The organism is Solibaculum intestinale, assembly GCF_040096205.1.
GTDB classification, from domain to species: domain Bacteria; phylum Bacillota; class Clostridia; order Oscillospirales; family Acutalibacteraceae; genus Solibaculum_A; species Solibaculum_A intestinale.
Window position 1 is genome coordinate 1 of sequence record NZ_JBBMFD010000022.1, and the last position, 42,442, is coordinate 42,442.

Here is a 42,442-nt window from a genome sequence, read left to right on the forward strand (position 1 = left end):
GGCGCGAACATTCGCGCCGCCTTTTTTGTTTTCCGCAAGGGAGATGCACCGCCGTTTTGCCGAAAAGGGAACACAAGCCCGCAAAGCGTCCTGTGAAACCAAAAGGACCTATTTTTCACCGCGTTTGGTTTGAGATATGCATTTCCCTTTTGCTGGCCTGGAGGTGCTGTCCGGGTTCGCCTCCTGCAAAAGTTGGCGGGCGCAGTCGAAAAGCAAGCGGGTAAGCTCGTCTGGAGAGAGAGCTTCCCGGTTTGCATCCCAATGCAGGTATCGCTCGATGACCGCCCGGTAAAGCCCGGAAAAGCATCCGGCCAAGTCCTTTTTGCGGGGGATATACTGCCCGGATTTTAGAAACCAGAGCTCCTGCAAGGCGAAACAGGCGGTCTTATACGCGGGCTTGAGATCGTCATCGTTTCCGTCTCCACCCTCGAACAGATACCGGTGGCCAGCCATGTGATAGAGCCCGGAAGCGGCGATGCGGATGCTTGTGCGGATGTCCTGTTCCCCAAAGGCCGGGGCGATGCCCTCCAATGACCCAGAGAGAGTCCGGCTTCCCATGGTGAACTGGAACATTTCGTGCGCGGGCCAGGCGGCAAGAGCTGCCGCGTCCCCCACAAAGCCGCAGGCTTTTTCCCCCTGGGGCATTTCTTTCAGAAGGGCCTGGTAATCGTCCAGGTCAGAGAGGGCCAGCTCGTCGAGAATCAGGTGAATATCGATGTCGCTTTCCTCGGTGGCTTCCCCTCTGGCATAGCTGCCTGAAAGGCCCAGGTATAAAAGCCGCGGGCCGAATCGCGCCTGGCATTTCCATGTGAGAAGCCGGGTAAATTCGTCAATGGGAATCAGATTTTGTCGCATGTCTGCTTCGCTTCCTTTCGAGTAAAATAAAGAGAAGGCTCAGCCCCATGGCAAACACTTGGGAGAATAGGACGGAAAGCCAAGTGCCGGTGATCCCCAGAAGCGGCGGAACCAACAGCAGGGAAAGACCCAGAAAAACGGGTTCCCCGTAGATGAGAACGGCGGCTAAGGCGTGTTGGTTGGTGGCGTAAAAATAGGCGGTGGTCACCCGGGAGACGCTGATGCACAGATAACCCCAGATAAAGATGGGAAGCACATCGGCCACCATCTGTGTCACCTGCCGGGAAGCCCCAAACAGCGCCGCCGCTTCGTTACGGCAGAAAAACAGCACACCCATGCAAACAAGCCCCACCAAAAACGAGAACCCATACGCCAAGCGGCGCACCGCCATGGTTTTTGCGGCGTTGCCTTCCCCAAACGACCGGCTTAAAAGCGGTTGGCTGCCGTCGCTGACCCCCTGCAAAAGCAGCATGACCACCGCCGAAATATAGCTGATGGGCGCGTAGCAGGTGACTGCCAAGGCTCCGCCGAACAGGACGGCGCTCTTGTTGACGAATATCAGGGTAAGGTTGGGCGAGAAGGTCAGCCCAAAGGGAGAGATGCCAGCCTTCAGGAGTGTCGAAAACAAAGTCCAGCCCTTCCCTTCAAACCGCAGAAGGGGCTTTTCTTTCTTCATGAGAAAGAAAAGGAGACACACCAGGAAGGTTACGCCCTGACCGGTGACGGTAGCGGCGGCCGCCCCTGTCATTCCAAAGGGTAGTTTCCAGACGAACAGATAGTCGAGCGCGATGTTCGTGACAAAGCCCGCCATCATGGCGGCCATGGCCGTCACCGACCCGCCCATGTTGCGGATGAAGGGCACAAGCCCGGTTGCCAGCACCTGAAACAAGGCGCCGTATGCAATACAATGGATATACTCCAGGCCCAGCGCGTGAATTTCCCCCGAGGCGCCGAACAGCGTCAGCAGCCCGGGTGCGCACAGGAGCAGCACAAGGGTAAAGAGAGCGCCCGTCCCCAGCAGAACCAGCAGAGACATGCCGAAATACTGTTTGCCGCGCACCTGGTCCTTCGCTCCCATGCAGATGGCATACTCAATGGCGCCGCCCAGCCCGACGCCGGTACCGGCCGCCTGCAGCAGCGCGGTCATGGGATAGGCGATGTTGATGGCGGCCAGCGCGTTGTCGCCCAGGGCGTTTCCTACGAAAAAGCCATCCGCGATGGCGTAAATTCCCGACAGGGCGAAGGCCAGCATGGACGGGAGCACATATCGGAAAAATTCCTTAGAAAATCTCAATCACTCACCTCTTTAAATAATCGGTTGTACCTGGCAGTGTTTTGAAGCAGGGCCTTGGTGCGCTTTGGCCCAAGTTTTTCCCAGACCAGCCGCTCGTGCTCCTGCATGTCCTCAGCCACGGCGCATAGAAACTGCCTTCCCGTTTGGGTCAAACCGATGATTTTGTTGCGCCGGTCGACCTCGGAAGGAGTCAGCACTACCCATCCTTTCTTGACAAAGGCTTTTAGAATGGTGTGGACCGTCTGCTTGGGCAGAAGCCATTGGGTGCAGATATCCTTTTGGCTGTATTTCCCGTCCGCCTCCGCTAGCGACAGGGCTACCAGCAACTCATAAAAGGACAGGCCTCTTTTCTCAGCCCATTTCTCATACATGGCGTTGGATTCCTGCCAGAGAGCCGTATAGGCTTTGAGCTGTTCGAATCCTTCTTGATCCATTGCCATCCCTCCGATTAGTCTGTTGGCAGACTAGAATAGCACGACAAGCCCTTAAAGTCAAGCACGTTTTTGCTATAAAAGCGTATTTTCACCCAGAAAAACGACGGGGTATCCGTCGTTTTATCCAATCTCCTTTTAAAATCAAAAAGAACCCCGGCTGCAAAAGTGCCGGGATTCTGTCAGATATGCGTAAAATGGTTGGATCAGGAAGGCCGGCTTTGAAAGTACACGCTGATATTTTTTGCCACTTTCTGCAAGAGCTCAAAGAAAATGGCCCGTTCCACCTGGGTCATGTTGCCTGTGATCTGAAACGCCCACTCCTCCCCGATCTGCTTGAGGACGGGATACAGCTCCCGTGCCTTCTGCGTGGGGGAGACGTCGGTGGATCGGCAGTCCTTTTCATTGGGTCGCCGGGAAACATACCCCTCCTGCTCGAGTTTACCGAGCATCTTCGCCACCGTGCTTTTGTCCATATCCAAATAGGAGCAGAAACAGTGCTGCGCCACCTTTCCCTGTTCGCAGGTGAGCAGGATGAAGGGGGCCTGGCCGCTGGTCAGCCCAAGGGGTTTAATCCGTTCGTTTAAATACATCTGAGTCTTGCGGTAAATCTGCGAAATCGGCTTTAATATATCCGGCGTGGATGCCTCTTCCATTTCCATTTCCCTTCTTTGTGCATTGGTTTGCATTGCAACCCTAATCATAGGCAATCTTTTTCACCCTGTCAAGGGATTTTCTCTTGACAATAAAAATGGAAAGGCGTAAAATGACGAAACGGTATTTTTTTGCATATTTTTGACGAGGCTGACCGGCTGCTTGGTTGCAAGGCAAACGGTTTGAGCGATGGAATTAATGGAGGGAAACATGAGTCAAAAGGAAATTCCAATGAAGGAAAACAAAATGGGCGTTATGTCCGAAAATAAGCTGCTGGTCACCATGTCGCTGCCTATGGTGATTTCTATGCTGGTCCAGGCGCTTTATAACATTGTGGACAGTATGTTCGTGGCCCAGATCAGCGAGAATGCCCTGACGGCGGTGTCCCTGGCCTTCCCGGCCCAGAACCTGATGATCGCGGTGGCCACCGGTACGGGTGTCGGCATCAACGCCCTGCTTTCCAAAAGCCTGGGAGAGAAGAATTTCCCGCTGGCCAACAAGGTGGCGGAAAACGGCGTTTTTCTCGCCGTGCTCAGTTTCCTGGCATTTGCACTTTTGGGCGGCTTTTTCTCAAGGACCTTCTTTTTGATGCAGACTGACATTGGGGAAATCGTGGACGCGGGGACAGATTATTTGGTCATCTGCTGTGTTTGTTCCTTCGGTATTTTCTTACAGGTCACCTTTGAAAGGCTGCTCCAATCCACCGGCAAAACCTTCTATACCATGATTACCCAAGGCACCGGCGCCATCATCAATATTATTTTTGACCCCATCCTGATTTTCGGCCTGGCCGGGTTCCCGAAAATGGGCGTGGCCGGGGCAGCTGCGGCTACTGTGTTCGGCCAGATCGTAGCGGCGGTGATGGCTTACTTCTTTAACCGGCACAAAAACCATGAGCTGCATCTGGAAATCCGTAAGTACCGGCCAAGCGGGGCGGTCATCCGCAAAATTTACGGGGTTGGCGTGCCCTCCATCATTATGGCGTCCCTGGGCTCGGTCATGACCTTTGGAATGAACAAGATCCTGATGTCGTTCACCTCGACTGCTACAGCGGTCTTCGGGGTATATTTCAAGCTGCAGAGCTTTGTGTTTATGCCGGTATTCGGGCTCAATAACGGCATGGTCCCGATCATTGCGTATAACTACGGCGCCCGTAAAAAGAGCCGGATCGTGAAAACCATCAGGCTGAGCATCTGCTACGCGGTGGGGATGATGCTTTTGGGCCTTGCCGCCTTCTGGATTTTTACTCCCCAGCTTCTTTCCATCTTCAACGCCTCCCAGACTATGCTGGAAATCGGCGTGCCGGCCCTGCGTATCATCAGCTTAAGCTTTTTGTTCGCGGGTTTTGGAATCTGCACCCTTTCCATTTGCCAGGCGCTGGGGCACGGCTTTTTAAGCCTGACGGTGTCGCTCATCCGCCAATTGGTGGTGCTGCTGCCTGTCGCGTTTGTGCTGTCGAAAGTCGGTGGCCTGTCGTTGGTTTGGTGGGCGTTTCCCATTGCAGAGCTTGTTTCAGTCGTGCTGTGCGTGATCTATTTGCGCCATATTTTCCGAAAGGAAATCGACCCTTTGGAAATAAAGCCCAATATCTAGTTTTTTCTGTGAGAAGAAACCCGCCTGTGCATTCCCCTCCGTCTTGAAAAGGAAGTATAAGAGCAGAGGGAACCGGCATAAGGGAAGGAAAAGGACAGGCGAAAAGGCCTGTCCTTTCTTTATGCGCCCAAACACGGTCAATTCCTGTCATACTAAGAACAAGGCGGGAACTGCGGCAGAGAAAAAGTAGCGGAGAACAAAGAGGAAAACAAGTAACGCTCAAGAATGGAGAGACCGGAGAAACGGACGGAGAAATGTAGAGAAAACCAGCCTCGCCGCCTGACGAAACTTCGAACCTTTCGTCGGGCGGGCCACTGCGGGCGGCGCTCCCATAAATTGGGGGCACCGCTTTTCTGCGTTTATTGAGAGTTATCAGTATTCGTCATACTAAAGATGTAGCATGAAAAGACGAAGGGAGTGAAAAAAGCAGTGGCCTACCTTGACGATAAAGAGGCGGCAAACGGTTCGAAGAAGCAGTGACCTGTCTGAACGAATAACGGCGGTAACTGGTTCAAAGGAAGCACAGCAGACCCGACAAGGCTGTGCGGCTCCCGCTGGGTGCGGGAAGCAGCGACACGGGAAGAACGATTACACAGTCGATGTTGAAAAAATCGACGGGTAAACGGAGCTGCCAACGGCAGCAGAGTGAAAAAAACGCAAAGCCCATGAAATCGGGAAAACAGCACCGGGAAGCTGTCTAAAAAATTTCGACAAAACGCCCAACTAACCCCCCGTTTTCAACGGGATAACTGCGCCCACTTGAAAGGAGGCCGGTATGAAATAAAAATCTATGGTACGGCAGGTGCAGGAAGCCCTGCAAGTTCAACTGCGGATTGGAGAGAAACGCCGTGAAGCAAAGAAGGCACAGTACAAATGCCGGACGCTTGCAGAAGCCCGGCCCTATGTAGAAACCTACCTGCAAAACGGGATTGACCTGGGCATGTCCGCCTATACCCTTGCCACACAAAGGGCGGAGCTTTGCAAGCTTTACGACTGTACAGCGCAGGACTTTGCCGTAATCCTTCTCCACAGGGAACGGCAGGACATTGAGCGAAGCCGGAAGGAAGCCGCCCGAGATTACGGCTTTTCCAAAGAGAATCACGCAAATATCCTCGCCTTTGCCAGAGCGACCGGCCTGCGCCGCCATGAGCTGGCGGCAGTAAAGCCGGAGCAGATACGGGAAAATGCGGACGGGAGCGTAACACTTTGCGAAGTCAAAGGCAAGGGCGGCAAGGTGCGGGACATTGACGTGCTGCCGGGGAAGGAGGAAGCGGTCTTGAAGTTTGCGGGAAATCCTGCCGGAAAACCCGTCTTTGCTTCCGTCCCCTCCCACATGGACGTACACGGCTGCCGGAGGGAGTACGCAAACGCCATGTATCACAGCTATCAGGAAAAGCTGCGGAAAACGGAAGGAAGGGATTTTCGAGACCTTCCGCCTGTCTGGGAGCTGCGGCCAGTACAAAAGCCGGATGGGAGCCGCGTCAAGGAATGGCGGCTCGTATCTTCCTACTATCGGTGCAGGAAGGACAGGCAGGGCGCGGCCTATGACAATAAGGCCAAGCTGTACGTCAGCCGACAATTAGGCCATAACCGGATTTCGGTCATTGCCGGGCACTATCTGGATAAGTAAAACGGAGCAGGCAAACGGAAAACAGTTGAAAAAAATTATGGTATAGTATATGCGTATATCTATACAGTTTTCTAAGTCTTTGCGCTGCCTTCCGGCGGGGCAGGAAAATTCACAAACAGGGGCTTGGTTTCTATGGAAAAAAAGAGCATGGTTTTGTCAGTCAGTCAAGGATAACTCTGCCCTTTTTCTTGTCAAGTCAAAAAACACAGAAATGTAAAAGGCGTGTTTCGCCCGTGTAGGAATTATCACGGGCGAGATGCGCCTTTTGTTGTTTGAACAAAATGAAAAAGGAATGGCTCTGTTGATTGCGGCGGTGATGGTGGGTATGATGATCCCCGCCACCGTGTTCGCAGCGGCAAACACCGAGTATTTCGATGTAAACGGTATCTTTTATAAAATCGTAGGTGAGAATGCAAAGACAGTCGAAGTCGTGCACCCCAAGAGATTAGCCGGCGGTTCGATCGGCACCTCATCGGATAGCGGTAAGATTGAAGTACCTGCGAAAGTTGAACATGCTGAAAGTGAGTATTCCGTCGTCGGCATTGGGATGGAGGCTTTTTACAAGGCTGATTTCACCGGTATTGTGCTTCCAGAGGGACTGGAATATAGTAACAATCGCGCTTTCTACGGATCCAAATTGACGACGATTCACATCCCGTCCACCGTGGAGACGATCGGTACGATCAACAAGAATCCGACTTCGGGGCTTTACGCGGTGAATCCCGTATTCAACGACTCGGACGATGTGGTTAAATTGACAAGCATTACCTTTGCGCCCGGCAGCCAACTGAGAGCTATCGGTGGCGGTGCGTTTCAAGGCCACCGCTATAACGTCGATCGACTTGCCGGAGTCATTATAAACGATTGATCCCTTTGCCTTTCAGTTGTGTACGGAACCTGAAGAGATAGCTTTTCCCGCATCGCTTACGGATATTTATTTCAGCGCTTTCAGAGGCTGTGGGTCTAATATTTCTGCTGATATTGATTTGCATACGGAAATCGGTTCTAACGGCAGCAGATTTTTCGGAGCCTTAAGCGGCTGGCTCGACGGCAGTGACGTAACGGTCAACTTTGAAGAAGGCAGCCGTTTTGCTATCGAAGACGGGCTGTTTTACGACAACAAGGATTTGCTGGGGCCGATAGACCAAAGCATCGAAAGCGTGACAATAAGAGAAGGAACGGAATTGATCGCTCCATATGCTTCTTCCGGGTACGAAAATTTGTCGTCCGTCGAGTTTCCGGAAGGTTTAACAACGATTAGCGAAAATGCCTTTCAAGATGCCGATAATCTCGATTATATTATAATTCCGGCAACCGTTACGGAGATAGGATTGGGAGCATTTTGGAAATTGTTTATGCCCGAAGGAATGAATGTAACGGTCGTAATGGAGGGCAATACTCCTCCTTCTATGGAGAATTATGTGTTTGGATATAACGTTTTGGCAGAGAGTATAACCATCCTCGTGCCAGTTGATTCCGAGGAAGCCTATGCCGCAAACGACCAGTTTAAGCCTTTTTTTACAAATGCAGACGAAAGCATTAAAGAAGGTATCAGCGTAGGCGTTGAGTTCCCGAAAGATACCCGATTCTGCCCGGGGGAAACCTTTGAGATCAAATACATTATGCCTGAGGGTGCAAGCAACGGAATTAAATTTAGTTCTACACCGGGAGTGAAATACGAATTTGAATCGTGTCAGGCGGCGCATTGTTCAGCCAGTATGCAGGGAAAAAGAAACGGGAAAATACCTAATATTCCAGCCGCTCCGTAAAAGGAGCGGCCGTTTTCTTTTGGCTTAATATTCGTAAAAATATGTGATATCTCGTAAAATCCATTGACTTTTAACGCTTTCTGTGCTATACTGCCCTCCATGAACAAGGCGGGAGATGAAGCGTATGGCTGTCCAATACAACCGGCTGTGGAAATTGCTGATTGATAAAAAGATGAAAAAGTCCGCCCTGACAGAGCTGGCAGATGTGTCCTCCTCTACGATAGCAAAGCTGAACCGGGACGAATATGTAAGCCTGGAGGTTTTGGAGCGGATCTGCCGGGCGCTTCGCTGCGACATCGGGGATGTAGTGGAGCTGACGGAAGAATCGGAGAAATAACGGGACGCTTGCAGCGGCTTCTGTGGAAAGGGTGGTACGATGAAAGGGGAACTGAGAAAGCCGGCGTCTGTCAACGCCATTCTGCTGATCGGTATTTTCACTTTTGTCTTTTTAGGTGCGGAATATCTGTTTGTCAATATGATCTCCCTGTCGGTGACGGAAGGGAAAACCGTCATTGCCCAAAACTATGCGCTGGGCGCCAGCGCCGCCGGATTTTTCCTGTATCCGGCCATGGAACGCTGGGTCGGGAGGCGCTATAAAAGCGCGCTGACCTTTATCCTGGCGCTGGGTGCGATTATCTGTATCTTCATTGTCCAGCAGCATATCTCCTATGCGGCGACCATGACGGCAGGGATGATACTGTTCCTGCTGCTGGGCGTTTTCGGCAGCGCCGTCCACTATCTGGCTGCCGTCACCATAGACGGCGACAAGGTCTTGGCGCGGCTGGCGGGGATCGCCTACGCCCTGGGGATACTGCTCCAGTACGCGAACAACAACCTTGTCAACCTGGAGGTTGCGGAGGCGGCGTTCCTTTCGGTATTCCTGGCGGCTCTGAGCCTGCTGGTCATCCGAACGAGACAGGCCAACCGCAGCCGCATCGAGGCGTCGGAGGCCGCGGCCGTGTCTTCGGAACCTGCTGAAGACATTTCCCTCACCCGGAAAAAATGGACGGCGGGCGTTATGCTGGCGCTGCTGGTGGTGCTGATGGCCTGCGTGTTCAGCACGCTGGATAACGCCGTGACTCTCCGCCATGCGGGCGGGACGGATATCGGGCAGTGGCCCCGCCTGTTGCTGGCGCTCAGCGGCCTCGCCGCAGGCTTTGTCTTCGATATCCGTAAGCGGAAGTATATGGGACTCGTCATGTACTGCGTAATGATGCTGTCGGTTATGTCCATTGTGGTGCTGAACCTGGGCGGGCCGTTCCTGATCGGGCTGGTTGTCTTTTACCTGTCCTCGGGCTTTTTCGTTGTCTTCTTCACAACGGGCTTTATGGAGCTTTCCCGGCATATGCGCCTACCGTCGCTGTGGGCGGGCATGGGCCGTGCTATGAATAACGTGAGCGCGGCCCTGATCACCAACGGATCGGTGGCGCTGCTGGCCACTGGCAACAGCCTGGCCGCCATTGTCATCGCCCTGGTGCTGTTCGCGGCGGTCAGCGCCGTTATGGCCGTGTATACCGCCCGCATGAACGCCGTCATGGAGCCCAAAGAGCCGCCTGCTTCCCAAAAGTCGGACGAAGAGCGCCGGGAGGCGTTTATTGCAAAATACGGGCTGACCGAACGGGAATGGGATGTATTTTCCCAGATGATCTCTTCGGACAGCAGCGCCCAGGAGATCGCCAACTGCCTGTTCCTGTCCAAGCGGACGGTGGAACGGCATATCTCCGCCCTGTACGAAAAGACGGGCGCAAAATCCCGCATCACCATGTACCTGCTTTACCGTAACGATTAACATACAGGATAAAAGAACACCCTGCTTTCTCTCAGGAGAGGCAGGGTGTTTTTGTGTGCGGTTTAAGTTTTATCCGGCTGAATCCGAAAGAGGATTTTTTCAGCGCTTCCTTTTTTCTCCCCGCTCTGTACCATCTGTCCGGTTGTTTTGTCGTACCAGTACAGGCCGGTCCAGGCCCAGGGGAACATGGTGAGTACAAAGCTGACCTTATTGCAGGAATAGGACACGCCGTTTACGGTGACGGTTTCCTCCCCGAGCTTTTTGGCCTGAAATTCGCCCAGCCCCATCGCCCCGCGATTGTTTCCCGTCCCGATGGAGTAAAAAACGATTTCCTCCCTGTCGGACTGGATAAACGCCGGCATCGCCATGTCCATCATCTGATACCACAGCCCGGCGCCGATCCGGAACCTTTTGTCCTGGGCCTTGCCCTTGAAACTGCCGGTCAAACGGATAAAGTCGTTTTCCCGGACTGCCTCGATTTCGGTATGGTCGGACGGCCTTGTATACCGCCACTTCACCGCAGACAGGTTTTCCTCCACGGTATAGGTTTCGGTTGACCACGCCTTTTCCTCGCGGGAAATGGTTTGGCTGATTTCCTTTTCTTCCGCAAACCGTGAAATTTGCAGCTTGCGTATTTCCGCCCCGTCCTCCCGGACGTATGCAAGAGAGGTTACATCCGCAGGATAACGGTATGCCGGGATATCGTAAGCCTGGATGGGCTTTTGGGAAAAGACCACCCTGCCTTTGAGGAACACTTTGTCGATAAACTGAATGTTGGAGATGTTTTCCGCCGGGTTTTTGTCCAGCAGGATCAGGTCGGCTTCCATGCCGGGCTTTACACAGCCCTTCCGGCTGGCAATCCTTAAATGCTCCGCCGCGTTTTTGGTGGCAAGGACAATGGCCTGCATGGGAGTCAGCCCAGCTTCCACATAATAGGCGAGCTCACGATGTTCCGCCTCTCCGCCCATCATTTCCAGCATATTGTCCGTCCCCATGGCTATCGGGATCCCGGCGTCATACAGCACCTTCAGGTTGTGCAGGCTGTGAACCAGGCGATTGGGATCTTTTTCATAGGTCATGGCGTTGACGGTGGGGACAAAGCGCGCCCCGCTTTCCTTCCAAAGCCGGATGATATCGTCGCCGGGATCCAGGGATTCGTCCAATATCCCGTGTTCAATGCCGTAAATCCCTGCTTCCAGAAGCTCGCGGACGTCCTGCTTGTAGAAAACGTGGGCCGTGGCCATCAGGCCGTTTTTATTTCCTTCCCGGATAATCTGCCGCATTAGCGTCGGCGCCATTTTGGCGATTTGCAGCTTTTCGTCAAAATACCAGTAGTCACCGCCCTGATAGGTGAGCTTCAGGAAATCCACACCGTCCCTTTTCAGTTTTTCCACGCCCGCGTGTACCTGCTCGGGCGTGGAAACCTCTATCGCCATCTCCTTGCGGATCCATGGATTATTTCCGCCCAGCGTATTGGCCGGATGGCCGTCCGGCGCCGTGAAGTTCGGCCCAACGGCCAACAGCTCCGGGCCGGCGATTTTCCCCGTCCGTATCTGCTCACGCAGCTTGTAAATGAAATGCCGGGGCGCGCACAGGTCTTTTACCGTTGTAACCCCATAGGGCAGGATGCGTTCCTTGAAAATCTCCGGGATTTCCGCTTTCAGAAAACGGTCGCTGTCCGCGTCGCTCCGGTTATTCAGCCCCTGAATGTGGACGTGACAGTCAATCAGTCCGGGCATCAGCGTTTTGCCCGAGCCGTCTATCACCTGGGCGTGCTTTTTAACCAGCGGCTGGGCGGTGATCTGTGCAATCAGGCCGTCCTTGACAAGCACATTTTGGTGATAGAGCTCACTGCCGTCCCCCACGACGATATGTACGTCCCGCAGAATATATCCGCCTGTTTTCGTCCGTCTTCTGCGGGCAAGAAGCTTGAAAACGATAAAAAGGACGATGGCTGCTCCTAATATTATCTGGCCCCACCCAATGAGTGGAATCCCCAGTATTGTTGGCATAACAGATTCCTCCTTTCCGCTTTTCCTCCCGCATGGCGTTATGGCTTCCCGTTCCCGAAAATCCGCCGGAACCACTCGGAAAACGCCGGCTTCGGCGGAATCGCCATGCCCTGCTCCTCGTCCCCCAAGATGATGAGGGTGTCTCCCGGCTGGATGTCAAAAAGCTCCCGCGCTTCTTTCGGGATCACAATCTGCCCTTTTGTCCCCACCGTGACGGTCCACGCATATTTCCCCTTTGGCTTCTCCATAACCATTCCTCCTTACATCTACAAATCATACTTATTATACTTTACATACTTCAAAATATCAAGGGAAGTGCGAGGACAAACGCCTGGAAAATAAAATTTATGCCGTCCAGCGGACGGAACAGGAAAAATCAGAAAAGAAATGCAGGCCCCATCCCCTTTTTCAAGGAGATGGGACTTTTGTATATATAAATTATAATAACAGTCTATTATTTCATATAATATGCATAAATGGCGGTTGACCGCCATCGGTTTTTTGAAAAATGGCGGTTGACCGCCACCTGTTTTGATACGATTGGCGGGATTTACGCATAGACAATCCGGCCTCTTTTTACCTAAAATGAGGGCGTAAGAATCCACTTCCCGGCGTCTGCCGCGGTTCCCCAAAAATTCAGGAGAAAAAATGATGGAATGCGTTCAAAGAGAACTTCCCTATGTGCGCTCCTATGTCCTGCGCTCGGTGTACGGCGTGCTGCGGCAGGAAGGGGTTGCTTTTGAGGAGGAAGCGCCGGGAAAGGTTATTGCCGAATGGAGAGCGGGCGGAACAGACGTCTCCCTTTCCATAACGGCGGAGGAAAAAGCGTTTGGAACCGAACTGACGGTTTCGCTGCGCCGCCCCTGCGACGGGATACCAGAGCAGAAGGCGCGCTGGAGCCTGCAGGAGATGATGGATCAGATCGTCCGGCATTTGGAAAATATCCTGATGACGGAAGGGTCGGAAGACGCCTGAAAAACGCCGCTTCAGGGACAGGAGGTGTGAGAAATGACGGGGATAAAATGGAAGAGAATGCTCGCCGCCTTGTGCTGCGCTTTCATCGCCATATCCGGCGGGTGTGCAAATCCCAGCACTTCTTCGGGCAGTTCTGTTTCCCAGAAATCCGGCATACCGGTGCCGCAGGAAACGTCTGAGACGCAGGCTCCTTCCCGGACGGCGGAGAGCGCGTCCGAACCGTCCGCCCCGTCGTCAAGCGTGCCTGAAAGCCAGAGCAAACCGCCGAAGAGCGACGGGCCTTCTGTCGGCTGGAACAGCATAGACGAGATTCTGGCAGGGATGTCCCTGCGCGATAAGATATGCCAGATGCTTGTTCTCAGCCCGGAACTGCTCACCGGCGTTTCCGGCGTAACGGCGGCCGGGGAAACCACCTGGCAGGCGCTTTATGATATGCCGGTGGGCGGCCTGATATACAGCCGTCCCAACCTGAAAAGCCGGCCCCAGGTTCGTGACATGCTGTTCAACACCCAAAGCTATTCCAAAATACCGCTCATACTGACCTGCGACGAGGAAGGCGGGCGCGTCAACCGGCTGATGAGTACGGTGGGTACGACATATATCGGGCCGATGTTCGGGTATAGGGACCAGGGGGCGGAAACCGCGAGGCAGAACGCCCACACCATTGCTTCGGATATGCGGGTGCTGGGATTTAACGCCGACCTGGCTCCGGTGGCGGATGTGTGGTCGAATCCGGACAATACGGTCATCGGCGACCGGGCTTACAGCGACGATTTCGCACAGGCGGCTGAATTGATCCCTGAGGCGGTCCGGGGCTTTCACAACGGCGGCGTGGCAACCACGCTGAAGCACTTCCCAGGCCACGGGGATACGCTGGCCGATTCCCATGACGGCGCTGTATATGTGTCGAAGACCCTCGAACAGCTGCGCCGGGAGGAACTGCTTCCCTTTCGGGCGGGGATTGCCTCCGGCAGCGATATGGTGATGATCGGGCATTTGATCCTGACCGAAATCGACGCCGCCCAGCCCGCGCCGTTTTCCTACCGCATCGTCACGGAGCTGCTCAGGGAGGAGCTGGGCTTTCAGGGAGTGGTCATTACCGACGGGTTGCAGATGAAGGCGCTGACCGACTCCTATACCAGCGGGGAAATCGCCCGCCGTGCGGTGTCGGCAGGAGTAGATATCCTGCTTTGCCCGTCAAACCCGCAGGCGGCCGTCTCCGCTCTGGAGGAAGCGGTCGCGTTGGGAGAAATCAGCGAAGAGCGGATCAACCAAAGTGTGCGCCGGATCCTTGCCATGAAGGTGAACCGCGGGGTTTTGAAACTGGAGGGCTGAGAAAGCCCTGCTGTCCGCACACCAGCTTCAGGAGGAAAGAGAATGAACGAACAAACCGATTTGATTCAATATACCAAAAAGCGAAGCCTCTGCAGGCGGCTGTTGCCGCTCCTGCTGGCGATGGGGCTGCTGCTGGCCGGCTGCTCCGGTGGGACGGAGCCCTCGGAGGCGTCTTCCGATACAGGCGGCCCCACAGCGTCCGCCGGCAGCACGCCTGCCGCTCCGGCGCCGGAACCGGAGCCGGAAACGCTAGAGCAGGAGCTTTTGAAAAAACGGGGCGTCGCCTTTGACCAGTCGGATTACAAAGCCCTTACCGGCGCAGAAGGCGTGCTGAGCCTGCAAACCGTCTTTTCGGATCTCAACCCCAAAAAGGCCGGCGGCAATCTGTCCAGCGTCTTCCTGTCCGGCGGAAAAATCTATCAGTACCGCTGCGACGCGACCCTGCCGGGGGGACAGAACTGCCGGGAGGTGGGAACCCTGCCCCTTGCGGAACAGCCCGTCTACCTCCAGGCCAACGATTTCAACGGCGCCGACCTGGAGGTGGTCTACCGGGACGGGAAACGGTATTCGGTCAAGTCTGCCAGCAACAACGGCCCGTACACTGCGACGGAGAGCAAGTATCTCCATCCCGTCCTGACGCACGCCTGGCGCTACAGCGCAGACGGAAAAACGCTGACCGAGGACGTCGGGCTGCGGGACAGAGCCCAGCGGATTGTGCACGTCGGAGGCAGCTATCTGCTGATCGCAGATGGGAAGCTGGAGACGGCGGCAGAACGACAGCTCCCCTCCGAGAACTTTGAAGGGATTTATTTTGACGACGATGAGGACGGCTATATTGTTTACGAGGTGGCGGACGAGGCCGTGGGGGACGGGGAAAAAGCGGTTGCCATCTTAAACGGGAACATCCTGGCGACCGATCAGGCGTTTTACCAGATTGTGTACGACGATATCCCCGAGAGTTTTCTGGATCATGAGGAAAAGACCACCAACGCCGACGGCACCCCCGCCGCCTATCTCCCGAAATTCGGCGGCGGCGACCGCTACCGGCTTGTAAAGCTGGAGCTGCTGAGCCGGTATTACAGCAATGTGCTCACCATTGCCCACGATTACATCATCACGGCGGACTACAAGATTCTCCCCGTCACGGAAGCGATAGGCGAGGACTATGAATCAGGCGAGATCGCAATCCCGGCGGATGTGCAGGAGAAGCTCGGCGCCCTGCATGGCTATTGAAATTAAGAGCGGATTGATCAGGAGGCATTCTATTATGAAAAAGACAAGCGTACTATCCCTGCTGCTGGCGGCGGCGCTGGCGCTCTCCCTTACCGGATGTGAGCTGCCGTGGAAGCTGGGCGAAAAGGAACCCGTCGTCAACAGCGACGGGACCATCACGAAAGAAGAAAACGACGTAAAAATCACTGAGACAGCGGCCAGGTCCATCGAAACCGAGCTGTATGAAACGGCGGATTTCAGCCTGCAGATCCCCAAGGGCTGGACAGTCACCAGCGGCGGTACGGCCATGTACCATTCCATCCGGGTGCAGGATCCCAGCCAGCCCCTCAACCAGATGTTTGTCCTGCTGAAGGCGGAGGGCCTGCTGCACAGCCAGGAGGGAAAGGACGCCTATGCGTATAACGTCACCATGGGGAACACATGGGCGCAGATGCTTTCCCAGGCGCCGGTGCTGACAACTCCCTCCACCGAAAACTTTTTCAAGCTGTTTTCGGAATACGCGGTGTTTGCAGAGCAGTGGGAGCCGAGCTATGCCGGCTATACCTTCCCCCGGTTTGATGGCTTTACCGTCACCGACCGCTTTGCCTCGGCCAGCCTCCTGTCCTCGTATGCTCTGGGAGAAGAGACGCTGCGGGCGTCCTTTACCGAAAACGGCAAGGAGGGCGAGGGGATGTTTGCCGCGTCGGTGGTGGACTTCGGAAGCGCTGATATTGCTGCAGGACCGCCGTCGGGCTATATCATCCCCCGGGCGGACGGCGGCTACTACATGGCATACAACGTCATGGCGGTCACCGCCGCGAAGGATACCTTTATCGAATGGGAGAGCGTCCTCACCAAATGCCTTGGAACGCTCGCCTATTCTGAGAGTTTCGTAAAAGCCACTGAGCAGGCCGGTGAAGAAAAGGTGGCGATGTCAAAGGAAATCAGCCGCATCACCAATGAGAGGCTGGAAATCATAATGGCGGCCTGGGAGGGACGGAACGTCGAGCAGGACATCACCAGCCAGATGCAGAGCGACGAAACCGGCGGCTACGAGCGCGTGTACGACACGCAGACCGGCGAAACCTACCGGGCGGAGGCCGGCTGGTATGAAAGCACCGGCAGCGACCGCTACAAGCCGGTGACTGACAAAAAGTTGTATGCAGAGCCCATCAGCGGCTACATCGAATAGGAAAGCGGCGGAAAAACGCAAACAATGAATATATGACAAGGAGGGAAACGGAATGCGTCAAGTGAAAAGGCTCCTTCCTTATGTCCGGCGGTATGTGCAGATGGCCGTTTACGACGTGCTGGACGCGGAGGGGGCGGAATACCGGAAAGAGGAAAGCGGCGCGGTGGTCGCCCGGCTTTCGGTTTACGGGAACGTCAGCACCTTCAGCCTTTCGACGGAGATACAGGACGTGGGAACCGGGCTGACGGTTTCCATGCGTGAGCCCTGTCCCGGACTGTCGGTCCAGGGAGAGGAACGGGCGGTGACCGCCGTAGCCGATAAGGTCGCCCAGTACCTTGAGAACGAGCTGCTGATCAACCGCCGCTGTTTCGTGCCGGACCGGCATTATGCCGTATAGGTAACAGCAGCCGGGAAAGGGAGGAAATCGGAATGTCATTTTTAGATAAATTGGGCGGCATCGCCAAAAACATCGGGGACAAGACGGGGGATATGCTGGCGGTCAACAAGCTCAACTCAAAAATCCACGCCGAGCAGCAGGCTGCGGCGGAGGAACTGAGAAAGATCGGCGAGTATTATTACGGCCTGTTCCTATCCGACGGCCAGACGGCACCGGAGATAGCGGAGTTCTGCCAGTCCGCCAAAGCCCATTACGACGAAGCGGCGCAGGCGCAGGCGGAAATCGGCCGGATCCGTGCGGAGGCGGAAGCGGCCAAGGCTGCGCAGACTGCTGCACAAACTCCGGCCGCGCCTGGCGGTACGGCATGCCCCTCCTGCGGCACAGCCAACACGGCGGGGACAAAATTCTGCTGCCAGTGCGGGGCACAGCTGGAAGCGGGAGCGCCGGTGATATGCCCGCAGTGCGCCGCGTCCGCTGCCCCGGGCGTGAAATTCTGTCCGGAATGCGGGGCGCCGCTCTCCCGGCAGGGCGAATAAATAGACAATGAATCTGAATATCTGGAGGGATATCCATGGCAAATGAATCAAGAGTATTCCGGCTGCCCGCCGGTATGAGTACCCAGGTAGTGGCGAACGCCGTATCGTCGTTCCTGTCCTCCGCCAAAGGGATGGAGGTGCAGAGCGCCGAAACCACCGAAGGGTATGTGGTGCAGGGCCGCCAATCCAAGGACGGATGGAAAACCGTCTCGGGTATGCGCCTGGCGACAACGGTACAGATGATCCGGATGGACGACAACTTAAACGTCACCGTGGGCCAGGGCGAATGGTCGGATAAGATCGGGGCCGGTGCCCTGGGTTGGCTGGTGGCATGGCCGCTGGCGGTTACGGCGGGCGTGGGCGCCTACAAGCAGAAAAAGCTGCCGGAAGAGATTTTCCAGGTGATTGAGCAGTGCATCGTCTCCGGCGGCCGCTCGGTGGTGGTGCGAAACGCCGGGGCGACGCTGAACGCGGGCATGACCGTCTGCCCCTCCTGCAAAACCCAGTGCGTGGCCGGCTCCAGATTCTGCAACAACTGCGGGGCGAAGCTGGAAAACAAATGCCCCCAGTGCGGGGCGGAGATACCGCCCGGAAGCCGGTTCTGCGGAGCATGCGGAACGCCGCTTTCCCCGCAGGGCGCTCCGGTGCGATAAAGGGAGGAGATCGCGTATGTACAGGAAAAAACCGCCGGGGCGGCAAAAAGGCGCACGGCTTTTCAGTATGCTGCTGGCGGTATGCCTGATGATCGCGGCTCTTCCCCTGTCCGTGTCGGCGGCGGGGGAATATGTGCCGGGGAATCCCCGCTGGTCGGGCTATAAAAACCAGGTGCAGTGGGATCGGCCGGCGGGAGCAGCCTCCGGCGACAGCTTTGAATACGAGGCGCAGCTGCTGCTGGGCGACGATGTGGTCGAGTCCAAGGCAGTGGAAATCGACACCTATTTGTTTTTCACAAACGACGTTGTGACGCGGCCGCAGGAGGAGTACACCATACAGGTGCGCGCCAGATGGATCATGATCGTGGGCGACCCGGACGGCCAGTATATGGTAGCGGACGTCGGCGAATGGGGCCCCTGGGCGACCTCAGCCGGTACGGGCGCCGGAAAAGCCGAACCGCCCCATGAGCACAGCTATACCCAAAAGCATGACGCGGCGCAGCACTGGCAGGCGTGCTCCTGCGGCGACAAAAAGGATACGGCGGATCACAGCTTCGGCGCATGGACGGCGGACGGCAATACGGAAAGACGGGTCTGCACCGTCTGCGGCTACGCCGAGACAAGGGACGCCGCGCAGACGTCAGCCCCCGGGGAAAACCCGGATAACAGGCAGGATTCCGGCGGCGAAGGCATCGTGGAGCTGACCGATGAAAATACCGGCGTTTCCGTCTCCCTGTCCGAAGCGGTTCCGGAGGGTGTGGAGCTGTACGCCGGCGTCATGGAGGCGGAGAGCCTGCTTGAAAAGAAGCCGGAACTGAAAGAAGAACTGGACGGCTTGCTGTCGGTGTATGAGATCAGCATCCGCCAGAATGGGGAGCCGGTGGAAATCGAAGGCAGCGCCATGACGGTACGCATCCCGATGAACGGCCGTCTGGAGGGCTACGCCCATTACCAGGCGGTGCGGGTGGATGACGAGCCGGAGCGCATAGAGGCAAAGGCCGAAGACGGCAGCCTGGTCTTTGAAGCCGGCGGTCCGGGCCGGTATGCCGTACTCGGTTTCGATACCCCCTTCTCCGGAATCTCGACGCCGGAAGACGACGGGGCTGAGGAAAAGGGCAAAAACGCCGTCTATATCGTTCTGCTAGCCGTGATACCGGCGGCTGTCCTGCTGGCGCTGCTGCTTGTGTTCTTATATAGGAAAAAGCGGAAGGCACAGGAAAACCCGCCCGCCGGAGGAAAGGATCCGTCCGAACCGGACGGCGGAAATACCAAAAACTGATTTTATTTGCAAAGGAGAGAATGAAAGATGCCAAGAAAAAAGAGACTGTTTGCGCTGCTGCTGTCCTTATGCATGGTACTGGGAATACTGCCGGCGACTGTGTTTGCGGCAGGAAAATATGTGCCGGAAAATCCTCGCTGGTCGGGATACGCAAACCAGGTAATGTGGGATAAACCTGCCAACGCATCAGGCAGCACGTATCTTGAGTATGAGGCGCAGTTAGTACTGAACGGCCAGGTGCTCCAGACGGAAAGCGTTGAGATAGACAGGTGGGTGTTTTTCTCTTCGGAGAATATCACACAGTCGAAAGATGCGTATACGCTTAAAGTACGAGCCAGGACGATTGACATTGTCGGTGACCCGGACGGCCAATATACGGTAACAGGTCGGGGTGAATGGGGCGACTGGGCAGTCGGCGGCAATACCGGCGGTGGAGTAGATCCTGATCCCCAGCCGCATGAGCACAGTTATGGAGGCTGGAAGAGCGATAAAACCCAGCACTGGAAAGAATGCAGCTGCGGCGAGAAAACCGAAGCGGGAAGCCACACCTTCGGCGAGTGGACGGTAACACCCCCCACCACAGAGGAAACAGGTTCCAGAGAGCGCACCTGCTCCACCTGTGGATACAAGGATATCGAAACGTTGCCTGTCCATGAGCACGGCATCCATGACGAGACATGGAAATATGACGAAACCGAGCACTGGCAGGAGTGTTCCTGCGGGGAAAAGCTCAATCTGGCCGACCACACCTTCGGCGAGTGGAAAGTAACTAGGCCCCCCACCGAAACCGAAGCGGGTTCCAGGGAGCGTACCTGCACGGTTTGCGAATATGTTCAGACCGAAACCATTCCGATGCTTGAACATGAGCACAGTTACGGTGGCTGGCAGAGTGATGAAACCGAGCATTGGAAGGAGTGCCGCTGCGGCGAGAAAACCGAAGCGGGAAGCCACACCTTCGGCGAGTGGACGGTAACACCCCCCACCACAGAGGAAACAGGTTCCAGAGAGCGCACCTGCTCCACCTGTGGATACAAGGATATCGAAACGTTGCCTGTCCATGAGCACGGCATCCATGACGAGACATGGAAATATGACGAAACCGAGCACTGGCAGGAGTGTTCCTGCGGGGAAAAGCTCAATCTGGCCGACCACACCTTCGGCGAGTGGAAAGTAACTACGCCCCCCACTGAGACCGAAGAGGGTTCCAGAGAACGTAACTGTACGGTTTGCGAATATGTGCAGACCGAAACCATTCCGAAGCTTGAACATGAGCACAGCTATGATGGCTGGCAGAGTGATGAAACCGAGCATTGGAAGGAGTGCCGCTGCGGCGAGAAAACCGAAGCGGGAAACCACACTTTCGGCGATTGGACGGTGACAAAGAAACCCACCACAACCGAGGAAGGTTCGCAGGAGCGCACCTGCGCCACCTGCGGATACAAGGATATCGAAACATTGCCTGTCCATGAGCACGGCATCCATGATGAAACGTGGAAATATGACGAAACCGAGCACTGGCAGGAATGCTCCTGCGGGGAAAAGCTCAATCTGGCGGACCATACCTACGGCGATTGGGATGTAACCAAGGAGGCCACTGAGACCGAAGCGGGCTCCAGAGAGCGCGGCTGCACGGTCTGCGGATACATGCAGACCGAAGTCATCCCCGCAACGGGAATCGGAGATCCCACCGATCCGGCTGACCCGACAGAACCCACGGATCCCGCCCAGCCGGTGAAGCCGCAGGATCCTTCCGACGCCACCGACAACCCCCAGACCGGGGACAGCAGCAACATGATGCTGTGGGTCAGCCTGGTGCTAACCTCCTGCGGCGGTGTGCTGGGGATGCTGTTCTACAGGCGGAAAAAGGCGGCGGCCGGGAAATAAGGCTGAGGGATAAAACAAAACCGGCAAAAGCGTCTGAGGGCGGGCTTCGTGCGAAGGCCACAGCCCGCCCCGACGCAGCTGGCGTCGTTTTGCAGAAGGAATATCCCTTCTAACCTTTGGTATGCACCAAAGGTTAAACAATCTTATTTTAATAAGGAGGAGAAATACAATGCAAGTTAAAAAGAGGCTGTTTGCGCTGCTGCTTTCCCTGTGCATGGTGCTGAGCATACTGCCGGCGACGGTGTTCGCAGCAGAGGATCCGCTGCCCGCACCGCAGAACCCTCGCTTTGAAGGGACCGTTGCCAAATGGGATCCGGTAGAGGGCGCAGCATCATATAATGTGGTACTTTACAGAGACAACCAACCTATCTCTTATCGCAGTGGAGGTACTACAGAAATTGATATAGCCGATAGTCTCACCATGATTGGAGAGTATTACTTCACCGTTGTAGGTCTTCGTGAAGGGGAGAGTTACGGACCGCAGGATACAAAAAACCCCAACGGAGTGGGCACAAGCGGGAAGTTTGTTATTGAGGGGAGCAAAGAAACCGACCCCTATGAGCCGCAGATCATAGACAGCATGGCGCTGGAGGTAGACGCGCCGGCAGAGGGCAAGCCTGCGGATTTCAGCATTCAGAGCCAGGAGAGCGCGCCTTATGACGTAGGGGGAATAGGCTGGTATAAGTGCGCCGCTATTGACGATACAAACGCTCTGGACGTCTTGAGCGAGGGCGATACTTTTGAAACAGGCTGGTACAGGCTGTACCTGTCCGTATGTATGGATTTCAACTATACCGCGACAGAGGATCTTGTGGTCTCCCTGGGCGGCGCAAAGCCGGAAAGGCTGACCGTTGACATACGAAGCGAATCATTGGTGGCTGTGAGCGCATGGTTTGCCATTGACCCGCCTGGTGAGACGCAGGAAATTACCAGCCTTGCTTTTGAGGAGATTCCCGTCCCGGAGGCAGGCATCGATTTTGGCCAGGCGGAAGATACCATTGAAAAGCAGGTGGCGCAGTCCCATGATGAGCAGGTGAAGATTTACAGTGCCAGCTATTACGAATGGAGCCAAGGTCCGTATGACGACCATCCTGTTTGGAATTCAGTATTTTCTGGAGATGAATACAATGAGTCCCTCGCGTACGGCGTCCACATGATCCTGTACGCCCAGACCGGCTGGTATTTCGGGGATACGCCGCCGGAGGTTACGGTAAACGGCGAAAAAGCGAAGGTCATATCCCTGGATCCCTACAGAATCGAGGTGTTCATGCAGTTTGGGGACATAGTCGTCGATTATATCTCCATAGACAGTGAAATATGGCCGTATGATGAGCAGGAAATCCACATGGAGCCGGATAATTTTACAGTAAGCTACAATCTTGGCGCGCGCGCCGAATCGCTGTTCACAATCAAGGACGCCCGGCTGCAAATTAAGCGCGAAAACAAAGGAGAATGGCAGGATCTGACGGAGGAGGATACGCATTTCAGCGCAGAAAACGGGTATACCTTTTATGCCGAAGTAGAGGCGGCGGACGGCGTGGTGTTCGCGTCGGATGCCAGAGGAACCATCAACGTAGATGGAGAGGCGACGGTTACCGTGTCACCCGACGGGAAGAGCGCAACGCTGATACACGACAACGGTCTTAAGGTTTACAGGAAAGCCTATGTGCGGACGACCAGATTCGAAAGCTTTCCTGACATGACAGATATGGAAACAAAGGACTACCAAAGCGTACCCCTGACGATGAATGCGCCGAAGGCGGGTGATAAAATTGAAGATCCGGCGCTTGGAACCCCGGGCGGCAGGGAGGTTGCAGAAAATATGAGTGTAACTTACAGCTGGAGCGAGGTTCCCTATGTAGGCGCTCAGCAGCCTGTCAATAGAAGCCCCGAAACCTTTGAAACAGGTAAAACCTATATGCTGGAAGTCAACGTCATAACTAGCATATACTCCAATTATTATGTTCCGGATGATTTTGATATTGAATTTATTGTGGATAAAAACGGAAATACGCTCCACTATGCGCGTAAGGACTCCGAGATGTATCTCAGTCATAACTGGAAAAAGATCTTTTTCTGGTTTACAGTCGGCGATGTTGGGGAGCCGGAAGTGGTAGAGCAAATCGACATTACCGGGCCTGAAGATCTTGTCGGACTTTTGGGGCAAGAGGATATCTGGTCTTTAAGTTCAGAACAGCTAAGCAATTTTAAGCCTTCCTCAGATGCCTTTGTAATCGATGACGGCGAATGGGTCTGGGACTCTGATTCCGGAGGTCATCTGGAGCTGGATTTGCTGGTAAACGGCGGGTACAGGTTCGGGCTTATGCCGCGGCTGGACTTTTCCTATAACAATGATTCCGGCAGAATCGTCTGGGATAACAGCTTAATTTGGCATGACGAAATATTTCAAAAGGTTCAGGTGATCATTTATCCTTCCGGTGCTGAGCCGCACACCCATGCATACAGCGAAGAGTGGAGCTCGGACGAAAACAATCACTGGCACGAGTGCAGCTGCGGAGCAAAGGCGGATACGGCGGCCCACACTTATGGTGACTGGAAAGTAATCAAGGAAGCCAGCGAAACCGAGGCGGGTTCCAGAGAGCGCACCTGCACGGTCTGCAGTTATAAGCAGACAGAGACGATCCCGGTGATCGGGCATGAACATAGCTACAGCGAAGAGTGGAAGTCGGACGAAAACAATCACTGGCACGAGTGCAGCTGCGGAGCAAAGGCGGATACGGCGGCCCACACTTATGGTGACTGGAAAGTAATCAAGGAAGCCAGCGAAACCGAGGCGGGTTCCAGAGAGCGCACCTGCACGGTCTGCAGTTATAAGCAGACAGAGACGATCCCGGTGATCGGGCATGAACACAGCTACAGCGAAGAGTGGAAGTCGGACGAAAACAATCACTGGCATGAGTGCGACTGCGGCGCAAAGACGGACGTGGACGCCCATGCCTATGGCGACTGGAAAGTAATCAAGGAAGCCAGCGAAACCGAGGCGGGTTCCAAAGAGCGCACCTGCACGGTCTGCGATTATAAGCAGACAGAGACGATCCCGGTGATCGGGCATGAACACAGCTACAGCGAAGAGTGGAGCTCGGACGAAAACAATCACTGGCATGAGTGCGAGTGCGGAGCAAAGGCGGACGTGGACGCCCACACCTATGGCGACTGGAAAGTAATCAAGGAAGCCAGCGAAACGGAAACGGGCTCCAGGGAGCGCACCTGCACGGTCTGCAAATATGTGCAGATCGAAACCATCCCTGCAACGGGAACCGGAGAGCCGGTTGAACCCACCGATCCAACAGAGCCCACTGACCCGACTAATCCGACAGAACCTACCGATCCGGCTGATCCAGCCAAACCCGAACAGCCGGGCAAGCCTTCTGAGCAGACAGAAAACCCGCAGACCGGGGACAGCATCAATATAGCGCTGTGGATCAGCCTGATGCTGGCTTCCTGCGGCGGCGTGCTGGGAATGCTGTTCTACGGGCGGAAAAAGGCGGCGGCTGGGAAATAGCCCGTCTGCCTAAAACCAACCGGAAAAGCCGGCGGGAAGGGTGGACGGAACCGGGAATCTGTCTCCCGTCCGCCCTTCCCCGGCTGGACCGGCATGAAACGGAGGCGTTTTATGAAAAAACTGTTTGCGGCGCTGCTGACGCTCTGTATGGTGCTTGGGATGGCCGTCCCGGCCTTTGCGGCGGAAGGCCCCCTTACCATCCGTTTTTACTACGGCGGCGCGGACTACGGCAGATACCAGGAAGGCTGGATTGACGTCGGTAATATTGACACCGGCGCCGGCCGGTTCTATGCGGCGATAGACTTCGGGGATGAGGAAATTGGAGGGGACATCAATCCTGCGGACAAAAGCATCACCGGCAGCCATGACCTTATCAGTTCAGCACGGCTGTATTATGATGTGGAGATTGCGGACAGCTCCAGCTTCTCCGTTGCGCTTCCCAAGGGTCCGAGCTACCACTACCCCGGCAGCGAATACAGCCCGCCCGAGACCACCGAGTTTGCCGCATGGGTGGTGAGCGACGGCAACGGCGGGTATAAGGAGCTGGAAGGCTCCGTCACGGCGGAGGACGTCCGAAACGCGACCGTGACGGACGAGGAAGGAAAAAGAGTCGCCGTGATCAAAGCGGCTTTTCCAGCGATTGTCATAGACAAAAACGCGCTGACCTATGAAGAGACTGGACATCCGAAATACGCCGTCATCTTGCGGGCCAATGGAGGAACCTTTGCGGAGGACGGCAGCGACCATTTGTATGTGTGCCCGCAGTCGCTGGAATATTCCGCTCTGAACGACTTTTTCGTCGAAGCAACCTGTCCCAAGCCGTCAAACGGCGATATGGTGTTCGCCGGCTGGTACAAGGACGAGGCCTGCACCGACGGGCCGGTCACCTATCTGAGCATTAACGATGATTTGAAGGAAGAGCCCGACTACGCTGCACCCTATTCGCCGATGGATTTGTACGCAAGGTGGGAGCCGGCCGGTTTTGTGCCGGGCAATATATCCACGCCGGCGGAGGAGCCAGGCGGGCCTTCGGAAAACAGTGCCCCCGTCCCTTCGGAAAACAGTGCCCCCGTCCCTTCGGAAAACAGTGCCCCCATCCCTTCGGAAAACAGTGCCCCCGCCCCTCCGGACGAAGGAAACAGCAACCTCCCATTTGCCATCGGCGCGATTACCGCCATCCTGCTTTTGGGTCTGGTGACTCTGCTGTTCCTGCTGTGGAAGGGCCCCGTTACCCTGAGCTTTTACTACGGCGGCGCGGACTATGGCAGTTACAAGGACGGCCTGGTGAATTTGGGCCGTGTGGACACAAAGGCAGGCAAGCTCCAGGCGGTTTACCGCTACCTTGACCCCGAGACGAAAAAGTGGAAAACACTGGTCGGAACGATCAATCCGGGGGATAAGAGCATTGACAACGACGACCCGCAGCTTCTAAAGGGCAAGCTCTATTACAACAGGAAGCCGTTTCTCAGGCTTAAGTTTTCTGTCCCCCGGCCGGACGGCGTGGACTATCACTTCCCCGGCGGCGAGGGCGCCGAACCAGTCACCGTAAGCTTTGCCGCCTGGATGGTAAAGGACGGAAACGGCGGCTACAAGGCCCTGGAGGATCCGGTCACATCCAAAGCGGTAAAGCCTGCCGTGGAGACGGAGAAAGGCAGGCGGCGCAAGGTTCTCGTCACAGCGGCGTTCCGTTCGGAAATGGCAGACGAGTATGCCTTGAATGACGAGAACGGGAATCCCCGGTACGCCGTCAGGCTGCACGCCAACGGCGGGGCTTTTGAAGTGGACGGGACCGATCTGCTGTATATGAAACCGCGGTCGCTGGAATTTGCAGACCAGGAGATTTTCTATGTGGAGGCTACCTGTCTGAAACCGTCGAGCAGCGGCAAGGTGTTCGCCGGATGGTACAGGGACAAAGCCTGCACCGCCGGCCCGATAACAGGACTCAGAATCCTTGAAGAGCTCAAAGAGCGCCCCGTCAGGGAAGCGCCCTACGCGCCGATAGACCTCTACGCCAAATGGGAGACGCAGGAAAGCTGAAAACGCAGAAGAGATATCCCTTCTTTATGCTTTGGTGAATACCAAAGCATAAAGAATCTTAACTGCGGCAGGGAAGGTTATTCGTTTCGCCCTGGCTGCCTGAACCGGCGCACCGGGGAACGGATGGCATAGAAATACACAGAAAAAGGCGGTGATACCCCAAAGAGAACCATCAAATCGTTTATTCACATGAATTTTATCTTGAAAGGAGCAAAATCAATCATGAAGCGCAAACTTCTTGCAGGGTTGCTGGCGCTTTGTATGGCTATTGGAATGGCTGTGCCGGCGTTCGCGGCGGGAGGCCCCCTGACCCTCAGCTTTTACTACGGCGGCGCAACATATGGCTACTATGAAATTGGCTGGGTTGACGTCGGTGATATTGATACCGAAGCCGGCCGGTTCTATGCGACAATACGCATTGGGCATGTGGAAAACGAAGGCGAGGAGCCGGTGTATACCACCATTGAAGGCGATATCAATCCGGCGGACAAAAGCATCTCCAGCAATGATGAAGATATCAATATGGCGCATCTGTACTATGATGTGGAGGTTGCGGACAGCTCCAGCTTCTCCGTTGCGCTCCCCAAGGGTCCGAGCTACCACTACCCCGGCAGCGAATACAGCCCGCCCTCTTCCATCGAATTTGCCGCATGGATGGTGAGCGATGGAAACGGCGGGTATAAGGCGCTGGAAGGCTCCGTCACGGCGGAGGACGTCCAGAACGCGATCGAGACGGACGAGGACGGCAACCGAGGTGTCTTTATCACAGCGGCCTATCGTTCGGAGATCGTGGACAAAAACGCGCTGACCTATGAAGAAACCGGAAATCCGAAATACGCCGTCGTCCTGCGGGCCAACGGCGGAACCTTTGCGGAGGACGGCAGCGACCATTTGTATATGAATCCGCAGTCAATGGAATTCTCCGGTCAGGATGCCTTTTTCGTGGAGGCCACCTGTCCCAAGCCGGTAAACGGCGATATGGTGTTTGCAGGCTGGTACAAGGACGAAGCCTGCACCGATGGGCCGGTCACCTATCTGAGCATTTACGAGGACCTGAAGGATGACCCTTACGGCGCCGCACCCTATGCGCCGATTGACCTTTATGCCAAGTGGGAGTCTACAGGTGGTGAGAGCAGCGAAGCCGTTAAGGATTTGACTGCTTCCGATACCGGCGTTTCCATCTCCCTGACCGACGGTGTGCCGGAGGGTGCAGAGCTTTATGCCGACACCATTGCGCAGGAAAGCGTGCTGGGAAGCCGTCCGGAACTGAAAGATCAGCTGCCGGGCCTGCTGTCCATTTACGACATCAGCGTTAGAAAAGACGGCAAAGCTCTGGAAATCAAGGATAACCCCATGACGGTCAAAATTCCGCTGAACGACCATTTGAAGGGCTACCAATATTATCAGGCGGTATATCTGGGCGAAGAACTGGAACGCTTTGACGCGGCGGTGGAAGGCGACTTCCTTGTGTTCGAGACTACCCATTTGGACCAGTACGCCATCCTTGGTTCCAACACACCGTTTGAAACCAGCGCAGAACAGGACGGCCAGCAGACTGGTACGGGCGATCAGCCTTCCGACACCACCAATCCTCAGACCGGGAACAGCAGCAATATGATGCTGTGGATCAGCCTGATGCTGACCTCCTGCGGCGGTGTGCTGGGAATGCTGTTCTACAGGCGGAAAAAGGCGGTGGTCGGGAAATAAATAAACGAAAACGAAACCGGCAAAAGCGTCTGAAGGCGGGCTTCGTGCGAAAGCCGCATCCAGCCCGCCCCGGCGCAGCTGGCGTCGTTTTGCAGAAGGAATATCCCTTCTATCCTTTGCTTTACACCAAAGGGTAAACAATCTTATATGACAAGGAGGAAACTATCATGAAGAAAAAATTGATGGCGATGCTGCTGACGCTTTGTATGGTTCTCGGAATGGCCGTGCCCGCGTTTGCGGAAAACGGCCCCTCGTCCGGCGAGATGAGCGCTGCATGGGTACAGCTCTATAACGAAAAAGAGGAAACATCTCAACTCCTCTACGCCAACAGCGGCGAGACCGACACGGTGACAGGCGCTGTCTATGACAGAGCCACCAACACCATCACCCTGACAAACTACAACCACCCGGACATGACCCTTTCCACCAACGAGATGGGCGACGATCTGAAGCTTAAGCTGGTAGGCGAAAACCATATTTCCGCCCTGGTGGTATGGGGCTTCGGCTGGGGCGGCAACCTGGAAATCATCGGAGACGGCTCGCTGACCATCAATGAGAACAAAACATCTCAGACCGCGGCTATCCAGTTTATGGCGGAGGGAACACAGGGCTTGCTCAAAGTAGGCCCGGACGCTACTGTGACGGCTTATAAGAGCGCAGGCGAAAACGCCTATTCGGCGGCGTTTATCTCAACAACGTCTAAGTCGGTCCCGTTCTCCGGCAATCTGGAAGCAGAGCTTGCTCTGACAGCCGATTCCGGCGTTGAGGGGGAATATGAGTTAAGTGAAAACGTCATTGTAGAAGACGAATATGACAAGACATTTGCGATTGTCACCAAAGACGATGACAAAAAGGAATACGGCATTTGGTACACTCAACGTGGCAGCGACAGCGATTGGTCAGTTTTGGTGCCTGTGGCTTATATTTACGAGCTGGTAAAGGTAGACGGCCTTTCCAGCGGAAATGAATACCTTGCCGTTCAGGTAGGTGAGGGCGTAGATGGCGTTGAGGAAGGTGAGATGCCCGAAGGATATACGCAGGATCCTGAAGGAAAAACCATAAAGGCAAGGGCTGCCGATGTAACAACTATGACAGTGCTCAAAAAAGGCGAAGAAACTTTTTATTGGGGAAGAGATGAGGTTACATTCCCTCCGGAAGGCGGGGTTGGAACAAATTGGTATTCCGTTTACAAGGCTCTTGATTGTAAGCTGACAGTAAGTGATTTCTTTGGTACAATTACCGGAAAAGTTGTAGTTCCTGTAGAGGGAATGCGAAATCTGACTGACGATGCACAGGAGATTCCGGTAGGGTACGAGATAACCATGGTAAAGAACGGATTGTATAGCTATTTCTGCACCAACGATGTAATCAAGGTTTCCTCGTCCGGAACGTCTACCGATCCGGGTACTGACCCTGGAACAAAACCGGGTGAGGACAGCGGGACCAAAGAGCTGACTGCTTCCGATACCGGCGTTTCCATCTCCCTGACCGACGGCGTGCCGGAGGGTGCAGAGCTTTATGCCGACACCATTGCGCAGGAAAGCGTGCTGGGAAGCCGTCCGGAACTGAAAGATCAGCTGCCGGGCCTGCTGTCCATTTACGACATCAGCGTTAGAAAAGACGGCAAAGCTCTGGAAATCAAGGATAACCCCATGACGGTCAAAATTCCGCTGAACGACCATTTGAAGGGCTACCAATATTATCAGGCGGTATATCTGGGCGAAGAACTGGAACGCTTTGACGCGGCGGTGGAAGGCGACTTCCTTGTGTTCGAGACTACCCATTTGGACCAGTACGCCATCCTTGGTTCCAACACACCGTTTGAAACCAGCGCAGAACAGGACGGCCAGCAGACTGGTACGGGCGATCAGCCTTCCGACACCACCAATCCTCAGACCGGGAACAGCAGCAATATGATGGTATTGGTTGTCGTTATGCTCATGGCCGGCGCCGGAATGACCGGCACCTTAGTTTACAGCAGAAAGAGAAAGCACAGCAGATAATTGAACGCATAATAGACCGGGGTACGGATATTCGGTATCTGTACCCCGGTTTTTTATCCCTGTTCAGCTTCCGTCATACTAATAGCAGAAGGCAAAGCCTTCAAGAAATCAGCCGGAAACCCAACAGGGTAACACAGGACGGGCCTTTTCGCAGAAACAAAGAAGATATCCGGCGGAAAGGAGGCCAGATGGAACACAACGGGAAGGAGCCGCAGGAGTGCCTTTATCTTCCTACCATAGGGACGGGCAGCCTGAAAAGCCGTCTGCTGCGCCTGATGGAAGCGGATATGGAGCGGCAGGAGAAGGGGAAGGGCTGAAGCCTTTCCCTTTTTCCCTGTCCTGTGGTATGGTATCCTTACCTTATGACAGGTTTCCCCTGCTAGAAAGGAGCGTAACATGCAGGGAAACCAAACAGAAAATATACATTGCTCTATGGTCGGTTATCCAACGAGGACAGCCGGGAAGGCACCAGCCTGAGCATACAGCACCAGGAGGAAATGCTGCGGGACTATGCGGCAAAACAGGGCTTTTGCAATCCCTTGTTTCTGTATGACGACGGCGTTTCCGGGATAAAGAGCAACTACCCCGGCTTCCAGAAGGTGCTTGCCATGATACGGGACGGGCAGGCCGCCTACGCTGATTGTGACCGACCTGACCCGCCTGTACCGCAACCAGTCGGAGGCCAACAACCTGCTGGAAATCGTGTTCTCCTCCTTGGACCTTCGGTTTATCGCCATTACCAACAACTATGACAGCGCCACCGACACGGAGAGCGACGAGGATTTAGCCATATTCTCCAACCTGTTTAACGAGTGGTATCCCCGGCAGACCAGCCGGAAGATGAACGCCGTTATCCAGCACAAGGCGGAAAAGGGGGTGCGGATTGCCTCCGTTCCCCCTATGGTTACCAGAAAGACTCGGCGAACAAGTTCAAAATCATTCCAGACCCGGAGGCGGCGGAAAGGGTGCGGTATATCTTTCGGCTGTGCACTTCCGGCATGGGGCCGGAACAGATTGCAAAGCGTTTGCAGCGGGAAAAGGTGCTGGTGCCTACGGAATACGCCTACCGCAGGTTTGGGCGGGGCCATTCCAGCCGTAACCCGGATTTTCCCTATCGGTGGCAGAACAGCACGATTGCCCGTATTCTGGAAAACTCGGACTATATCGGCATACAGACAAACTGCAAGACGCACAAGCCGTCCTACAAAAGCGACCTTGTGGTTGAGGTGCCGGAGGAAAAACGCTACAAGGTAGAAAACGCCCACGAGCCGATTATTGACCGGGAGCTGTGGGACATTGTGCAGCGTGTACGGGAAAACAAGAGGCGGTCCACCAAACTGGGGGAAATGGATATGCTGGCGGGCGTGGTACAATGCGCCGACTGCGGCAGCACCCATTACCTTTGTCGCTGCGGGAGCTGGGACGAGAGCCAGTACAGCTATTTGTGCAGGCGGTATCACAGGCACAAAGAGACATACACGCCCCACACGGTAAAGGCGAAGCAGTTGCGGGAAACGGTTCTAAAAGCCATACAGGGCGCTTGCGCGGCGGTACGAAGAGACCGGGAAGCGTTTACCGCCCATCTGACAGCGAAGAAATCCGGGCAGTTGAAAAAGGAGCTGGCGGCAAAGCGGAAGGAACTGGAACAGGCGAAAACCCGGCAGGCGGAGCTTGACAACCTGATAGCGGCCACCTTTGAAAAGCTGGCAACCGGCATACTGACAGACGGGCAATTCCAGCAGTGAAACGGACGGTATCTGGCGGAGCAGGAAGCCTTGAACGGGCATATTAGCTTGCCGGGCAGCAGGACGAACTGGACAACGTGGGGAACTTCCTCGCCATTGTTAACCGGCATTTGGAGGTGTCGGAGCTGAGCCCGGAAATCCTGGGGGAGTTTGTCCACCATATCACGGCGCTTACAGGAAAAAGTTTTACTCACAGAAGATTGACATTCGCTTCAATTATATTGAGATAATACAATAAGCGCAGGACACATTTTTGCGTGTCCTGCGCCATCAGAATACTTCACTTCCCTATCAAGCCTGTGCATTGTACAGGCGGGTTTTTGTTTCACCGGCGTTAGATGGAGGCATTCCCCGGTCCTATGGCTTTTCTCAGCGATAAATGGTCTTCCCACGGCTTAAATCTTCTGCTTTCCGGGCGGTTTTGGCCGCAGCAAACGCAAAAAAGCCTATCCTTCAACCGCGAACCGAAGGATAGGCCTAAAATGCTCGGATGGACTATTTGCGAAGATCCTCTACAGTACGGTAGTTGTATACGCCGCCCTGAAGCTGGTCGATGTAAGGGAGAGCCTCGCCGGTTCCCTTGACCACGCAGGAGATAGGATCTTCCGGAATACGAACCTGCACGCCGGTTTTTGAAGTAATCAGCTCGCTCATGCCGCCCAGCAGCGCGGAACCTCCCGTCACCACAATGCCGTCTGAGAAAATATCTCCGATCAGTTCCGGAGGCGTCTGTTCCAGTACGGCTTGAATGGCCGACATTAGGGTTTGCACCGGTTCTTCGATGGCTTCCATAATGTCGGTGGAGGTCACCTCCACTGCCTGAGGAAGGCCGTTCATGGCGTTGCGGCCCTTTGCGATGGCCATGCGCTCCTCGTTCAGCGGATAAACCGTACCCGCTTCGATTTTCAGCTTTTCCGCCATACGGTTGCCGATGTGAATGGAGTACTTGCGCCGGACATAGCGGATGATAGCTTCGTCAAAGTCGTTGCCCGCCACCTTGATGGATTCGGATACCGCCACCCCATAAAGGGAGAGTACCGCAATGTCGGTGGTGCCGCCGCCGATGTCCACCACCATGCTGCCGTGGGGGGCGGAAATATCCACTCCTGCGCCGATGGCCGCCGCCACCGGTTCCTCTATCGGGTATACCCGGCTGGCGCCTGCGGCAAGAATGGCGTCCAAAAGGGCGCGCTGCTCCACGCCGGTAACCCGGCTGGGCATACACACCACCACCTGGGGCTTAAACAGTTTATTGCCGCACACCCGCTTGAGAAAGGCGGTGAGCATCTGCTCGGCCAGATGGCAATCGGAAATGACGCCCTGATCCAGCGGATAAACCGCTGCGATTCCCTTGTGGGTGCGGCCGAGCATTTTATGGGCTTCGTCACCGACCTTTAAAACCTCATCGGTGTAGGTGTTGGTCGCCACCACCGACGGCTCGTTGAGTACCACGCCCCGTCCCTGAATGTAGATCAGAGTGGTGGAGGTGCCGAGATCAATTCCAATATCCGAGCCGAGCATATGTTTTTCACCGTTTCTCCGCGCCAGATTTTTGTGAAAAAGCCGCCTGCTTTGCGCGGCAAACAGGCGAATTGAAAAGAAGCTTATGCAAGCGGCTCGGTATGGTTACCCTTGCCGATTTGTGCCATGGGTTTTACGCCGGCGGGCTTCGCCGTACCTACTTGAGAGGAATAGATTCCCTTTGTTACCAAACCCACAGGACTCTTTGCATTATACGACATTTTTATGGCTTTTACAAGCGTTCTCGCGCGGGTTACGGTACAAACCACGAAAAAAACTTCCCTTGCCCCGGCCTCCTTGAGCACTTTAGCGCATTCGTTGAGGGTAGCGCCGGTGGTCATGATGTCATCCACTAGAAGGACTGCTTTTCCCGTTACCGCTTGGGCGTTTTCGACGCCGTACGCGCCCAGCACGTTGGACCACCGGTCCCGCGCGCCCATGGAATGCTGAGGCGGGCAGTCGAGAACCTTCGAAAGGGCGTCGGCGGCGAAAGGTTTTTCCAGCAAAGCGGCCACCTGCTGGCCCAAAAGCTCCGCGTGGTTATAACCCCGCTTTTTGAGCGTGCTTTTCCCGGCCGGCACGCAGCACACCACGTCTGCGGGGTTGCCGCCGTATTCCCGCACCACCGCGTCGTACATCTGAGCGCCCAGCACCGCCGCCGCTTCCGTGCGTCCGTAAAACTTCAGCCGCAGAACGGCGGACTTGGCCCGGCCTTCATAATAAAAGGGAGCGACACAGCGGCAAAACTGATAGCGCTTGCGGCATTTGCAATAGGGCAGCCCTCGTCCGCAGGTTTTGCAGATGGGTGCCTGAACCCACGCCAGCTTCTTCACACAGTCGGGACAGATGGTTTCCTTTGGGGAGATCACCGCGCTGCAAAACGCACAGCGCCTTGGATAGATCCAGTGCAGGAAGGTGGATTTAACGCGATCGAAAAATCCCAATTATGCATCCTCCTCTCTTTGACAAAGAAAGGTCTTCAGCCCAGAATACCGTTTGGTTTTACGGTTATTATGCACCATATCGGCGACGATCTGTGCCTGCCCGACTAAAATAAGCAGGGTTTTCGCCCGGGTAACCGCCGTGTACAAAAGATTGCGATAGCTCAGCAGAGGCGGCACCGAGAAAAGAGGCAGAATGACCGCCTCAAACTCACTGCCCTGGCTTTTGTGCACCGTGGTGGCATAGGCAAGCTCCAGGTCGACGGCGGCCTCCGCCGTATAAAGCGCCACCCGGTCCTCAAACCGGATGGTCATGCTGGCGCTGGCCCGATCCACCTCTTCGAGTACGCCGATGTCGCCGTTGAATATCCCTTCTCCCTCAGTGCCGTCGTCCCGGGTCCAGGGGATGGAATAGTTGTTTTTGATCTGCATGACCTTATCGCCCTGGCGGAACAGGACGGCGCCCACCTTGATTTCCCGCTTTCCGGCATCGGGCGGATTCAGCGCCTCCTGCAGCCGGAGATTGAGCTGCACCGTACCCGTTTCCCCTTTGCGCCCAGGGCAGAGCACCTGGATTTGGGCAAACGGGGAATACCCGTAGGCGACGGGCAGACGGGCGGAACACAGGTCGCACACCGTTTGTACCACCCGCTCGGGCGTCTGGGCGGGGAGAAAGAAAAAGTCGCTGTCCTTTTTCGTGAGCTCGGGCAGCTCTCCGCGGACGATCTTGTGGGCGTTTGTGATAATGGTGCTTTCGCTTGCCTGGCGGAACACCTCCGTAAGCGCTACCACCGGCAGCAGCTTCGAGTCAATCAAATCGCCCAGGACATTGCCCGCGCCCACCGGCGGCAGCTGGTCGTTGTCTCCCACCAGGATCAGCCGGCAGCCCAGCCGCAGCGCCCGCAGAAGGCTTTCAAACAGCAGCGCGTCCACCATGGACAGCTCGTCCACCACCACTGCGTCGCAATCGAGAGGGTTTCTCTCGTTGCGGGAAAAAACCGGCCGGTCGTTCTGGTCCCACTCCACCTCCAAAAGCCGATGGAGAGTCTTGGCTTCCTTGCCCGTTACCTCGGAGATGCGTTTGGCGGCCCGGCCGGTAGGGGCGGCGATGACTACCTTTTCGCCGTTTTCCTCCAAGAGGCGGATGATGCCGTTTAAGGTGGTGGTCTTACCGGTGCCGGGTCCGCCGGTCAGGATAAGAAGCCCTTTGTTGAGCGCCTGGTCGATGGCGCTGCGCTGCAGGGGATCGAACGTGATCCCCATCTGCTGTTCGATCATCGAAATGCCCTCGTTTACATCGGAGCAGGGGGGAGGGGTGAACTGCAGCATCAGCTTGATGCGCCCGGCGGCGTAGGATTCTGCCCGGTGGGCATTTGGCAGAAAGACAAATGAACCGTTCGGAAATTCCTCTTCCTTGAGCTCCATCCCCTCGATCATCCCGCTCAGCGCTGCGAAGCACAATTCCTCCTCCACGCCCAGCCGCCCGGCCGTTACCTCGGCCACCTTCTGCAAAGGCAGGCAGGTGTGGCCATTGCCGAAGTTATGCCGCAACACATAGAGAATGCCCGCCTTAATACGGGTTTCGTCGTCCGCCGGGCGTTCCATCGACCGGGCAATTTCATCCGCCCGGTCAAAGCTGATGCCGATGCCTTCCACGCAGAGGTTGTAGGGGCTTTCCCGCACCTTATCCACCGTCGAGGATCCCCATTTTTTCCAGGCGTTCATGGTTTCGTTGGGAGTCAGTCCATACTGAGACAGGCTAACCATGGCTTCCCGGATCCCGAACTTTTGGGAATAATCTTCCCCGATGGCCTTGGCCTTGGCGAGGGAAATTCCCTTGATTTCACTTAAGCGCTCCGGTTCGTTTTCGAGGATCTGGAGTGTTTTATCGCCGAACTTCATCACGAGCCTGGAGGCGGTGGACGGGCCGATCCCCTTGACTGCGCCCGAGGACAGGTACCGCAAGATCGCGGTTTCGCTCACCGGCTGGGAGCGTTCCATATATTCGGCTTTGAACTGGGCACCGAAGTTGGGATGGGTGCCCCAATGGCCCAGGAGCTTGACTTCCTCTCCTGCGTAGACCTCCGGCAGCACCCCCACCACCGTCACCAGTTCCTCATAGGCCTCCAGCTCCAATACCGTCCAGCCGGAAACCTCGTTGCGGAAGGTCACCGTATTTACCGTGCCTTCCAGGCGTTCCATATCGTCCCTGTCCATTTGCTCGTCCCTTCCGCATGTTAGATGATACATCAATAAGTATAAGCCAAAGCGCTGCGCTTGTAAACCTCAGGACGCCAAGGTATCCTCCAGGATGGTGCAGAGCTCTTCCTGGGCTACCAGTTCGGCGCCCAGCTCGCTGCAGAAGAGCCGGCACAGCTCATAAGTGTCTTTATCCATCCCGCAGTCCACGATAAATACCAGCGTCTGGCGGGTGTCCGACCATTTTGCCCGCGCCACCGCGCTGCGGATCATATATTCCACGTCCTCCCGGTGCCCGGACAGCGGGACGGTGACCACCATGCGAAGCCCGCGTTTGGGCTTTAATAAGGCGAATACGATCATACGGATGACATCTACGATTCCCAGTATGGAAAAAAGAAGAAAGATCAGGCTGGCAATGGTTTCGGCTGACATATGAAAAACCTCCCGGTTGGCCGCGCTGCCTGTACGCGGCAAGATCAAAAGGGCCCCTTCGTTCCAGTCTATGAAAAATACGCCCGTTTGCCAGTCATTTTCCCAAAAAAGAGAGGAAAAATGGATTGCCTGCAGAAATCGAGCGGATTCGTTGCAGCCGAAAACAAATCGGTGTACAATGATGGACAAAGAAAGGAAGTGTATTTTATGGCAGGAAATCAGCAGCGAGAGGTCCAGCGGGTGGAACAGATGGCCGGCGGTAAGGGCCATGTCTTGATTGAACGCCTTCTCTCAGAGAAAGAGCTCGACGGCAAATGCCGCATGTACGCAAAGGTGACCTTAGAGCCCGGCTGCTCCATCGGCTACCACGAGCACCATAAGGAAAGCGAAACCTACTATATCCTGTCCGGTACCGGCCGGTACCAGGATGACGACCGCTTCGAAGAAGTGGCCGCAGGCGCGGTAACTTTTACCGGAGACGGCCATGGTCATGGCCTTGCGAACACCGGAACGGATAACCTGGTGTTCATGGCGCTGATTATTTTGGGCGATTAAGAAGAAGGCTGGGACAATATTCCGATTGTCCCGGCCTTCTTCTTTTTAGGTCAAAACCGTGCTTTTCTTTTCCTTCCTTTTGACAAAGGAGGAAGACGGAAAAACGTCCTTCTTAACGGAAAAATTTCATACAAAAATTGTGTTTTTCTACATTTGAATTAAATAAATTAATTATAAAATTAAAAATATTAATTTTAATGTTGACATTTTTGATTATAGGGTTTATATTAATAGCAGCAGAAAGGAAGTGATGGCGTGAATCAGGTGATTAGCCGATGCCCGGTGTGCAGCCGCGAATTGACCGTGACCAGGCTCAGATGCGATTCCTGTGATACGGTGATTGAAAATAACTTTAGGCTCAGCAAATTTGATTATCTTTCGGACGAGGAGCTGTATTTCACAGAGACGTTTCTTCGCTGCCGGGGGAATATCAAAGAGGTGGAGAAGGAACTTGGCATCTCTTATCCCACAGTCCGCTCCAAGCTGGACGCGGTCATCAAAAAGCTTGGCTATGATGCCGGGAGCGAGGAACGGGCGGTTCGAAAAGAAGAGATTCTCAAAGCCTTGGAAAACGGAGAGATTACGGCGGAACAGGCCATTGCGCAGCTAAAATAACAGCCAATTGAAAGGGAGGCATACAGGTATGGATGAAAAACTGAGAGTACTGAAAATGGTAGAAGAGGGTACGATAACGGCGGAGGAAGCGGCGGAACTGATGGCGGCCATGCAGGCAGACCTGCCGGCGCAGGAAATGAGGGTGGTCAAAAACAGCTATGACAAAAAGCTGTTTCGTGTTCTTGTTGACAGTACCTCCGGGGATAAGGTAAAGATTCAGTTTCCGGTCGGGGCCATCAAAAAGATACTCAAAGCCACGGGGAAGCTTCCCATCCCGGAGAAAGACCTGCAGGGCGTGGATCTTTCCAGCATGATGGACGCGGTGTCCGAATGCCTGGATGAAGAGATTGAAGGAGATTTCGTCAATGTGGAGGCGGCGGATGGAACCACGGTACGAATCTTTGTGGACCAATAAGAGAGAAGCAATGAACGTAAAGGTAAGAACCAAGGACTTTCGTCTTTTTTTGCCTGTGCCGGTCTCTTTGGCCGGATGGGCGGTCCGCTGGATTCCGGAGCGAGTTTTCGAAAAAATGAGAGAAAACACACCCGAGCCTTACTGCGCGCTGATTACGAAGGAATCGGTATGCATGCTCCTGCGCGAATGCGTGGGGGTATTGAGGGAAAACAAAGGGCTGGAAATGGTCCATGTGGAGGCGCAGGACGGTACCTTTGTCTCCGTCAAGCTTTGAGAGGCCTTTATCGGACTTAGAAGAGAAAATGAGCGGCGGGCATTTGCCCGCCGCTCATTGCTTTTTCAGAAGCGGTTTCCCTTAGGCTTAGGCGGTTTCCTTGGCCGCCGCCAGCCGGTCGCGAATCATCCTCGTACATTTATAAATGTCACCGCCGCCCATGGTCAAAACCAGGTCCCCGGGCTCTGCGTGCTCCGCCACATAATCGGCGATGGCCTCAAAGGTAGGCAAGCATACGCTGCCCGGAATGCGCTGGGCCAGGTCTTCCGACGAAATGCCCCAGGAGTTTACCTCACGGGAACCCATAATAGGCGAGAGAATCGCATGGTCGGCCAGGCGGAGAGTCTGGGCAAATTCTTCCAGCCACATGACTGTCCGCGAGAAGGTGAAGGGCTGGAATACCGCCCATACCTTTTGATGATGCAGGTCTTTGGCGGCCTGGAGGGTCGCCTTAATTTCGGTGGGATGATGGGCATAGTCGTCCACCACTGTTACCCCGCCAAACTCGCCGTAGATTTCAAACCGCCGTCCCGCTCCACGAAACTGGTCGATGTTCTGCTCAATGTCCTGCGGCGTGGCGCCAGCCTTGAGTGCGGCGGCGCAGGCGGCCAGGGCGTTTAGCACATTGTGCCGTCCCGGAACGCCCAGGCGCAGATGGGTAACCTTTTCCCCTTTGTGCATCAGGTCAAATTCGTAATAGGACCCGTCAAACCGCTCTAAATTTTCGGGATAATAATCGTACCGGTCGGCAAAGCCGAAGGTGAGGATTTCTTTGCCTTCCATGCCTTCCATAGCCTTGGCTACATTTTGGTCCTCGCCGTTTACAATGAGCGTACGGGAAGTAATCCGGGCAAACTTATGAAAGGACTTGATGATGTTTTCCAGAGTACCAAAATAGTCCAAATGGTCGCTGTCGATGTTGAGAATAATAGAAATATCCGGTGAGAGCTGCAAAAAAGTGTCCACATATTCGCAGGCTTCGCAGACCATCAGATCGGTTTTGCCCGCGCGGCCGTTGCTTCCGATGGCCGGCAGCCGGCCCCCGATCACGAGAGTCGGGTCCAGTCCCGCCCCCAGCAGCACCTGGGAGAGCATGGAGGTAGTGGTGGTCTTTCCATGGGTGCCCGAAACGGCTACGGCCGTTTCATACCGGCGGGATACCATTCCCAAGAGCCGGGAACGCTCCAAAATCGGGATGCCCTGGTCGATGGCTGCTTTGAGCTCCGGATTGTCGAGCTTGACGGCTGCCGTATAGACCACCAACTGGGTTCCTTGGATATTTTCCGCCTTGTGCCCCATAAAGACTGGAATGCCCAGGCTGCGGATGCGGGCCAGGTTATCGCTCTCGTTGACATCTGAGCCGGTGAGCTGATAGCCGCGGCTGTGGAGAATTTCCGCCAGCGGGCACATGCCCGATCCGCCGATTCCAACAAAATGGACCCGTTTGACTGTATTTAAAATCTCATCTGTGATCGGTTTAGACACTTCTGTCATGGTTGGCACCTCGGTTTTCTCAAAATTATGTACCTTCCTATTATATGACAATACGACGTTGAAATAAACAAGTATTTTGCGTTTTTTCGAGTTAGCGTCAAATTATTGAGAGAGTTTCCCGTTGTACCGGCGGGGGATGACTGGTATAATAAGAAAAAAGCAGGGAGGGGAGATCAATGCGGCTGCCGGATGCGGTGCTTGCCTGTATAAAGACGCTCCAAAAAGCGGGATATCAAGGATATGCAGTGGGCGGCTGCGTGCGGGATTGGCTGTGCGGCCTTACTCCCAAGGACTACGATGTAACCACCTCCGCCACTCCCGCGCAGGTAACCGCCCTATTCCCGAAGGTAGTACCCACGGGGTTACAATACGGGACGGTTACTGTTCTCTTTGGGGAAGAACCGGTGGAAGTTACCACCTTTCGGGCGGAGAATGGGTATTCGGACGGGCGGCGGCCCGATCAGGTCCGCCTGATCGACAACCTGACCGAAGACCTGGCACGGCGGGATCTGACCATCAACGCTATGGCCTTTTCTCCTGCTGCCGGGTTAATCGACCCGTTCGGCGGGGAGAAGGACGTCCGCCGGGGAATCATCCGGGCGGTAGGGGACCCGACGGTGCGCTTTGAAGAGGACCGGCTGCGGATTTTGCGAGCTTTCCGGTTCGCCGCCACTCTGGGCTACCGGCTTCATCCGGATACCTTAAAAGCCGCGCTGCAAAAGGCGGAAGGCCTTTCCTCGGTCAGTGCCGAACGGGTGACGGCAGAGCTGATGCGCGCGCTGACCGGGAGCTTTCCCTCCCGGCTGAGGCCGCTTGTGGAAAGCGGCGGGCTGCTTCCCTGGGGAATCCGACCGGTTTCCACGCTGTTTGCCTTGGATTTCACATCGTCCCAAAGGGCTGTGCGCCTTGCCGCCCTGTGCCTTTTGACCGGGTCGGACCTGGAGGAACTGGGCCTTCGCCTTCGTCTGGACCGGCGCACTTACAAGGAAGCGGCCGGGCTGCTCCTTGAAGTGTCGCAGCCGATTCCCACTGCCGAATACCAGATGCGCCGTCGCCTTTGCAAAGCAGGCCCCACCCTTTTGTCCTGTGCCCTGCGGTTGCGGGGAGACCTTTCTTCCTCTGACGCCCCCGCTGCTGCGTCTGCCGCACAGATGATGAGACGGATTCTCCGCCGGGGAGACCCCTATCGGTTGGAAATGCTTGCGGTTACGGGAGAAGACCTCATCCAGGCTGGTCTGGTTCCGGGTCCCAGAATCAAGCGCACGCTGCTGGAATTGCTCGATGCGGTTTTAGAAAATCCGGGCTGCAACCAAAAGGAGACGCTGCTGTGCTTGGTCCATGCCCGAAAGAATAAAGAAAGTGCACTGCGGTGAGAAAGGAAATACAGGCCCGGAAATTTTTCAGGCCTGTATTTTGGCTTGAGCGCTTTGGAAGAACATCTGCCGTGTTGCAAAGAGAACCCCCGTGTGGTCACAGCTGTGACCACAC

39 protein-coding genes and 2 pseudogenes are annotated in these 42,442 nt (G+C 55.3%); 30 read left to right on the plus strand and 11 right to left on the minus strand.

Annotation, left to right across the window (positions count from 1 at the left end; translation table 11 throughout):
* Nucleotides 1–108: 108 nt before the first annotated feature.
* From WMO26_RS10845 to WMO26_RS10860, 4 genes are all read right to left on the minus strand, one after another.
* Nucleotides 109–855, minus strand: a complete 747-nt coding sequence (locus WMO26_RS10845; RefSeq protein WP_349220361.1) for a nucleotidyltransferase domain-containing protein — start codon at nt 853–855, stop codon at nt 109–111.
* Nucleotides 830–2,149, minus strand: a complete 1,320-nt coding sequence (locus tag WMO26_RS10850) for an MATE family efflux transporter (RefSeq protein ID WP_349220363.1) — start codon at nt 2,147–2,149, stop codon at nt 830–832. The genes WMO26_RS10845 and WMO26_RS10850 overlap by 26 nt, the downstream gene beginning before the upstream one ends.
* Entirely contained in the window at nt 2,146–2,583 is a 438-nt protein-coding gene (locus WMO26_RS10855) for a MarR family winged helix-turn-helix transcriptional regulator (protein ID WP_349220365.1), read from the minus strand. Before WMO26_RS10855 ends, WMO26_RS10850 begins: the two co-directional genes overlap by 4 nt.
* 203 nt (nt 2,584–2,786) lie before the next feature.
* A complete protein-coding gene (locus WMO26_RS10860) occupies nt 2,787–3,236 on the minus strand; it encodes a MarR family winged helix-turn-helix transcriptional regulator (protein WP_349220367.1) in 450 nt (149 codons plus the stop codon).
* A gap of 208 nt (nt 3,237–3,444) precedes the next feature.
* On the opposite strand from WMO26_RS10860, the gene WMO26_RS10865 reads away from it, so the two are divergent.
* The 7 genes and pseudogenes from WMO26_RS10865 (at nt 3,445) to WMO26_RS10890 (ending at nt 10,015) form a co-directional block, all read left to right on the plus strand.
* Entirely contained in the window at nt 3,445–4,827 is a 1,383-nt protein-coding gene (locus tag WMO26_RS10865; protein WP_349220368.1) for an MATE family efflux transporter, read from the plus strand.
* A gap of 790 nt (nt 4,828–5,617) precedes the next feature.
* Nucleotides 5,618–6,457: a site-specific integrase gene (locus WMO26_RS10870; protein WP_349220370.1), complete on the plus strand. Its 840-nt coding sequence runs from the start codon at nt 5,618–5,620 to the stop codon at nt 6,455–6,457.
* Nucleotides 6,458–6,722: 265 nt separating this feature from the next.
* Nucleotides 6,723–7,325 (plus strand): leucine-rich repeat protein, encoded by a 603-nt coding sequence (locus WMO26_RS10875; protein WP_349220372.1) that lies wholly within the window; start codon nt 6,723–6,725, stop codon nt 7,323–7,325.
* Between the two features lie 16 nt (nt 7,326–7,341).
* Nucleotides 7,342–7,422: pseudogene (locus WMO26_RS13630) on the plus strand (hypothetical protein); the annotation flags it as partial.
* A 21-nt stretch (nt 7,423–7,443) separates the two neighbouring features.
* Complete coding sequence (locus WMO26_RS10880) at nt 7,444–8,226, plus strand: leucine-rich repeat protein (protein ID WP_349220373.1); 783 nt, start codon at nt 7,444–7,446, stop codon at nt 8,224–8,226.
* Between the two features lie 124 nt (nt 8,227–8,350).
* The gene (locus WMO26_RS10885) at nt 8,351–8,563 is read left to right on the plus strand and encodes a helix-turn-helix domain-containing protein (protein WP_071442138.1); all 213 of its coding nucleotides are present in this window, start codon (nt 8,351–8,353) and stop codon (nt 8,561–8,563) included.
* 39 nt (nt 8,564–8,602) lie between these two features.
* Entirely contained in the window at nt 8,603–10,015 is a 1,413-nt protein-coding gene (locus tag WMO26_RS10890; RefSeq protein WP_349220374.1) for a LuxR C-terminal-related transcriptional regulator, read from the plus strand.
* Nucleotides 10,016–10,077: 62 nt separating this feature from the next.
* On the opposite strand, the gene WMO26_RS10895 is transcribed toward WMO26_RS10890, so the two are convergent.
* The gene (locus WMO26_RS10895) at nt 10,078–12,027 is read right to left on the minus strand and encodes an amidohydrolase family protein (protein ID WP_349220376.1); all 1,950 of its coding nucleotides are present in this window, start codon (nt 12,025–12,027) and stop codon (nt 10,078–10,080) included.
* A gap of 38 nt (nt 12,028–12,065) precedes the next feature.
* Complete coding sequence (locus WMO26_RS10900) at nt 12,066–12,275, minus strand: AbrB/MazE/SpoVT family DNA-binding domain-containing protein (protein WP_349220378.1); 210 nt, start codon at nt 12,273–12,275, stop codon at nt 12,066–12,068.
* A gap of 400 nt (nt 12,276–12,675) precedes the next feature.
* Between WMO26_RS10900 and WMO26_RS10905 the strand changes: the two genes are divergently transcribed.
* From WMO26_RS10905 to WMO26_RS13645, 18 genes and pseudogenes are all read left to right on the plus strand, one after another.
* Entirely contained in the window at nt 12,676–13,002 is a 327-nt protein-coding gene (locus WMO26_RS10905) for a hypothetical protein (RefSeq protein WP_349220379.1), read from the plus strand.
* A gap of 33 nt (nt 13,003–13,035) precedes the next feature.
* Nucleotides 13,036–14,337, plus strand: a complete 1,302-nt coding sequence (locus WMO26_RS10910; protein WP_349220381.1) for a glycoside hydrolase family 3 protein — start codon at nt 13,036–13,038, stop codon at nt 14,335–14,337.
* A 42-nt stretch (nt 14,338–14,379) separates the two neighbouring features.
* Nucleotides 14,380–15,570: a hypothetical protein gene (locus WMO26_RS10915; protein ID WP_349220383.1), complete on the plus strand. Its 1,191-nt coding sequence runs from the start codon at nt 14,380–14,382 to the stop codon at nt 15,568–15,570.
* A 34-nt stretch (nt 15,571–15,604) separates the two neighbouring features.
* Nucleotides 15,605–16,741 (plus strand): hypothetical protein, encoded by a 1,137-nt coding sequence (locus WMO26_RS10920; RefSeq protein WP_349220385.1) that lies wholly within the window; start codon nt 15,605–15,607, stop codon nt 16,739–16,741.
* 52 nt (nt 16,742–16,793) lie between these two features.
* Entirely contained in the window at nt 16,794–17,138 is a 345-nt protein-coding gene (locus WMO26_RS10925; RefSeq protein ID WP_349220387.1) for a hypothetical protein, read from the plus strand.
* A gap of 32 nt (nt 17,139–17,170) precedes the next feature.
* Nucleotides 17,171–17,674 carry a zinc ribbon domain-containing protein gene (locus WMO26_RS10930; RefSeq protein WP_349220389.1) on the plus strand — a complete coding sequence of 168 codons (504 nt, stop codon included), beginning with the start codon at nt 17,171–17,173 and terminating at the stop codon, nt 17,672–17,674.
* Nucleotides 17,675–17,709: 35 nt separating this feature from the next.
* Nucleotides 17,710–18,327: a zinc ribbon domain-containing protein gene (locus WMO26_RS10935; protein ID WP_349220391.1), complete on the plus strand. Its 618-nt coding sequence runs from the start codon at nt 17,710–17,712 to the stop codon at nt 18,325–18,327.
* A 16-nt stretch (nt 18,328–18,343) separates the two neighbouring features.
* Nucleotides 18,344–19,606 (plus strand): hypothetical protein, encoded by a 1,263-nt coding sequence (locus tag WMO26_RS10940; protein ID WP_349220392.1) that lies wholly within the window; start codon nt 18,344–18,346, stop codon nt 19,604–19,606.
* Nucleotides 19,607–19,633: 27 nt separating this feature from the next.
* Nucleotides 19,634–21,490 (plus strand): hypothetical protein, encoded by a 1,857-nt coding sequence (locus WMO26_RS10945; RefSeq protein WP_349220394.1) that lies wholly within the window; start codon nt 19,634–19,636, stop codon nt 21,488–21,490.
* 169 nt (nt 21,491–21,659) lie between these two features.
* Nucleotides 21,660–25,013, plus strand: coding sequence for a hypothetical protein (locus WMO26_RS10950; protein ID WP_349220395.1), 3,354 nt, complete (start codon nt 21,660–21,662; stop codon nt 25,011–25,013).
* 111 nt (nt 25,014–25,124) lie between these two features.
* On the plus strand, nt 25,125–27,050 hold the full coding sequence (locus WMO26_RS10955) for an InlB B-repeat-containing protein (protein WP_349220396.1): 1,926 nt from the start codon (nt 25,125–25,127) through the stop codon (nt 27,048–27,050).
* 222 nt (nt 27,051–27,272) lie between these two features.
* Nucleotides 27,273–28,757: an LPXTG cell wall anchor domain-containing protein gene (locus WMO26_RS10960; RefSeq protein WP_349220397.1), complete on the plus strand. Its 1,485-nt coding sequence runs from the start codon at nt 27,273–27,275 to the stop codon at nt 28,755–28,757.
* Between the two features lie 167 nt (nt 28,758–28,924).
* On the plus strand, nt 28,925–30,760 hold the full coding sequence (locus WMO26_RS10965; protein WP_349220399.1) for an LPXTG cell wall anchor domain-containing protein: 1,836 nt from the start codon (nt 28,925–28,927) through the stop codon (nt 30,758–30,760).
* A gap of 188 nt (nt 30,761–30,948) precedes the next feature.
* Nucleotides 30,949–31,077 (plus strand): hypothetical protein, encoded by a 129-nt coding sequence (locus WMO26_RS10970; RefSeq protein WP_349220400.1) that lies wholly within the window; start codon nt 30,949–30,951, stop codon nt 31,075–31,077.
* A gap of 108 nt (nt 31,078–31,185) precedes the next feature.
* Nucleotides 31,186–31,512, plus strand: a complete 327-nt coding sequence (locus tag WMO26_RS13635) for a recombinase family protein (RefSeq protein WP_353963372.1) — start codon at nt 31,186–31,188, stop codon at nt 31,510–31,512.
* A pseudogene (locus WMO26_RS13640) lies at nt 31,403–31,627 on the plus strand (recombinase family protein); the annotation flags it as partial. The gene WMO26_RS13635 and the pseudogene WMO26_RS13640, both read left to right, overlap by 110 nt.
* The gene (locus tag WMO26_RS10975) at nt 31,573–32,505 is read left to right on the plus strand and encodes a recombinase family protein (RefSeq protein WP_349220401.1); all 933 of its coding nucleotides are present in this window, start codon (nt 31,573–31,575) and stop codon (nt 32,503–32,505) included. The pseudogene WMO26_RS13640 and the gene WMO26_RS10975, both read left to right, overlap by 55 nt.
* Before the next feature lie 68 nt (nt 32,506–32,573).
* Nucleotides 32,574–32,735 (plus strand): DUF4368 domain-containing protein, encoded by a 162-nt coding sequence (locus WMO26_RS13645; protein ID WP_494338191.1) that lies wholly within the window; start codon nt 32,574–32,576, stop codon nt 32,733–32,735.
* Between the two features lie 265 nt (nt 32,736–33,000).
* On the opposite strand, the gene WMO26_RS10980 is transcribed toward WMO26_RS13645, so the two are convergent.
* The 4 genes from WMO26_RS10980 to WMO26_RS10995 all read right to left on the minus strand — a co-directional run bounded on the left by WMO26_RS10980 (nt 33,001) and on the right by WMO26_RS10995 (nt 37,601).
* On the minus strand, nt 33,001–34,026 hold the full coding sequence (locus WMO26_RS10980; protein ID WP_349220402.1) for a rod shape-determining protein: 1,026 nt from the start codon (nt 34,024–34,026) through the stop codon (nt 33,001–33,003).
* A gap of 83 nt (nt 34,027–34,109) precedes the next feature.
* Entirely contained in the window at nt 34,110–34,970 is an 861-nt protein-coding gene (locus WMO26_RS10985; RefSeq protein WP_349220404.1) for a ComF family protein, read from the minus strand.
* Nucleotides 34,971–37,184, minus strand: a complete 2,214-nt coding sequence (gene recD2, locus WMO26_RS10990; protein ID WP_349220406.1) for an SF1B family DNA helicase RecD2 — start codon at nt 37,182–37,184, stop codon at nt 34,971–34,973.
* A 69-nt stretch (nt 37,185–37,253) separates the two neighbouring features.
* Nucleotides 37,254–37,601, minus strand: a complete 348-nt coding sequence (locus WMO26_RS10995) for a hypothetical protein (RefSeq protein ID WP_349220408.1) — start codon at nt 37,599–37,601, stop codon at nt 37,254–37,256.
* Nucleotides 37,602–37,808: 207 nt separating this feature from the next.
* Between WMO26_RS10995 and WMO26_RS11000 the strand changes: the two genes are divergently transcribed.
* From WMO26_RS11000 to WMO26_RS11015, 4 genes are all read left to right on the plus strand, one after another.
* On the plus strand, nt 37,809–38,156 hold the full coding sequence (locus WMO26_RS11000; RefSeq protein ID WP_349220409.1) for a cupin domain-containing protein: 348 nt from the start codon (nt 37,809–37,811) through the stop codon (nt 38,154–38,156).
* A 255-nt stretch (nt 38,157–38,411) separates the two neighbouring features.
* On the plus strand, nt 38,412–38,771 hold the full coding sequence (locus tag WMO26_RS11005; protein ID WP_349220411.1) for a DUF2089 domain-containing protein: 360 nt from the start codon (nt 38,412–38,414) through the stop codon (nt 38,769–38,771).
* Nucleotides 38,772–38,799: 28 nt separating this feature from the next.
* Nucleotides 38,800–39,186, plus strand: a complete 387-nt coding sequence (locus WMO26_RS11010; protein ID WP_349220412.1) for an SHOCT-like domain-containing protein — start codon at nt 38,800–38,802, stop codon at nt 39,184–39,186.
* Between the two features lie 10 nt (nt 39,187–39,196).
* The gene (locus WMO26_RS11015) at nt 39,197–39,460 is read left to right on the plus strand and encodes a hypothetical protein (RefSeq protein ID WP_349220413.1); all 264 of its coding nucleotides are present in this window, start codon (nt 39,197–39,199) and stop codon (nt 39,458–39,460) included.
* A gap of 87 nt (nt 39,461–39,547) precedes the next feature.
* On the opposite strand, the gene murC is transcribed toward WMO26_RS11015, so the two are convergent.
* Nucleotides 39,548–40,954 (minus strand): UDP-N-acetylmuramate--L-alanine ligase, encoded by a 1,407-nt coding sequence (gene murC / locus WMO26_RS11020; protein WP_349220415.1) that lies wholly within the window; start codon nt 40,952–40,954, stop codon nt 39,548–39,550.
* Nucleotides 40,955–41,130: 176 nt separating this feature from the next.
* Between murC and WMO26_RS11025 the strand changes: the two genes are divergently transcribed.
* Nucleotides 41,131–42,327: a CCA tRNA nucleotidyltransferase gene (locus tag WMO26_RS11025; protein WP_349220417.1), complete on the plus strand. Its 1,197-nt coding sequence runs from the start codon at nt 41,131–41,133 to the stop codon at nt 42,325–42,327.
* Nucleotides 42,328–42,442 lie beyond the last annotated feature (115 nt).

Coding starts and splice junctions, on each gene's coding strand:
- WMO26_RS10845 (WP_349220361.1), bottom strand. CDS start 855: ATGCGACAAAATCTGATTCCCATTGACGAATTTACCCGGCTTCTCACA.
- WMO26_RS10855 (WP_349220365.1), bottom strand. CDS start 2,583: ATGGATCAAGAAGGATTCGAACAGCTCAAAGCCTATACGGCTCTCTGG.
- WMO26_RS10860 (WP_349220367.1), bottom strand. CDS start 3,236: ATGGAAGAGGCATCCACGCCGGATATATTAAAGCCGATTTCGCAGATT.
- WMO26_RS10865 (WP_349220368.1), top strand. CDS start 3,445: ATGAGTCAAAAGGAAATTCCAATGAAGGAAAACAAAATGGGCGTTATG.
- WMO26_RS10870 (WP_349220370.1), top strand. CDS start 5,618: ATGGTACGGCAGGTGCAGGAAGCCCTGCAAGTTCAACTGCGGATTGGA.
- WMO26_RS10885 (WP_071442138.1), top strand. CDS start 8,351: ATGGCTGTCCAATACAACCGGCTGTGGAAATTGCTGATTGATAAAAAG.
- WMO26_RS10890 (WP_349220374.1), top strand. CDS start 8,603: ATGAAAGGGGAACTGAGAAAGCCGGCGTCTGTCAACGCCATTCTGCTG.
- WMO26_RS10895 (WP_349220376.1), bottom strand. CDS start 12,027: ATGCCAACAATACTGGGGATTCCACTCATTGGGTGGGGCCAGATAATA.
- WMO26_RS10900 (WP_349220378.1), bottom strand. CDS start 12,275: ATGGAGAAGCCAAAGGGGAAATATGCGTGGACCGTCACGGTGGGGACA.
- WMO26_RS10905 (WP_349220379.1), top strand. CDS start 12,676: ATGATGGAATGCGTTCAAAGAGAACTTCCCTATGTGCGCTCCTATGTC.
- WMO26_RS10910 (WP_349220381.1), top strand. CDS start 13,036: ATGACGGGGATAAAATGGAAGAGAATGCTCGCCGCCTTGTGCTGCGCT.
- WMO26_RS10915 (WP_349220383.1), top strand. CDS start 14,380: ATGAACGAACAAACCGATTTGATTCAATATACCAAAAAGCGAAGCCTC.
- WMO26_RS10920 (WP_349220385.1), top strand. CDS start 15,605: ATGAAAAAGACAAGCGTACTATCCCTGCTGCTGGCGGCGGCGCTGGCG.
- WMO26_RS10925 (WP_349220387.1), top strand. CDS start 16,794: ATGCGTCAAGTGAAAAGGCTCCTTCCTTATGTCCGGCGGTATGTGCAG.
- WMO26_RS10930 (WP_349220389.1), top strand. CDS start 17,171: ATGTCATTTTTAGATAAATTGGGCGGCATCGCCAAAAACATCGGGGAC.
- WMO26_RS10935 (WP_349220391.1), top strand. CDS start 17,710: ATGGCAAATGAATCAAGAGTATTCCGGCTGCCCGCCGGTATGAGTACC.
- WMO26_RS10940 (WP_349220392.1), top strand. CDS start 18,344: ATGTACAGGAAAAAACCGCCGGGGCGGCAAAAAGGCGCACGGCTTTTC.
- WMO26_RS10945 (WP_349220394.1), top strand. CDS start 19,634: ATGCCAAGAAAAAAGAGACTGTTTGCGCTGCTGCTGTCCTTATGCATG.
- WMO26_RS10950 (WP_349220395.1), top strand. CDS start 21,660: ATGCAAGTTAAAAAGAGGCTGTTTGCGCTGCTGCTTTCCCTGTGCATG.
- WMO26_RS10955 (WP_349220396.1), top strand. CDS start 25,125: ATGAAAAAACTGTTTGCGGCGCTGCTGACGCTCTGTATGGTGCTTGGG.
- WMO26_RS10960 (WP_349220397.1), top strand. CDS start 27,273: ATGAAGCGCAAACTTCTTGCAGGGTTGCTGGCGCTTTGTATGGCTATT.
- WMO26_RS10965 (WP_349220399.1), top strand. CDS start 28,925: ATGAAGAAAAAATTGATGGCGATGCTGCTGACGCTTTGTATGGTTCTC.
- WMO26_RS10970 (WP_349220400.1), top strand. CDS start 30,949: ATGGAACACAACGGGAAGGAGCCGCAGGAGTGCCTTTATCTTCCTACC.
- WMO26_RS10980 (WP_349220402.1), bottom strand. CDS start 34,026: ATGCTCGGCTCGGATATTGGAATTGATCTCGGCACCTCCACCACTCTG.
- recD2 (WP_349220406.1), bottom strand. CDS start 37,184: ATGGACAGGGACGATATGGAACGCCTGGAAGGCACGGTAAATACGGTG.
- WMO26_RS10995 (WP_349220408.1), bottom strand. CDS start 37,601: ATGTCAGCCGAAACCATTGCCAGCCTGATCTTTCTTCTTTTTTCCATA.
- WMO26_RS11000 (WP_349220409.1), top strand. CDS start 37,809: ATGGCAGGAAATCAGCAGCGAGAGGTCCAGCGGGTGGAACAGATGGCC.
- WMO26_RS11010 (WP_349220412.1), top strand. CDS start 38,800: ATGGATGAAAAACTGAGAGTACTGAAAATGGTAGAAGAGGGTACGATA.
- WMO26_RS11015 (WP_349220413.1), top strand. CDS start 39,197: ATGAACGTAAAGGTAAGAACCAAGGACTTTCGTCTTTTTTTGCCTGTG.
- murC (WP_349220415.1), bottom strand. CDS start 40,954: ATGACAGAAGTGTCTAAACCGATCACAGATGAGATTTTAAATACAGTC.
- WMO26_RS11025 (WP_349220417.1), top strand. CDS start 41,131: ATGCGGCTGCCGGATGCGGTGCTTGCCTGTATAAAGACGCTCCAAAAA.